The organism is Phenylobacterium sp. (assembly GCF_036563285.1).
Taxonomy (GTDB): Bacteria; Pseudomonadota; Alphaproteobacteria; order Caulobacterales; family Caulobacteraceae; genus Phenylobacterium.
In genome coordinates this window covers 108986-160908 of the sequence record NZ_DATCMR010000003.1, presented here as the reverse complement: position 1 = coordinate 160908, position 51923 = coordinate 108986, and the positions used below count along the sequence as shown (strand labels likewise).

Below are 51923 nucleotides of genomic sequence, written 5' to 3'. Positions count from 1 at the left end.
ACGACATCTTCGGCATCGAAGAGATCCGCGCCGACATCCTGCAGCGCTGCATCACCTGGCAGCTCGCCAAGCGCCGCGCCGGCACCCACAAGATCCAGGTCCGCAACGAGGTCTCTCGTACGGGCAAGAAGATGTACCGCCAGAAGGGCACCGGCGGCGCCCGCCACGGCTCGCGCCGGGCGGCCCAGTTCGTCGGCGGCGCCAAGGCCCACGGGCCGGTCGTCCGCAGCCACGCCTTCGACCTGCCGAAGAAGGTCCGCGCGCTGGCCCTGCGCCACGCGCTGTCGTCGAAGGCCAAGGACGGCGCGCTCATCGTGGTCGACAGCGTCGGCCTGAAGGACGCCAAGACCGCGGCGCTGCGCGAACAGCTCGGCAAGATCGGCGTGACCAACGCGCTGGTGATCGCCGGGGTCGAGGTGGACAACAACTTCAAGCTGGCCGCCCGCAACATCCCGAACGTGGACGTGCTGCCGAACGCCGGCCTCAACGTCTATGACGTGCTGCGCCGCCAGACGCTGGTCCTGACGAAGGACGCCGTCGAGGCGATCCAGGCGCGGTTCCAAGCCAAGGAGGCCGCGTAATGGTCGAGCCCACCGCCCGTCATTACGACACGATTCTCGCTCCGGTGATCACCGAGAAGGCGACCCTGCTCTCCGAGCAGAACAAGGTCGTGTTCCGGGTGACCGGCGACGCGTCGAAAGACGAGATCGCCGCCGCCGTCGAGGCGCTGTTCAAGGTCAACGTCACGAAGGTCAACACGATCAACGTGAAGGGCAAGACCAAGCGCTTCCGCGGCATCGTCGGCCGGCGTTCCGACGTCAAGAAAGCGATCGTGACCCTGGCCGAAGGCCAGTCGATCGACATCACCACGGGGCTCTGAGTTAGATGGCTCTGAAGCAGTACAATCCGACGTCGCCGGGCCGCCGCCAGCTGGTCCTGGTCGACAAGTCCGAGCTCCACAAGGGCCGGCCGGAAAAGTCCCTCGTCGAGGGCCTGAACAAGTCCGGCGGGCGTGGCGGCGGCGGCCGTGTGGCCGTGCGTTTCCGCGGCGGCGGCGCCAAGCGCCTCTACCGCACCGTGGACTTCAAGCGCCGCAAGTTCGACGTGCCGGCGACGGTCGAGCGCCTGGAGTACGACCCCAACCGGTCGGCCTTCATCGCCCTGATCCGCTACGCCGACGGCGAGCTCAGCTACATCCTGGCCCCGCAGCGCCTGAAGGCCGGCGACCAGGTGATCGCGGCCGAACGGGCCGACGTGAAGCCTGGCAACGCCATGCCGCTGCGCGGCATGCCGATCGGCACGATCATCCACAACGTCGAGCTGAAGCCCCTGAAGGGCGGCCAGATGGCCCGCTCGGCCGGGACCTACGCCCAGCTCGTCGGCCGTGACGCCGGCTACGCCCAGATCCGCCTGAACTCTGGCGAACTGCGGATGGTGCCGGATTCCTGCATGGCCACGGTGGGCGCTGTCAGCAATCCCGACCATATGAACGAGGTCCTCGGGAAGGCCGGACGCGTCCGGCACAAGGGCCGTCGTCCGCACGTCCGCGGCGTCGCCATGAACCCGATCGACCACCCGCACGGCGGCGGCGAAGGCCGCACCTCCGGCGGCCGGCACCCGGTCACCCCGTGGGGCCAGCCCACGAAGGGCCGCAAGACCCGCAAGAACAAGGCGACGGACAAGTTCATCATCCGCTCGCGTCACGCTCGGAAGGCTCGCTAACCGATGACCCGCTCCGTCTGGAAAGGTCCGTTCGTCGACGGATACCTGCTCAAGAAGGCCGACGCCGTCCAAAGCGCCGGCCGCAAGGACGTGATCAAGACCTGGTCGCGCCGCTCCACCATCATGCCCCAGTTCGTGGGCCTGACGTTCGGCGTGCACAACGGCCAGAAGCACGTGCCCGTCCTCGTCTCCGAGGACATGGTCGGCATGAAGCTGGGCGAGTTCGCGCCCACCCGCTTCTTCCCCGGTCACGCGGCCGACAAGAAGGCCAAGAGGAAGTAGCTATGTCCAAGCAAGCCAAACCTCGCCGACTGTCGGGCGCCGAAGCGGTGGCCAAGGTCCGCACCCTGCGCACCAGCCCGCGCAAGCTGAACCTGGTCGCCCAGTCCATCCGCGGGCTGAAGGTGCAGCGCGCCCTGAGCGAGCTGGAGTTCTCCTCCAAGCGGATCGCCAAGGACGTGCGCAAGGCGCTCTACTCGGCGATCTCCAACGCCGAAAACAACCACAACCTCGACATCGACAACCTGGTCGTCGCCGAGGCCTTCGTGGGCAAGAACCTGGTGATGAAGCGTTTCGCGGCGCGAGCCCGCGGACGTGCGTCCCGCATCGAGAAGCCGTTCAGCGAGATCACCATCGTGGTCCGCGAGCTGGGTGAGGCCGCCTGATGGGTCAGAAAATCAATCCGATCGGCCTGCGCCTCGGTATCAATCGTACGTGGGACAGCCGCTGGTTCGCCGACGGCGCCGAGTACGGCAAGCTGCTGCACGCCGACATCAAGATCCGCCGCGCGCTGAAGAAGCGCCTGTACCAGGCCGGCGTCTCGCGCATTGTCATCGAGCGTCCGCACAAGAAGTGCCGCATCACCATCTATGCCGCGCGCCCCGGCGTGATTATCGGCAAGAAGGGCGCGGACATCGACAAGCTGCGCAAGGACGTGGCGCAGATGGCCGGGGGCGCCGATGTTCACCTGAACATCATCGAGATCCGCAAGCCGGAGACTGACGCCCAGCTGGTGGCCGAGAACATCGCCCAGCAGCTCGAGCGCCGGGTGGCCTTCCGCCGCGCCATGAAGCGCTCGATGCAGTCGGCCATGCGCCTGGGCGCCAAGGGCGTCCGCATCAACGTCTCCGGCCGCCTCGGCGGCGCGGAAATCGCCCGCATGGAGTGGTACCGCGAAGGCCGCGTGCCGCTGCACACCCTGCGCGCCGACGTGGACTACGGCTTCACCGAGGCCAAGACCACCTACGGCGTGATCGGCGTGAAGGTGTGGGTGTTCAAGGGCGAGGTGCTCGAGCACGACCCGATGGCGCTCGACAAGCGCTTGGCCGGCGAGAGCGGGCCTGCGGGCGAAGGCGGCGGCCGCGAGCGCGGCGACCGTCCGGACCGTGGCCCGCGTCGCGACCGCGAGCGCCGCGGCGCGCCCGAGAACGCGTAAGGGACTGACCGATGCTGTCTCCGAAGAAGACCAAGTACCGCAAGGCGTTCAAGGGCCGGATCTCCGGCATGGCCAAGGGCGGCTTCACCCTGAACTTCGGCTCGTACGGGCTGAAGTCGGTTGAGCCCGAGCGCATCACCGCGCGTCAGATCGAGGCGGCCCGCCGCGCGATCACGCGTCAGATGAAGCGCCAGGGCCGGGTGTGGATCCGCATCTTCCCGGACGTGCCGGTGACCGGCAAGCCGGCCGAAGTCCGCATGGGCTCTGGCAAGGGCTCGGTGGAGTACTGGGCCGCGCGCGTCGAGCCCGGCCGGATCATGTTCGAAGTCGACGGCGTGCCGGACGACGTGGCCCGTGAAGCCCTGCGCCTCGGCGCGGCCAAGCTTCCGGTGAAGACCCGCATCGTCGCCCGCATCGACGCCGCCGCCGCGGAGCACGCGTAATGAAGATCGATGACGTCCGGGGCATGACGCCCGACCAACTGAGCCAGGAGCTCGTCAACCTGAAGAAGGAGCAGTTCAACCTGCGCTTCCAGAAGGCGACGGGCCAGATCGAGAAGACCCACCGCGTGGACCAGGTGCGCAAGGATATTGCGCGCATCAAGACGGTCCTGCGGACGAAGCAGGCGCAGGCCTAGGAGAGCAACGAATGCCCAAGCGAATTCTCGAAGGCGTCGTCGTCTCCGACAAGGGCGACAAGACGGTGGTCGTGAAGGTCGAGCGGACCTTCCTGCACCCGGTGCTGAAGAAGACCGTCCGCCGGTCGAAGAAGTACCACGCCCACGACGAGGCCAACGCCTACAAGGCCGGCGAGGTCGCTCGCATCATCGAGTGCGCGCCCAAGTCGAAAACGAAAACCTGGGAAGTGCTGCCTAAGGGCAGTGCGGCCCAAGCCTAAGGATCGACATCAATGATCCAGATGCAAACTAACCTGGACGTCGCCGACAACTCCGGCGCCCGCCGGGTCATGTGCATCAAGGTGCTCGGCGGCGCGAAGCGTCGTTACGCGAGCGTCGGCGACAAGATCGTCGTCTCCGTGAAGGAGGCGATCCCGCGTGGCCGCGTGAAGAAGGGCGACGTGCTGCAGGCGATCGTCGTGCGCACCAGCCAGAGCATCAAGCGCAAGGACGGCTCGGTCATCCGCTTCGACAAGAACGCGGCCGTGATCGTCAACAAGCAGAGCGAGCCGATCGGCACGCGGATCTTCGGCCCGGTTCCCCGCGAACTGCGCGCGAAGAACCACATGAAGATTATCTCGCTCGCGCCGGAGGTGCTGTAATGGCCGCCAAGATCCGCAAGGGCGACCGCGTCGTCGTTCTGACCGGCAAGGACAAGGGCCGCACCGGCACCGTCCAGAAGGTTTTCCCGAAAGAGCAGCGCGTGCTGGTCGAGGGGCTGAACATGGTTCAGCGCCACACCCGCCCGACGCAGTTCGACCCCCAAGGGGGCATCAAGCACAAGGAAGCGCCGATCCACTTGTCGAACGTGGCCGTCGCCGACTCCGCCGGCAAGCCGACCCGCGTCGGCTTCCGCGTGGACGGCGACAAGAAGGTCCGGTTCGCCAAGACGACCGGCGAGGTGATCGCCAATGGCTGAGCAAGCTTACGAACCGCGGCTGAAGGCCGAGTACCGCGAGCGCATCCGCGCGAAGCTGAAGGAACGCTTCGGCTACACGAACGAGATGCAGATCCCCAAGTTGGACAAGATCGTCATCAACATGGGCGTCGGCGAAGCGGTCGGTGACTCGAAGAAGATCCAGTCGGCCATGGCCGACCTGGCGCGCATCGCCGGCCAGAAGCCGGTGTCCACCAAGGCGCGGACCTCCATCGCCGGCTTCAAGCTGCGCGAGGGCATGACGATCGGCGCGAAGGTCACCCTTCGCAAGGATCGCATGTACGAGTTCCTGGACCGGCTGATCACCATCGCGCTCCCGCGCGTGAAGGACTTCCGGGGCCTGAAGGCCACCTCGTTCGACGGTCGCGGCAACTACGCCATGGGTCTGAAGGAGCACATCGTGTTCCCGGAGATCAACTACGACCAGATCGACCAGATGTGGGGCATGGACATCGTCGTGGCCACCACGGCGAAGACCGACGAAGAGGCGCGTGAGCTCCTTCGTGAATTCCAATTCCCGTTCACGCAGCAGCAGTAAGCGGGAAGGACAGGACACATGGCCAAGAAAAGCGCCGTCAACCGCAACGAACGCGTCAAGCAGCTCGTCAAGCAGAACGCCGCCAAGCGCGAAGCGCTGAAGGCGATCGCCAACGACGAGAGCCTGCCGCTCGAAGAACGTTTTGAAGCCCGACTGAAGCTTGCCGAAATGCCGCGCAACTCGTCGGCGACCCGGATCCGCAACCGCTGCGAGATCACCGGCCGCCCGCGCGCCTATTACCGCAAGCTCAAGATGAGCCGGATCAGCCTGCGCGACCTGGGTTCGCACGGCCAGATCCCCGGCCTCGTCAAGTCGAGCTGGTAGGAGGGTCCAGCAATGGTCAACGACCCCATCGGCGATCTGATCGCCCGCATCAAGAACGCCGCCGAGCGCGGCCGCTCGAAGGTCACGACGCCCGCATCGAAGATGCGCGCCCGTGTGCTCGACGTGCTGGCCGACGAGGGCTACATCCGCGGCTATCACCTCGTCGAGAAGCCGGGCGCGTTCCCGGAATTCGAGATCGAGCTGAAGTACTTCGACGGCGCCCCGGTGATCGTCGAGATCAGCCGCGTGTCCAAGCCGGGCCGCCGCGTCTATTCGTCGATCAAGGACCTGAAGCCGGTGAAGAACGGCCTCGGGATCTCGATCCTGTCGACGCCCAAGGGCGTCATGTCGGACACCGCGGCGCGTGACGCCAACGTGGGCGGCGAAGTGCTCTGCCGGGTCTACTAAGATGTCGCGTATCGGAAAGAAGGCGGTCACGATCCCCAACGGGGTCACGGTGACCCTGGATGGCCAGACGGTGACGGTGAAGGGCCCCAAGGGCCAGCTCGCCTGGACCGTGGCCGACGAGATCGAGCTCAGCCTCGAAGGCTCGGAGCTGACGCTCGCCACCCGCAACGACACCACCCGCGCCCGCGCGATGTGGGGCCTGTCGCGGACCCTGGTGAACAACATGGTGACCGGCGTGACCACCGGCTACGAGCGCACGCTCGAGCTGGTCGGCGTGGGCTACCGCGCGGCGATGAAGGGCCAGGCGCTCTCCATGCAGCTCGGCTTCTCGCATGACGTGGACATCAAGCCGCCGGAAGGCATCAGCTTCGCGGTCCCCAAGCAGACCGAGATCCGCATCAGCGGCATCGACAAGCAGCTGGTCGGCGAAATCGCCGCCCGGATCCGCCGCATCCGCCCCCCCGAGCCCTACAAGGGCAAGGGCGTCCGCTACGCGGGCGAGCAGGTCCGCCGCAAGGAAGGCAAGAAGAAGTAAGCCATGGCGCTCACCCCTCGTGACACCTCCAAGCGCCGGGCCCAACGGGTCCGGACCCGGTTGCGCAAGCAGGCGAACGGCCGTCCGCGTCTGTCGGTCTTCCGCTCGTCCAAGAACATCTACGCCCAGGTCATCGACGACGAGCGTGGCGTGACCCTCGCGGCCGCGTCCTCGCTGGAAGGCGAAGACAAGAAGGCCAAGGGCTCCGACAAGGACGCCGCCGCCCGCGTGGGCGCGCTGGTGGCCCAGCGAGCCCTGGACAAGGGCGTCAAGGAAGTCGTCTTCGACCGCGGCGGCTATCTCTATCACGGCCGGGTGAAGGCGCTGGCTGACGCCGCGCGCGAAGCCGGCCTGAGCTTCTAAGGAAACATCGATGGCTCGCAGAGACGAACAGCGCGGCGATCGTCGCAACCGCTCGAACGATGAAGAGCGCGACAGCGAAATCGTCGAGAAGCTGGTGCACATCAACCGCGTCGCGGCCACCGTGAAGGGCGGCCGGCGGTTCTCCTTCGCCGCCCTGATGGTCGTCGGCGACCAGAAGGGCCGCGTCGGCTTCGGTCACGGCAAGGCGCGTGAAGTGCCGGAAGCCATCCGCAAGGCGACCGAGGAAGCCAAGAAGTCGATGATCCGCGTGCCGCTGCGCGAAAGCCGCACCCTGCACCACGACGGCAATGGCCGCTGGGGCGCGGGCAAGGTGATGGTCCGCGCGGCGCCTCCGGGCACCGGCGTCATCGCCGGCGGTCCGATGCGCGCCGTCCTCGAAACCCTGGGCGTCCAAGACGTGGTCGGCAAGTCGGTCGGCTCGTCCAACCCCTACAACATGGTGCGCGCGACGTTCGAGGCCCTGAGGGCCCAGAGCTCGCCCCGCCAGGTCGCAGCCAAGCGCGGCAAGAAGGTCTCCGACGTCATCGGCCGCCGCGCCGACGGCGCCTCGGCCCAGACCCCGGCCGCCGCGGACGCGGAAGGATAAGTCAGATGGCTACTGTCACCGTTCGCCAGACCGGCAGCCCGATCCGCCGGAAGAAGGACCAGCGCCAGACGCTGCAAGGCCTCGGCCTGAACCGCGTCGGCCGCACCTCGACCCTGGAAGACACCCCGTCGGTGCGCGGGATGATCGCCAAGGTCGCCCACATGGTGGAGGTCGTGGAGGGCTGAGCCTTCCACGCCCCACGATCACATCCGCCGAGTCCGGGACCGTCCCGGGCGCCTGAACTCCGAAGGAGAGGCACATGACCAAGCTCAACGAGCTCGCCCCGCGCGAAGGCTCCACCAAGAACCGCATGCGCGTCGGCCGCGGCCCCGGCTCCGGCAAGGGCAAGACCGCCGGCCGCGGCGTGAAGGGCCAGAAGGCGCGCTCCGGCGTGGCCGTCAACGGCTTCGAAGGCGGCCAGATGCCGCTGCACATGCGCATGCCGAAGCGCGGCTTCAACAGCCTGAACCGCAAGGACTTCGCCGAGGTGAACCTGTGGCGCCTGGAGCAGGCGATCGCCGCCGGCAAGCTCGACGCCAAGGCGGCGATCGATGCCGAGGCCCTGCTGAAGGCCGGCGTCATCCGTCGCGCCAAGGACGGCGTGAAGCTGCTCGGCAAAGGCGAACTGAAGTCCAAGCTGAACCTCACGGTCTATTCGGCCACCGCCTCGGCTCGCGCGGCCGTGGAGAAGGCCGGCGGCACGCTGACCACCACCAAGCCGGAAGCGGCCGCGGCGGAAGCCTGATCCTGCGACCACGGCGGCCTCGCGCTTCGGCGCGGGCCGCCCTATGTGTCCAGCACGACGAGTCAGGGGAATTGCTGAATGGCTTCGGCCGCAGAACAGCTAGCCGCCAACATGAACTTCCAGGCCTTCGCCAAGGCCACGGAGCTCCATAAGCGTATCTGGTTCACCCTCATCGCGATGGTCGTCTATCGCCTGGGGTGCTTCATCCCGATCCCCGGCATCGACATCGCCGCCTTCTCGCAGGCCTTCCAGGGCCAGGCGGGAGGCATCCTGGGCATGTTCAACATGTTCTCGGGTGGCGCGGTGGAGCGCATGGCGGTCTTCGCGCTGAACGTGATGCCGTACATCTCGGCCTCGATCATCGTGCAGCTCCTGGGCAGCATCTATCCCCCGTGGGAGAAGCTGCGGAAGGAAGGCGGCGAGGCCGGCCGCAAGCAGCTCAACCAGTACACCCGCTACCTCACCGTCGTGCTGGCGCTCTTCCAGTCGTTCGGGATCGCGGTCTCCCTGTCGTCGAGCCCGGGCATCGTCGACAATCCGGGCCCCTTCTTCATCATCTCCACCGTGGTGATCCTGACCGGCGGGACCATGTTCCTGATGTGGCTGGGCGAGCAGATCACCAGCCGCGGCGTCGGCAACGGCGTGTCGCTGATCATCTTCGCCGGCATCGTCGCGGTGCTGCCGCGCTACGTCATCCAAGCCTTCGAGCTCACCCGCACGGGCGGCATGAACGGCGGCGTGCTGTTCATGATCGTGGTGCTTGCGGTCGCGGTGACGGTAGCGATCGTCTTCATGGAGCGCTCGCAGCGCCGGCTGCTCGTGCAGTACCCGAAGCGCCAGGTCGGCAACCGCATGTTCGGCGGCGACACCTCGTTCCTGCCGCTGAAGATCAACACCTCGGGCGTGATCCCACCGATCTTCGCCTCGTCCCTGCTGCTGCTGCCGGCAACCGTCATGGGGTTCGCCGCCAGCGGCAACCTGCCGGCCTGGGCCGAGAGCTGGCTGCCGGGCATGGTCGGCCAGCTGCAGCACGGCCAGCCGCTGTTCATGGTGCTCTACGGCGCCCTGATCGTGTTCTTCTGCTTCTTCTACACCTCCGTGGTGTTCAACCCGGAGGATACGGCGGAGAACCTGCGCAAGTACGGCGGCTTCCTCCCGGGCATCCGGCCCGGCAAGCGGACGGCCGAGTACCTGGACTACGTGCTCACCCGGCTGACGGTGATCGGCGCGGCCTACATCGCCGCCGTCTGCCTGCTGCCGGAGGCGCTGATCGGCTTCGCCGGCGTGCAGTTCTACCTGGGCGGCACCTCGATCCTGATCGTGGTCAGCGTCACCATGGACACCGTCACCCAGATCCAGTCGCACCTGCTGGCGCACCAGTACGAGGGGCTGATCAAGAAGTCGAAGCTGCGGGGCGGGCGCGGCCGCTGACCGCGGCGGCCTGAGGGCAACGCACCGGCCCGCCAGAAGGCCGGCGCGCAAGGGGCATAAGCGATGAACCTGATCCTGTTCGGGCCGCCGGCGGCGGGGAAAGGCACCCAGGCAAAGCGCCTGGTGGAGCACCGTCAGATGGTGCAGCTGTCCACCGGCGACATGTTGCGCGCGGCCATCGCCTCGGGCTCCGAGCTCGGCAAGCGGGTGGAAGGCATTCTTGCGCGCGGCGACCTGGTTTCCGATGAGATCGTGATCGAGCTGATCGAGAACCGCCTGCCGGAGGCCGAGGCGGCCGGGGGCGCCATCTTCGACGGCTTCCCGCGCACGCTCGCCCAGGCCGAGGCCCTCGACATCATGCTGAAGGGCCGCGGCAAGCAGATCGACCTGGTCATCCGCCTGAAGGTCGACGACGCCGCCCTGATCGAGCGTATCGCCGGGCGTTTCGCCGAGAGCGGCCGACCTGACGACAACCCCGAGAGCTTCAAGGTCCGGCTCGCCGCCTACAACGACCAGACCAAGCCGCTGCTGCCGTACTACGAGAACCTCGGCAAGCTGGTGGACGTCGACGGCATGGGCTCCATCGAGCAGGTCTCCGCCGCGATCGACCGCGCGCTCAAAGAGCGCTGCGGCGTCTAGGCGGGAGCCGCCTCGGCGAAGGCGTCGATCGAGGCGATCCGACGGGCGATGTCGTCCGGCTCGAGGAACGAGCCCGAGAAGCTGTTCTTCGCCAGGGTGACGAGGTCGCCTCGGGTCAGGTTCACGGACCGGGCGGCCGCGAGCCAGTTCTCCGCCAGGTAGCCTCCAAAGTAGGCCGGGTCGTCCGAGTTGATGGTGGCTCTGAGCCCGAGGTCTAGCATCCGCTTCAGAGGGTGGGCGGCCAGGTCGCCGACGACGCAGAGCTTAAGGTTTGAGAGCGGACAGACGGTCAGCGTCATCCCCTCGGCGACGAGCCGACGGACCAGCGCCGGATCCTCCAGCGCCCGGTTGCCGTGGTCGATGCGGTCGACCTGCAGCAGGTCCAGCGCCTCCCAGACGTACTCCGGCGGGCCTTCCTCTCCGGCATGGGCGACAACCTTAAGGCCGCGCTCCTTGGCGGCGGCGAAGACCCGGGCGAACTTCGCCGGCGGGTGGCCAACCTCGGAGGAATCCAGACCTACCGCCACGATGCGGCCGAGGTAGGGCTCGGCGGCCTGCAGGGTGGCGAAGGCGGCCTCCTCGTCGAGGTGGCGCAGGAAGCACAGGATCAGCTTCGAGGTGACCCCCAGAGTCGCTTCGGCTTCCGCCATGCCGGCCAGCAGACCATCGGCGGCTACCGAGAACGGCAGGCCCCGCTGGGTGTGGGTCTGCGGATCGAAGAACAGCTCCACGTGGGTCGCGCCGTCCGCCGCCACGCGGTGAAAGTAGGCCAGCGCCAGGTCTCGGAAGTCCTCCTCGGTGAGGAGCACGCCCGCGCCCTGGTAGTAGATGTCCAGGAAGTCCTGCAGGTTCGAGAACGCGTAGGCGGCGCGCACCTCGTCCACGGTCCTGAACGGCAGGCTGATGCGGTTGCGCCTGGCGAAGTCGAACATCTGCTCCGGCTCGAGGCTGCCTTCGATGTGCAGGTGAAGCTCCGCCTTGGGGAGCGCGCGGATGAAGCTTTCGAGGTCCATGGCCGATTGCGCCGCCGCTGCGGCCGCCCCGTCAAGCCTCGCGGCGGTCCTTCAGCGGCCCGGGTGCGAACATCGTGCGCCGGGCATGCATCAGCTCCTGGAAGGTGAGCGCCATCACCGAGCCCCAGATGAGGTGGACGCCACTCATCAGCGCGTTGCGGCGCACGGGGTGGTCGTGCACCGGCTTGAGGATCTTGAGCCACGGAACCCAGCCGAGATAGCTGCCAGCCCAGACGCCGACGCCGCCGAGCGCTGCGGGGAAGGGCCTCATCGGGAACCGGCACGCCGCCATCAGGGCGCCGGCCACCGCGCCGAAGCCGAAGTGCGCGGCCACCGCCCAGTCCCCGACCCCGTCGCGCCGCTCGCCCGGCGCCTCGCCAATGACCACGCCGGTGATCTCGCGCGGGGGCAGGGGATAGCGTTCCTCGGCCGGCAGCCGCTGGTGCAGGCGCGCCATAGCCGCGGTCATGGCGGCTGTCCCGGCCAGGCCGGCCAGGGCGCCCAGCAGCAGTCGGGTGGATAGCGCGCTCATATCAGCTCGAACGAAGGCCTCGCGATCATCAGCCAGAAGATGGCCATCACCGCAGAGAACGCCGGAAAACCGAAGGCGAACCACCAGCGGAACAGGCGTTGGTAAGCCGCCGGTGGCGCCTGGCCGGCGTCGGCGGCGGCCTGTGCGTACTTCTTCATCTGCGACTGCATCCACACGACCGGCAGCCAGAAGACGCCGGTCACCACGTAGAGGATCATCGAGAGCAGGATCCAACCCTCCGTCAGGCGGTAGCCGACCTCGCGGGCCAGCAGGACGCCTGTGATGGGCTGGAGGACGACTGCCGTGGTGGTGAACACGAAGTCGGCGATCACCACGATGCGGGCGGTGGCGGCGATGGTCGCCGCATTGCCCGTGCGGTGCGCCATCAGCATGAAGAAGGCGATGCCGGCGCCGGTGCCGAGCAGGACGGTAGCGCCGATCACGTGGAAGTACTTCAGGATCAGGTAGGCGCTCATCGGTCGTCCAGGATCGCCAGGCAGACCAGGTTCAGCGCCAGGATCGGCCAGACCTTCATCATCGGCCCGAGAGGGTCGGCCCACAGCCTGGGCAGCAGCAGGCTGCCGGCCACGATGTAGAAGACCGAGAGCCCGATGGCCGCCCAAAGGGCCAGCCGTGTGGTCGGGCGGTAGGCGATGCCGGCGAAGACCACCAGGTCGGCCAGGGCGCCGGCCCACACGCTGGGCCCCGCGAGGGGGCCGGCGCCGCCCTCCAGCATCAGCGCCTTTCCGCGCCCGAAGCCCGGTCCGATCGAAACCACCGCCGTCATCAGCCAGAAGGCGGCGAAGGTGGCGAGCGCCAGCGCCTTCAGCAGGTAGAGGCGCGAGAACCAGCGCTCCTGGACGGACGCCGGCTCGGCGGCGAGGGCGGCCGACAGGCTGCGCGGCCGGATGCCAGTGAGCTTCACCCAGTCGGAGTTGTCGCCCACCGCGCCGCGGACCATCTCGCGCCGGGCGTTGGAGCGGATCGGCGGCCTCCAGCCCAGCGCGCCGGCGAGGTCGCCCAAGCGGTACATCAGGCCCGTGGCCCAGCCGGCGACGATCTTTGCCGGCGGATAGCCCAGCCACCGGCGGTAGGCGGCCACCACCTCCTCGAACGACAGCCGCTCCGGCCCGGCGATCTCCAGCGCCACGTTCGCCGGGGCCTTCGAGTTCAGGAAGAAGACGACGGTCTCGACCACCTCATCGAGCTGCACGATCTGCAGTTGGCCGGCCTTCTCCGCCCGGGGCAGGAAGGGCAGGGCCGCCAGGCCCCGGAACAGGGCGCTGCCGCCATAGGCCGAACGTCCCACCACCACCGAGGGCCGCAGGATCACCCAGTCGAGGTCGAGGCGGGTGAGGGCCTCCTCGCCCTGGCGCTTCGTGTCGGAAAAGGCGGACAGGCCGGCCTTGTCGGCGCCCATAGCCGAGAAGTGGATCACCCGGCGCACGCCGGCCGCCTCACAGGCGGCGAACAGGGCGGCGGGCCCCTCGAGGTGAACGGCCTTGGTGGAGTCTGCGCCCCCATCCTGCAGGGCCCCCACGCAGTTGATCACAGCGTCCACCCCCTCGAGGTGGGGCCGCCAAGCCTCGGGCGTCGTGGCGCGGCCCACGTCCAGGGGAATCCAGCGGTCGACCAGCAGCCGCCGCGCCATGGGTCCGGTGCGGCGCGCCACCGCCCAGACCTCGTGGCCCTCTGCCTTCAGCCGCGCGCTCACGGCCGAGCCGATGAAGCCGGTCGCGCCGGCGATCAAGATGCGCAAGTGGCGCCCTTCGTCCTGGTCATCCTGCCTGCCAAACAGCCAAGCCGCGGGTTCGGTTCAGCCGCCCTGAAAGGCCGCAATTGCGCCCTGCGGCCGGATCATGCTTACTTTCGATAAGTCCCGGAGGGGGAACCCGGGCCAGTTGCGACGTAAACGACCGCGCAGGAGCCGCCTCTTGCGCTGCGGCTGGTTCGTTCACAAATGGGCGTATTCCGCATTGACGGAGCCGCCCCGATCCCTATAACGGGGCGCTTCCGCGAAAGAGCGCGAAGGACGCGCCGGCCTATGCCCTCGGGCTCGGGAGGCCGGGGCGCCATTCGCGTTCCTTGTGCGTGACTTGGAGAGCTTCCCACGTGGCCCGTATCGCTGGCGTCAACATCCCTACCAACAAGCGCGTCGTGATCGCGCTGCAGTACATCCATGGCATCGGCCCGGCGAAGGCCCGGGAGATCGTCGGCAAGGTCGGCATCGAGGACGCGCGCCGCGTCAACGAGCTGACGGACCAGGAAGTCCTGCACATCCGTGAAGCCATCGACCGTGACTACACGGTGGAAGGCGACCTGCGCCGCGAGACCGCGGTAAACATTAAGCGCCTGATGGACCTGGCCTGCTACCGCGGCCTGCGTCACCGCAAGGGCCTGCCGGTCCGCGGCCAGCGCACGCACACCAACGCCCGGACCCGCAAGGGCCCGGCCAAGCCGATCGCCGGCAAGAAGAAGTAAGAGAGCGTCTCGATGGCCAAGGAACCGGCGCGCGTCAAACGTCGCGAGCGCAAGAACATCACCTCGGGCGTGGCGCACGTGAACGCCTCGTTCAACAACACCATGATCACCATCACCGACGCCCAGGGGAACACCATCTCCTGGTCCAGCGCCGGCATGATGGGGTTCAAGGGTTCGCGTAAGTCGACGCCCTACGCCGCCCAGATGGCGGCCGAGGACGCCGGCCGTAAGGCCGCCGAACACGGCGTGCGCACGCTGGAAGTGAACGTCTCCGGCCCCGGTTCGGGCCGTGAGTCGGCGCTGCGCGCCCTGCAGGCGGTCGGCATGACGATCACCACCATCAGGGACGTGACCCCCATTCCGCACAACGGCTGCCGTCCGCCCAAGCGCCGGCGCGTCTGAGTAACTGAAGTAACTGAAATTCAAGGCGCCGGACCGCGTTGGCGGCCGGCGATCCTGCGTTCCGAGGGACACCCGTGATCGAAAGAAACTGGAACGAGCTCATCCGTCCCGAGAAGCCCCAGATCGAGACCGGCCAGGACGCCGCCCGCAAGGCGCGTCTGGTGGCCGAGCCCCTCGAGCGTGGCTTCGGCGTGACCCTGGGCAACAGCCTGCGCCGCGTCCTGCTGTCGTCGCTGCAAGGCGCGGCCGTGACCGCGGTGCAGATCGACGGCGTCGTGCACGAATTCTCGTCGCTGGAAGGCGTGCGTGAAGACGTCGTCGACATCGTGCTGAACATCAAGCAGCTGGCCGTGCGCATGCACTCCGAGGGCCCGAAGCGCATGACGCTTCGCGCCACCGGCCCCGGCCCGGTGACCGCCAGCCAGATCGAAGTGACCGGCGACATCGAGATCCTGAACGGCGACCACGTGCTCTGCACGCTGGACGACGGCGCCAACGTGCGCATGGAGTTCACGGTCAACACCGGCAAGGGCTACGTGCCGGCCGAGATGAACCGCCCCGAGGACGCCCCGATCGGCCTGATCGCCGTCGACGCCCTCTATTCCCCGGTCAAGCGCGTCGCCTACCGCGTCGAGCCCACCCGCCAGGGCCAGAGCCTCGACTACGACAAGCTGATCATGGAAGTGGAGACCAACGGCGCGGTGACGCCGGTCGACGCGGTGGCCTACGCCGCGCGCATCCTCCAGGACCAGCTGCAGATCTTCATCACCTTCGAAGAGCCGAAGAAGAAGGTCGAGGGCGAGGCCAAGCCGGAGCTGCCGTTCAACCCGGCGCTGCTGAAGAAGGTGGACGAGCTGGAGCTGTCGGTCCGCTCGGCCAACTGCCTGAAGAACGACAACATCGTCTACATCGGCGACCTGATCCAGAAGACTGAAGCGGAGATGCTGCGCACTCCGAACTTCGGCCGCAAGTCGCTGAACGAGATCAAGGAAGTTCTCGCCGGCATGGCCCTGCACCTTGGCATGGACGTGCCGAACTGGCCGCCGGAGAACATCGAAGAGCTGGCGAAGAAGTTCGAAGACCAGATGTAAGCTGCTTTCGCGCCGCCTCCGGGCCGCTTCGGCGGCCTGGGTCCGATGAAGCCGCAACAGCGGTGGAGGGCCCCGGCGCTTCGTGTTGACCCAGGCGGGAGCAAGGCTGGGACTTGGTTAGGTGGACGCTGACCCAGGAGATCGGGGGCGTCCGGGCAGGCCACAGGGCCCAGGAGATACGAAATGCGTCACGGTAAAGCCTATCGCAAACTGGGTCGGACGACCGCCCACCGCACCGCCATGTTCGCCAACATGGCCGCAAGCCTGATCAAGCACGAGCAGATCGTGACCACCCTTCCCAAGGCGAAGGAACTGCGTCCGTTCGTCGAGAAACTGGTGACGCTGGCCAAGCGCGGCGACCTGCACGCTCGCCGTCAGGCGATCAGCCACGTCCGCGACGTGGAGCAGGTCGGCAAGCTGTTCGGCACGCTGGGCCCCCGCTACGCCGAGCGCCAGGGCGGCTACATCCGCGTGCTCAAGGCCGGCTATCGTTACGGCGACAACGCCCCGCTGGCCGTGATCGAGTTCGTCGATCGCGACCCGGCCGAGAAGGGCAAGGACTCCGGCCCGACGGCGGAGCAGGACTTCTCCGCCGAGGCCTAGGGCCCGCGAATAAAGCTTCGAAAAGCCCCGGATGGCGACTTCCGGGGCTTTTTGCTGCGCCGCTTCCCCGGCTAGTCTCCGCGCCTCAACGATAGCTGGAGGGGAGAGGCCATGTTCTCGCACATGCTGGTCGGCACGAATGACCTGGAGAAGGCCAAGAGGTTCTACGACGCCACGTTCGCGGCGCTCGGCATCGGCCCGGGCTTCATGAACGAGGATCGGCGGATCTTCTACCGCGGCAAGGGCGCCTCCTTCGGCGTCACCAAGCCGATCAACGGCGAGCCGGCCTGCCTGGCCAATGGCGGCACCGTGGGCTTCGCTTGCGAGTCCCCGGAGCAGGTGGACGCCTGGCATGCGGCCGGCGTCGCCAACGGCGGCACCTCCTGCGAGGACCCGCCGGGCTACCGGGAAGGCAGCGTCGGCAAGCTCTACCTGGCCTACCTGCGAGATCCCGACGGGAACAAGCTCTGCGGCCTCTACCGACCCTAGACCCCGAGCCACTCCAGCCCGTGCGGCAGGCCCCGCCTGCAGATGCATCCATTGACCGCTAATTGCGTTTTACGTTAAATATTGCGGTAACTAGCAAGGATGTGACCATGGCTTCTTCACGACCCGCCCTGACCTCCGCCATCTGCTACCGCAACCCGCGCGCGGCGCTCGACTTCCTGGAGCGCGCGTTCGGGTTCGAGCTCGTGATGCTGATCGAGGACGCGGACGGCAATGTCGCCCACTCCGAGATGCGGTTCGAAGACTGCGTGATCATGATCGGCGGCGAGTGGTCGGACGACCACAAGAGCCCGGCCTCCGTCGGCGGCAAGAACACCCAGACGGTGCACCTGCAGATCGGCGCCGACCTCGACGCCCACTGCGAGCGGGCGAGGGCTGCCGGGGCCAAGGTGTTCATGGAGCCAGAGACCCAGTTCTATGGCGACCGCACCTACCGCTGCCGCGATCCCGAGGGACACATCTGGACGGTCGGACAGACGGTGAAGCAGGTCAGCCGCCAGGAGATGGAAGCCGCCACGGGCCTGAAGATCACGGGCGACGTGTGAGCGCGGCCGTTCAGGCAGTGGACCGCACGCTCGCAGCGCTCGCGGATCCCACGCGGCGGGGCGTGGTCGAGCTGCTGGCGCGCCGGCCACGTCCGGCCGGCGAGCTGGCCCGGGAGCTCGACGTCTCGCCGCCGTCCATGAGCCGGCACCTCCGCGCCCTGCGCGAAAGCGGGCTCGTGGAGGAATCCCATCCCGAGTTCGACGCGCGCGTGCGCATCTACGCCCTGAGGCCGGAACCCATGGTGCATCTGCTGCGGTGGCTGGAGGAGAGCGAGCGGCTCTGGAGCGAGCAGCTGGCCGCCTTCAAGGCCCATGTCGAGAAGGGCGCATGACCTCGAAGGTCTTTGTGGCGCTGCGCGTGAAGGCGACGCCGGAGCGCGCGTTTGCGGCCTTCGTCGAGGAGATCGGCGACTGGTGGCGGCCGAACGGCCTCTTCCAGACCACGCCGCGCCCGCCCGGGCGTCTGGCTTTCGAGCCGGGGGAGGGCGGCCGTCTCACCGAGACGCTAGCCAACGGGCACGTCTTCGAAATCGGCCGCATCCAGGTCTGGGATCCGCCGGCGCGGCTGGTGTTCTCCTGGCGCCAAGCGAATTTCCCGCTCGACCTGCACACGGAGGTGGAGGTGCGCTTCGAAGCGGTAGGCGAGGAGACCCGGGTGTCGGTGGAGCACCGCGGCTTCGACCAGGTGCCCGCCGACAGTGTCGCGCGACACGGTTTCCCGGACGAGGCGCTGCTCATGCGCCTCGCCGAATGGTGGCAGGCGCTGCTGGGCTCGCTGAGACAGGTCACGTAACGCTGTTGCGTCAGTTCTTGGTTTGTTTCATGGTGCGCACGAGGGGACACGACCATGCAGGACAATGAGGGTGGCGCCGCTCCGCCGGTCGCACCGGACGCGGCGGCGGATATTGCGCCCGAGCCGCCGGGCGCACGGGGCGTGAAGGCGCGGCCGCAACGGCAGGCCGGCTTCGGCTTCATCTTCGCCAGCGCCCTGATGAACGCCGTGTCCTTCGGGATCATGATCCCGATCCTGCCGAACCTGATCAAGGAGTTCACCGGCGGGGATTTCGCTGCGGCGTCGGTCTGGAACGTGGTGTTCGCCACCGTCTGGGGGGTGATGCAGTTCTTCTGCGGGCCGTTGCTCGGCATGATGTCCGACCGCTACGGACGACGGCCGGTCCTGCTCCTGTCGCTGTTCGGCCTGGGCGTCGACTTCCTGTTCATGGCCTTTGCGCCGACGCTTCTCTGGCTGTTCGTGGGCCGGGTGCTGAACGGGGCGACGGCGGCGAGCTTCTCCACCGCCAACGCCTACCTCGCAGACGTCACGCCGCCAGAGCGCCGCGCCAAGGTGTTCGGCTGGATGGGCTCGGCGTTCTCTTTCGGCTTCATCATCGGACCGATCATCGGCGGCATGCTGGGCGAGTACGACCTGCGCCTGCCGTTCATGGCGGCCGCCGCGCTGACGTTCGTCAACTGGCTCTACGGCCTATTGGTGCTGCCGGAATCCCTGCCGCCCGAGCGGCGGGCCAAGAGTTACGACTGGAAGCGGGCCAACCCGGTAGGCTCGCTGCAGCTCCTGCGCGCCCACAAGGGCCTCCTGGGCTTGGTCGGCGTGACCTTCCTCTTCCAGCTCTCCCACATGGTGCTGCCGTCGATCTTCGTGCTCTACACCACCTACCGCTACGGCTGGTCGACGGGGGTGCTGGGCCTGACCTTCCTGCTCACGGGGGTGCTTGGGGTGATCGTCCAGATGTTCCTGGTCGGGCCCGTGGTGGCGCGTATCGGCGAGCGCAAGGCGGTGCTCCTGGGGGCGGCCGCGGGCGTGGTCGGCTTCGCCTGGTACGGCGCGGCCCCCACCGGCTGGCTCTACCTGCTGGGCGCGCCCATCTTCGCCCTGATCGGCTTCATGATGCCGGGGCTGCAGGGGCTGATGACGCGCAAGGTCCAGCCGCACGAGCAAGGCCAACTGCAGGGCGCCAACCAGAGCCTGGCCGGCATCGCCGCGGTCGTCGGGCCGCCGATCTTCGGCCTGGTGTTCGCCTGGTCGGTGCGGCACGACGCGACGGTGCACGCCCCGGGGCTGGCGATCTATGTGGCCGCGGCGCTCCTGTTGCTCGCGCTGGCGCTCGCCTGGGTCACCGCACGTAACCCGAGTGACGAGCGGGTTGTAACAGCCTGAAGGAACGCCATATTCGCGCCTGAAACCTCCGCAGAGTTCGCTCGCTATCGCTTTCCGGAGATGCCATGCGCGCCCATCGCATCCTGATCTCGTTGTTCGCGGCCCTGGCGGCCGGCTCCGCCGCCGTGGCCCAGCCCGCCCTGCCTCAGCCCGGCCGCGTGGCCCCGCAGAGCGCGGCGTCCATGAAGCAGTCCTTCGCCCCTGTGGTCCGGCGCGCCGCGCCGGCGGTGGTGAACATCTCGGCGCGCAGCCTGGTGAGGCCGCGCACCGACCCCTTCTGGGAGTTCTTCGGCGGCGGCGTGCCCCGCGCGCGGGTGGCCACGTCCCTGGGCTCCGGCGTCATCGTCCGTCCCGACGGGGTCATCGTCACGAACAACCACGTGGTCCAGGGCGGCCAGGAGATCACCGTCGCGCTCGCTGACCGGCGCGAGTTCCCAGCCCGCATCCTGCTGCAGGACCCCCGCGCCGACCTTGCGGTGCTGAAGATCGAGCCGCCGGCCGGCGAGCGCCTGCCGACGCTGTCCATCGACGACACCAGCGACACCGAGGTGGGCGACCTGGTGCTGGCCATCGGCAACCCCTTCGGGGTCGGCCAGACGGTGACCAACGGCATCATCTCGGCCCTGAACCGCAGCGTCGATCCCACCGGCGGCGAGGCGGTCAGCGCCTACATCCAGACCGACGCCGCCATCAACCAGGGCAACTCCGGCGGCGCGCTCGTCGACATGGACGGCGACCTGATCGGCATCAACAGCTTCATCCTCTCGCGCTCCGGCACCTCCTCCGGCGTCGGCTTCGCCCTTCCGGCCACGGTGGTGCGCCGCGTGGTGGAGACTGCGGTCGGCGGCGGCCGCCAGGTGGTGCGCCCCTGGCTCGGCGCGCGCCTGCAGAGCATCACCCCGCAGATGGCCGAGGCGCTGGGCCTGCGCGCGCCGACGGGGGCGGTGGTCGGCGACCTGTGGCCCGGCGGCTCGGCCCAGCGGGCGGGCCTTCGCGCCGGCGACGTGATCACCAGCATCGACGGCCAGCCCGCCACCGACGCGGCCTCGGTGATCTACGCCATCGGCGCTCATCGGCCGGGCGAGCCGGTGCGGATCGAGGTCCTGCGCGGCGGCCGGACCGAGCGGCTCACCCTGCGCGCCGAGGCCCCGCCCGCGACGCCCGCGCGCGACGAGCGGGTGATCCAGGGACAGAACCCCTTCGACGGGGCGACGGTGGTCAGCCTATCGCCCGCCCTGGCCGAAGAGCAGGGGCTCGACCCCTTCGGCGGCGGCGTGCTCGTCACCCGGGTGACCCGCGGCTACGCGGCCAACTACCTGCGGCAGGGCGACATCATCCGGGCCGTCAACGGCCGGGCGGTGCGCACCACCGGCGAGCTGCAGAGCCTCGCTGGGGCGCCGGCGCAAGGCTGGGAGATCACCATCGAACGCAACGGCCAGACGGGGACCATCCGCGTCTAAGGTGCTAATCCATGGCCCATGGCTGACCTCTTCGAAGCCGCGGGCCTGACGCCCCAGGCGCCATCGCCGCTCGCCGACCGCCTGCGCCCGCAGCGGCTGGACGAGGTGGTTGGCCAGGACCACCTGCTGGGCCCGGAAGGCCCGATCCGCCGGATGGCCGAGGCCAAACGCCTCGCCTCGATGATCCTGTGGGGCCCGCCCGGCACCGGCAAGACCACCATCGCCCGGCTGCTGGCCAAGGAGGCCGGCTACGAGTTCCAGCAGCTCTCCGCCGTCTTCTCCGGCGTCGCCGACCTGAAGAAGGCCTTCGAGGCCGCACGAATGCGCAGGCTGGCCGGCCAGGCCACCCTGCTCTTCGTCGACGAGATCCACCGCTTCAACCGCGCCCAGCAGGACGGCTTCCTGCCCTTCGTGGAGGAGGGTATCGTCACCCTGGTCGGCGCCACCACCGAGAACCCGTCGTTCGAGCTCAACGGGGCGCTGCTGTCGCGCTCCCAGGTGTTCGTCCTCAAGCGCCTCGACGACCAAGCCCTGGAGGCGCTTCTGGCCAAAGCCGAGGCCTTCGAAGGCCGGCCCCTGCCGCTGGAGCCGGACGCCCGCAACGCCCTGGTGGCGCTGGCCGACGGCGACGGCCGTTACCTGCTCACCCTGGCCGAGACTCTGTTCAACATCGGCTCGGCCAAGCCGCTCACCACCCGCGAGCTCGGCCAGGTCCTGCAGAAGCGCTCCCCCGCGTACGACAAGGACCGGGAGGAGCACTACAACCTCGTCTCCGCCCTGCATAAGTCGATCCGCGGCTCCGACCCGGACGCGGCGCTCTACTGGCTGGCCCGTATGCTCACCGGCGGCGAGGACCCGCTGTTCATCGCCCGCCGGCTGATCCGCGCCGCGGCCGAGGACATCGGCGAGGCCGACCCGCTCTCCCTGCTGCTCGCCAACGCGGCCAAGGACACCTATGACTTCCTGGGCTCGCCCGAGGGGGAGATCGCGCTCGCCCAGCTCACTGTCCACCTGGCCACTGCGCCCAAGTCCAACGCGGTCTACAAGGCCTACGGCGCGGCGATGAAGGCGGCCAGGGAGACCGGCTCGCTGATGCCGCCCAAGCACATCCTGAACGCCCCCACCCGGCTGATGAAGGACCTCGGCTACGGCAAGGGCTACGCCTACGACCACGACGCGGCCCAGGGCTTCTCCGGCCAGGACTACTTCCCCGACGAGATGGAGCGGCAGACCTTCTACGATCCGAAGGGCGAGGGGGCGGAGGCCAGGATCCGCGAGCGCCTCGACCGGTGGGCGCAGCTGCGAAAGCGCAAAGGCGCCTGATCGGCGACCATTGTTACGGTGAAGCTTCGGGCGTAGGCTCCTCCCATCTTACCTCGGGGGAGGAACCCAGATGACTGAAACTATTGACGAAGCGCCGCGCTCGGCCGTGCCGAGGCACTTCTGGATCGTGGCCATTGTGTCCCTGCTGTGGAACGCGTTCGGCGGCGTCGACTACACGATGAGCCACCTGCAGGGCGAAGCCTGGTACCGCCAGATGGGCATGACCGAGACCATGATCGCGGGCATCAACGCCTATCCCACCTGGATGCATGCGGTGTGGGCGATCGGCGTCTGGGGGTCGGTCGCAGGCTCGATCCTGCTGCTCGTGCGCTCGCGTTGGGCGTTCCACGCCTTCGCGTTGTCGTCCCTTGGGGCGATCGGATCGCTGATCTACCAGGCGATGAACCCCGTCGAGGGCATGGGCCTGGTCATGCCGGCGGTCATCGTCGCCATCGTCCTGTTCTTCACCTGGTACGCGCAGTGGATGACGAAGCGGGGCGTGCTCCGCTAGACGGAGGCGCGTGAAGAAAGCCCCGCCGCAGCCGGTCGCCCTGTCGCCGGACGAGATCGCCTTCGTCAGGAGCCTCGTGCTCTACGAGGACGCCGACATCCTGGCGCTCAACAAGCCGGCGGGGCTGTCCAGCCAGGGCGGCCGGGCTCAGGTCAACACGCTGGACGAGCTGCTGTGGGCCTTCGCCAGGCCGGGGAAGGCCCGCCCGCGGCTGATCCACCGCCTCGACCGCGACACCTCCGGCGTGATCCTCACCGCCCGCACCCAGCCGGCCGCGAGCTTTCTGGGCAAGGCGATGATGGCGCGCAGGTTCGCGAAGACCTACCGGGCCATTGTCGCGCCGGGTCCGCCCGAGCCGCCGGGCGGCGTCATCGAGGTGGCCCTGCGGCGCGAAGAGATCGGCCGCGAAGCCTATATGCGCGTCTGCCGCCCCGACCATCCGGACGCCGAAGCCGCCCGCACCCGTTACCGCACCCTGGCTGAAGCCCCCGGCGCCGCGCTGGTCGAGCTCGATCCGGAGACCGGCCGGATGCACCAGCTGCGGGTCCACCTGCAGTCGGTCGGCCGCCCGATCGCGGGCGATGCCCGCTACGGCGGCGCCCTCGTGCTGAACGGCCATGCCGTGCCCCGCCTGATGCTGCACGCCGCCGCGCTCAGCTTCCCGCACCCGGCCGGCGGGACCAAGCGGCTGGAGGCTCCGGTCCCAGCCGACATGGCCGGTCTGGCCAGTGAGCTTGGCCTGGGGTAGGAACGCTACGGGCGGGTAGCGTGTTCAACCTACGGATCAAGAACGGTTTTCCCGCCATGAAACGCCTCGTCGTCTCCGCCCTCGCAGCCCTGGCGCTCAGCGCCTGCGCGTCGGCCCCCACCGTCTACCAGCCCGCCGCAGGCCCCACGGCTGTGGGCTACTCGGAGTACCGGATCGAGCCCGGCCGCTACCGCATCACCTTCCGCGGCGGTCCCGGTGCGCCGGCCGGCTACGTCAGCGACCTGGCGATCCGCCGCGCCGCCGACCTCGCCATCCAGGACGGCTACGACTGGTTCCGGGTCTCCGACCGCTTCATCGAGGGCCAGCCGGACCGCGGACCGCGGATGAGCATCGGGGTCGGCGGCGGCTCGGGCGGCTATGACGGTTACGGCGGCTACGGCTACCGCCGCCGCAGCGGCGTAAGCGTCGGCGTGGGCGTCGGCACAACCTTCAACCTCGGCGGCGGTCCCGCCGTGGCCGCCACCATGGAGGTGATGATGGGCAAGGGCCCGAAGCCCGCCGGCGCCGACGTCTACGACGCCCGCGAGATCCAGCGCGCCGCCGGCGTGCGGGCGTAACCCCACGATTGTGGTCCCGGATTTCGCGCAGCGAAAGACCGGGACCCATATACCTTGCGTCGCCGAAGTGCGTCGGCGCGGCCACGGCGCATGGCGGATCGCAGCTGATGGTTCCCGCTCTTCGGCTTCGCCGAAACCGGGATGACGGGGGTGGAGGTGGGTGCATCTGGCCTTCCCACCGCCCCCGCCGCATAAGGGGCCGATGCAGAACCTTCTCCTGGTGGCCCTCGGCGGCGGGACGGGCGCGGTCGCGCGCTACCTGCTGGGCGTCCAGGCCCAGCGGGCGCTGGGCTCGGGCTGGCCCTACGGCACCTTCGCCGCCAACGTCCTGGGCGGCCTGCTGATGGGCCTGCTGGCCGGCGTGCTCGCCGAGCGCGGCGGCGCGGACCAGGAGCGCTGGCGCCTGCTGCTGGGCGTCGGCTTCCTGGGCGGCTTCACCACCTTCTCCGCCTATTCGCTGGAGATCGCCGCCATGCTCGAGAACCGCGCCTACGGCCAGGCGGCCGCCTACGCCCTGGGTTCGGTCCTCCTCTCGTTGGTGGCTCTGTTCGTCGGCCTCATGCTGGCGCGCCGGGTGTTCTCGTGAGGGAGGTCCGCACCCTCTACGTCGACAACGGCGAGGATGGCGTACGCCTGGACCGCTGGTTCAAGCGCCGCTGGCCGCACCTGAACCACATCCAGATCCAGAAGCTCGCCCGCTCGGGCCAGATCCGCGTCGACGGCGCACGGGTGAAGCCCGACACCCGCCTCTCGGCCGGCAGTCAGGTGCGCGTGCCGCCGCTTCCCGAGGCGCAGGAGCGCCGCGAGAAGGATGGCATCGACCCGCGCGAGGCGGCCTTCGCGCGCTCCCTGGTGCTTTACGAGGACGAGGAGGTGCTGGCGCTGAACAAGCCCTCCGGCCTCGCCGTCCAGGGCGGCACCAAGACCCACAAGCACGTCGACCGGCTGCTCTCGGCGTGGGGCGAGGGGCTGGAGCGGCCGAGGCTCGTCCACCGCCTCGATCGCGACACCTCCGGCGTCCTGGTGCTCGGCAAGACACCGGGCGCGGCCGCCAAGCTCGCCGGCGCCTTCGCCAAGCGGCGGACGCAGAAGATCTACTGGGCCTTGGTCGCCGGCTTCCCGAAGCCACCCGAGGGGGTGCTGGAGCTGCCGCTCATCAAGAAGGGGATTGGCGACCGCGAGTTGGTGGTCCCGGCCGAGCTCGGGCACGAGAACGCAGAGGCTGCCGAGACCGAGTTCGTCATGCTCGCCCGCGCCGCCGACAAGGCCGCCTGGATGGCGCTGTGGCCCCACACAGGCCGCACCCACCAGCTGCGGGCGCATATGCTGGCCATGGGCCATCCGATCCTCGGCGATCCCAAGTACAACACCGAGGCGTCCGAGGCGCTCTCCGGCGGGCTCAAGCTGCAGCTGCATGCGCGCCGGCTGGTCCTGCCGCACCCCTCGCGGGGGACCCTGATGCTGGAGGCGCCGCTCAGCCCGGAGATGAGGGCCGGCTTCGAGCGCTTCGGCTTCGACGAGCACGAGGCGGACCCGGAGCCGTTCTCACGAAGGAAGCGCTGACGTCCATTGAGCCGAAGTCCCGCTTGCGAAGCGCGCGGCCGATCCCCATTCAGCAGGCATGAGAAAAGGTTTCCACGAGCCGGCGGAGAAGCCCCGCCGGTTCTACAAGTCCGTCGAGGCAGTCGAGGACGACGGCGGCTTCGGCATAGCCCTGGACAGCCGGCGCCTACGCACGCCCAAGGGCCTGCCGCTGGTGCTGCCGACGCGCGCCCTGGCCGACGAGATCGCTGGCGAATGGGCCGCCCAGGGCGAGACCATCGAGATGGCGCAGATGCACGCCACCCGCCTCGCCAACACCGCCATCGAATCCGTCCCGCAGGCGCGAGAGGCCACCGCCGACAGCGTCGCCAACTTCGCGGGCTCCGACCTGCTCTGCTATTTCGCGGAGGACCCGCAGAGCCTGCTGCAGCGCCAGCAGGCGGCGTGGGAGCCGGTTCTGCAGCGGGCAGAAGCCGAGCTCGGCCTGTCATTCGTCCGGGCGGCGGGCATCGTCCACCAGGCGCAGCCCGAGGCGAGCATCGAGAAGGTGAGGGCGCTGGCGACCTCGCTGGACGACTTCGCCCTTGCCGGATTGGCCTTCTGCGTCGCGCTTTATGGCTCCGCCGTGCTGGGGCTTGCCGTCCAACGCGGCTGGCTCACGGGCGAGGAGGCCTTCGACCTCTCGCGGCTGGACGAGACCTTCCAGGAAGAGAAGTGGGGCGTCGACGAGGAGGCGGCTGAGCGGACGGCGCGGATGCGTATCGAGGCGCAGATGCTGGACCGCTGGTTCAAGGCCCTCGTCGCCGCCTGATGCGGAAACGGCCGCCCCCCGGAAGGGGCGGCCGCCATCAGTCCTCTTGGAAGCCCGCGTATTACGGGTTGGTCGTGCCGCCGCCAGCGCCCGGCGAGCCGCCGCTCGTCGTCGTGCCGGAGCCGGTGCCCGCGCCGGTGCTGCCCGGGCCGGTGGCCCCCGTCGTGCCGGTGGCGCCCGTGGCCCCGGTCGTGCCGGCGGCGCCGGTCGCGTCCGTGCCCGTGGCGCCCATGGTCCCCGTCGCGCCCATGGTGGTGGTGTCGGTGGTGGTGGTCCCCGCCGCGCCGGTGGCGCTCGCGTCGGCCGCCGTACCCGTCGCCGCCGCATCGGCCGCGGGGGTCTCTTCCGACTTCTGCTGGCAGGCCGCGAGGCTCATTGCCCCGGCGATCGCAACCACGGCCAGAATGCTCTTTCTCATTTGTGAAGCCTTCCCTGTAAATCCCCCGACTTCTGAATTCAGAATACACAAAACCGCGTGCTCGCAAAGACGTGACCTGATCAACAATGCAGGTCGCGCTATGTTGATCACTGGCTTCCCTGAACCCTCGGTCTGCCAAGACCGGGGGCTTTTTTTCTCATTTGAGGCCTTTGGCCCGGGCACCGGGAGCCAATTTCGCCTTTGTTTATTGAACAGGAATGGCAAAGCTCCGCGCCGTTGCGTAGGGCAGCGCTTGCTAACCTAGTTGATCGCAGAGCCGCCTGGCTGGGCGCAGGGTGGTCACGGTTGCATTCGCGACGGAGACAGCCTTGCGTTACGAAGTGAAGGTGCGAGATGGGGCCGGCGGGCTGGTGTGCGGCGCCACGTTGAACTGCCCGGACGACGCCATGGCGCAGCGCCGCTTCGGCGAGCTGCCTCTGCCGACGGGAGAGGCGGAGCTCCGCCGCGGCGCCAGGCTGCTTGCCCGAAGGGCCGAGACCGTGGCTCCGCTGCCCCGCGCCAGCTGAGCGGCGGCCTGCGATCCGTCGCCGCTGGGGTGCGGCCGTGCTTGCCGCCGGGCGGCGATGCCTTATCATAGTTGAACCGCGGCGGACGATCCGGGATGCTGCGGCCGAGAGACAATGTGTGCTCCCCCCCGTGCGGTGGAGCAACGCTTGCCTCGTTATCATTTCAATCTGGAAGACGGCGAGTCCGTGCTGGACCCCGAGGGGACTGAGCTGCCCAACCTGACGGTCGCGCGCAGCGAGGCGGTGCGCATGGCCGGGCGGCTGCTGGAGGACAATCCAGCAAGCATCTGGGCGCAAGGCGACTGGCGCATGGTCGTGACGGATGACGCCGGCGTGGTGCTCTTCACGCTTTCGATCGCCGCGATGGAGGCCGCTGAAAATGCAGCGGCGAATGATCGTCGCTAAACTGGGTTAGTGCGGGAACACATCGAGCACATCACCCTGGGCCCAGCCTGGGAGGGAGGCTCGTGATGCGTACCTTTTCATTTTTCATCCATGACCGCCGCTATTCCGTGCCGACCTTGCAGTTCGTGCTGGTGGCGGACGAGGTGAGGGCACGCGAACTGGCCCGCCGCGAGCTGCTTGCCAGCCCCGAGCACCTGGCCGTGGACGTCCGCGGCGAAGAGGGTGGCACGTTCCGCGAGGAGCGCTAGGCCGCCTCAGGCCGCACGGCGTCCGAGGTTGAGGTAGGCGGAGTCGAACTCGCCCGCGGCGCAGAGCCCCTTCCAGTCCAGGACGACCAGCTCGCGCCCGCGCAGCTCCACGAGGCCTTCGGCGCGCAGCGCCTGCAGCACGCGGTTGGTGTGCACCACCGACAGCCCGAGCGAGTCGGCGAGGTGGGCCTGGGTCGCGGGGAAGCGCGCGCGCTCGCCCTGCATCAGCCCGGCGGTCTTCAGGCGCGTGACCTGCTCGCAGAGCAGGTGCGCGATGCGGGCGTAGGCTGTGCGTCGTCCCATGCCCACCATCCACTCGCGGTAGATGGCGCTCTCCATAAGGCTGAGCCGCCACAAGCCGTGGGCGATCTTCGGATGCGCCCCCATCGCCGCCAGCAGCGCGGTTCGCGGCGCCAGCCCGATCTCGCAAGGTGTGAGCGTGGTGGCGCTGTACTCCATGCCCTGGAACGCCCGCTGCAGGTCCAGCAGGTCGCCGGGGACGTGGAAGGAGAGGATCTGGCGCCGGCCGTCGCTGAGGTTCTTGTGGCGGAAGGCCTGGCCGTCCAGCAGCAGCCGGCAGTCGCTGGAGGCTTCGCCCTCGCGGAACACTTCCGCGCCCGCGGGAAGGCTCCTGCGCTGGGCGACGAGTCCTTCCACCACCTCCTGTTCGGCGGCCGAAAGCTCGACGTACTTCAGGAGGTTGGCGAGGAATCGGCCGGACATGTTCCTCCCTGAGAGCACGACGCGACCGGGGGAAAAATTAAGCAGGTTAAACTGGCGCGTTCGGCCATGGGGGCTTGCCCACGTGGTCGGCCAACCGAGCCTTGATCCACACCTGCGCTGCGTGGAGGTCGTCGAAGATCGGATGCTGCGGCCCGTCGAGCACTCCGAACCCCTTCTCGAGGAACCAGAAACCCGCCTGCTCCTCGTGCAGGGACGACAGCCTCACCAGGATCGCGACGAGATGACGGTCGCGAAACACCAGGACGCCGTCCCCTTCCTCGCCGCTGGCCACCAGCACCGGCTGTAGGGTCAGTTCCACTGCAGCGCGCCATCCTTCAGGTGCAGGTACCCGGGGTCGAAGTCCCCGGCGGCCTGCAGGCCATCCCAGTCGCCGATAACCACGAACCGTCCGCGGTACGATATCAGCCCCACGCGGCGCAGGTCCTGCAGGACCCGATTCACGTGAACGGAGGAAAGGCCGAGCGCATCGGCGAGTTCCGCCTGCGTCACCGGAAGCTGGAAGGACTCACCGTCCGCCAGGCCCACCGACTGCAGCTTCACATAGACCTCGCAGATCACGTGCGCGATCCGCTGGTGGGCGCTGCGGCGGCCCACGCCGGCCAGCCATTCTCGGAACACCGCGGCGTCGATGAGGGTGTCGCGCCAGAACGCACTGGCGACCTCGGGGTTGTTGCGGGTCACCTCATTGACCGCGGCATGCGGGATGAAGGCGATCTGCGTCGGCGTCAGCGCCGAGAGGCTGTGGTCCATGACCTTGATATGCAGCGACTGCAGGTCGGGAATGTCCCCGGGGATGTGGAAGGACATGATCTGCCGCTGGCCCTCGCCGAGCAGCTTGTAGCGGCAGACGAAGCCCTCGACGACCAGGCCGCATTCCCTGGGGCGGTCGCCCTGGCGGACGATGTCGGCGTTCTCCTCGAAGGCGCGAAGCCGGATCGGGAGGGCCGACAGCGCCGCCTTCGCCTCGGCCGAGAGGTCCGCAATCGACTCTAGCTTGGTGATAAGCCGCTCGTGAGGGCTGGGTCCGCGCGGGTTCAATGAGTCTCCGGACGCCGCGCTGGCCCAATCCCGGTGCGGACTTGGTTGAGCGGCCGTAAGCGGCACTCTACGCATGGGGCGGGCAATCTCCGCACACATGGGTTAAGAGTCTCGCGTCCTGGGAGTACGCGTTGGAAGACCCTGTCGTCCTGAAGCTGCAACACGGGGCGATGCTGTCGCCCGAGGACAAGCGCGCGTTGAGCGACTCGTATTCCAAGGTGCACACGGTCGAAGCCCGCATCGACCTGATCTCACAGGGCGACACGCCCGAGGACGTCCACGTGGTCCTGGAAGGCTTCGCGTGCCGTTACAAGCTGCTGCCGGACGGCTCGCGCCAGATCATGGCCTGGTTGGTGCCCGGCGACTTCTGCGACCTGCACGTGGCGGTCCTCGGCCGCATGGACCACTCCATTGCTACCCTGTCCACGTCCAAGGTGGCGCGCATCCCGAAGGACCGCGTGGCGGAGCTGGTGAAGACCAGCGAGCAGCTTTCACGGGCGCTCTGGTGGGCGACGCTGGTGGACGAGGCGATCCTGCGGGAGTGGCTGGCCAACATGGGCCGCCGGCCCGCCCACGAGCAGGTCGCGCACCTGTTCTGCGAACTCCTGGTCCGGCTCAAAGCCGTGGGCTTGGCCCAAGACGACGCCATGGAGCTGCCGCTGACCCAGGTGGAGTTGGCCGACACGGTTGGGCTCTCCAGCGTCCACGTGAACAGGGTCGTGCAGGAACTGCGCGACGAGGGCCTGATCAGCTGGCGCGGCAAGGTGCTGAAGGTGCTCGACGTCCAGCGCCTGAAGCGGTTCGCCGGCTTCGAAGCCGGCTACCTGCACCTCGACGGCGCTGCCTGAGCCGCGCCTAGCGCCCTCCGGAACCCGCAGCCGCCGCGGCCGGAGCCGCCGCCGGCGCGCCAGGCGTCGGCGTGGCGGCCGGACGCCTGCGCGGCATCAGCTTCTGGGCCTCGGCCAGCTCGGTCTGATCGATGGCGCTGTCCTTGTTCTTGTCCACCATGGGCAGGAACTTCTTCAGGTTCTCGCCCTGCGTGCCCTTCAGCTCCGCCGCCTGGATCTTCGAGTCCAGGTTGTCGTCGAAGGCGCCCATGAACAGGCTGGCCTGCAGCATCTTGTCGTTCTCGGGCTTCTGGTTGGCGACGGTTTCGTCGGTCCAGCGGTAGTGCAGGTAGGTGGCCAGCATCTCCTCCCACGACTGCTCGCCCCAGACCACCTGCTTGGTGTGGTCGGGGTTGCCGTGGTTGCGGGTGGAGTTGTCGAAGGTGTAGCGCGCGATGACCTTGGAGCCGGCCGGGATCTTCAGCGGCTCCTTCAGGAAGTACTCGTACTGCCAATTGAAGTCGTAGCGGGGCATGGCGAGCAGCATCTCTTCCTTGCCGTCCGGATAGCGGATGGAAAGGCTGGTGGAGCCGCCGCGCTTATGGGCGTGCGGGGTGATGCCGTAGAGCACCGCCTCCTTGGGGAAGGTCACGTAGGCCATCTCCCGGTGCCATTCCTCGCCGGGCGGGATGACGATCGAGAAGTCGGCGATCAGGAAAGTGCGGAGCACGTACTTCGGCTCCTGGCCCTTCGGGTAGAAGTAGATGCCCATCTGGGTCTTCTCGACCGACTCCTTGCCGTAGGGCGTGTAGTGGTTCTGGAAGGCCACGCCGCCGGAGGGCGGGATCCAGACGCCCAGGTCGGGCGGGTTGATGTTCGAGCCGCGACCCGGGCCGTAGCCGCCCAGCGAGGCGCCCCAGCTGCTCTCCGAGGCCGTGTCGCCGTCCTTGGTCTTGGCCTCGACCACGCCCGACAGGATGTGGTGCACCGCCTGGCGGTCGGTGACCTTGAAGGTCGAAGCCTTCATCCAGCGGCCTTCGGTCATCACGCTCGGCACCGCCGGGCGCTGGTATTCCATGACGCCCGTCGCGGGGATCTTGGCCGGCGGGATCTCGACGATCACGTCAGGCTTGCCCAGGGGCCACTCGGGCGCCTGGAACTTGATCTTCGCCAGCGGGTCCTCGCCCGCGCCGCGCGGCGAGCCGGCCTCGATCCAGTGGACCAGGGTCTTGATCTGCTGCGCCGAGAGCCGCTCGTCGTCCTTGAAGTGGCCGACGGTCGGGTCCGCCAGGAACGGCGGCATGCGCTGGGTGCGGATCACCTCGCGGATCATCGGCGAGAAGCCCTTGACCTGCTCGTAGTTGGTCAGCTGCATCGGCCCGATGCCGCCGGGCTGGTGGCAGCCGGCGCACTTCTGCTGGATGATCGGGGCGACGTCGTTGACGTAGCTGATGTTGGCGTGGGACTTCGCCTTCGCGCGCTCGGGGAAGGGGATCGCCCCGCCCTTCGCCTGGCGGAACGGCAGGGCCACCTTCTGTCCGGCCACCAGGCCGTCCAGCGCCGCCTTGGCGCCGTCCACCGGGCCGCGGTAGGCGACGGTCCAGGTCTTCGGATTGATCACGATCGCCTCGGCGGCCCGGGTCACGCCCAGCTGTTCGCCGACCAGCTGGTTGTAGTCGAACAGGATCGGCACAGCGAGGCCGGCGGCCTTGGCGTCCGGGATCACCTTGTCGCGGCTCTCGCCCAGCTTCGAGGCCAGCGCCATGAACTCGACGCCGTTGGCCGCGTAGCCCTGCTTCAGGGCCATCAGGGCCGGCGCGTCGGCCCGCACCTGCTTGTCGCCCGAGGCATAGGTGAACAGCACAACGGCCTTGGCGTCGCCCATCTTGTAGAGATGCCGGGCCAGGAACTCCTGATCGGCCAGACGGAAGTCGTCGACCGTCTGCGCCGCCGGCGCCTGCGCCGTGGCCATCGCGGGCGCCATGGTCACCACGCCCACCGCCGCAGCCGAGATCGTCGCGGCCAGCAGAGCCTTCGTCCAAACGCCCATCGTCGTTCCTCCCGGAATCCCTGAGCGGTCATAGCCGAACAGTGTTGCCGCAATATCCCGCAAGATGACGTGCGCGTCACCCATGCCGTGGCGTCAGCCGCCCGGCGGCCCAGCGCCGCAGTTAAGGATGAACTGGCGCCGCCGTTGCGCCGCGAGCCCCGAAGAGCCGGCGCCTGTGCCGGTTTCGAACGGGACCGCCCTGGCAAATGGCCTCCACGGCTTCGATCTCGGCGCTTCAGGCCGTCATGGTCCGCAAGACGGGCGCGGTGAAGGCCGTGGCCGGCATCCAATCCGTGGTCGAGAAGCAGCAGGCGAAGGCCGAGCCCAAGCCGGCCGCGCCCGCCAAGGCCCAGGCGCTGGTGCACGGCGCGACCGCCGTCGCGGCCCAGCTGGCGGCGCACGGTCACCACCATCACCATCACCACCACGGCGTGGCCGAGGCGCTGGAGCACATCGGCGACGCGCTGGAGAAGCTCGCCGAGCGCCACAAGCCGAAGGAGCCGAAGCCGCCGAAGGATCCCAAGGATCCGCCGCCGCCGCCTCCTCCTCCTCCTCCTCCTCCGCCGCCGCCGCCGCCGCCGCCTCCTCCTCCGCCGCCGCCGCGGCCGCCGGTGCAGACGCGCACGCCGGAGCAGCGCCTGGAGCAGGTGCTGGCCAGCCTGCGCGAGGGCTACACGCCGATGTCGCCCAGCGTGCCGTTCTCGCAGCGGGGCCAGGCGGCCGTGCAAACGGCGTCCGAGGCGCAGAAGCCGGGGCTCACCTCGCCCAACTACTGGACACAGCCGTCGCCCACGGCCGCGCGGATCTACCAGCAGACGGTGCAGGGCCAGGCCGCGCTCGCCATCCTGCGCGTCGTCTGACCTGACCTGAGCTTGCGCGCCCTTGCGGGCGCGACTACCCCTTGCCGCGAGTAGGGAAGGGATCTCGCGTGAAGGACATCCTCGAGGAGCTCGAGCGCAAGCGCAGCAACGCCCGCCTGGGCGGCGGCGAGAAGCGGATCGCGAGCCAGCACGCCAAGGGCAAGCTCACCGCCCGCGAGCGCATCGACCTGCTCCTCGACGAAGGCTCCTTTGAGGAGTTCGACATGTTCGTGGAGCACCGGGCCACGGATTTCGGCATGGCCGAGAACAAGGTCCCCGGCGACGGCGTGGTCACCGGCTGGGGCCGCATCAACGGCCGCACCGTCTTCGTCTTTTCCAAGGATTTCACGGTCTTCGGCGGCTCTCTTTCGAACGCGCACGCGCAGAAGATCGTCAAGGTCCAGACCCAGGCCCTGAAGATGGGCGCGCCGATCATCGGCCTGTTCGACGCCGGCGGCGCCCGCATCCAGGAGGGCGTCGACGGCCTAGCGGGCTACGCCGACATCTTCCTGCAGAACACCCTGGCCTCCGGCGTCATCCCGCAGATCAGCGTCATCATGGGCCCCTGCGCCGGCGGCGACGTCTATTCGCCGGCCATCACCGACTTCATCTTCATGGTGAAGGACACCTCGTACATGTACGTGACCGGGCCCGACGTGGTGCGCACCGTCACCCACGAGGAGGTCACCCACGAGGAACTCGGCGGCTACCGGGTCCACGCGCTGAAGTCCGGCGTCGCCGACGGCGCCTTCGAGAATGACCTGGAGGCCCTGACCCAGGTCCGGCGCCTCATCGACTTCCTGCCGTGCTCCAACCGCGAGAAGCCGCCGGTCCGCGAAAGCTTCGACGAGCCCTACCGCGACGAGCCCAGCCTCGACACCCTGGTCCCGGCCAACCCCAACAAGCCCTACGACATCAAGGAGCTGATCCTGAAGGTCGTGGACGAGGCGGACTTCTTCGAGATCAGCCCCGACTACGCCAAGAACATCGTGGTCGGCTTCGCCCGCCTCGACGGCCAGCCGGTGGGCATCGTCGCCAACCAGCCGCAGGTCCTGGCGGGCGTGCTCGACATCGATTCCTCCCGCAAGGGCGCCCGCTTCGTGCGCTTCTGCGACGCCTTCGACATCCCGCTGATCACCTTCGTCGACGTGCCGGGCTTCATGCCGGGCACCAAGCAGGAGCAGGGCGGCCTGATCCGCCACGGCGCCAAGCTGCTGTTCGCCTACGCCGAGGCCACGGTCCCGAAGATCACCCTGATCACCCGCAAGGCCTACGGCGGCGCCTACGACGTCATGGCGTCGAAGCACCTGCGCGGCGACATCAACTACGCCTGGCCCACCGCCGAGATTGCGGTCATGGGCTCCAAGGGCGCGGTGGAGATCATCTTCCGCAACCAGACGCCCGAGCAGCTCGCCGAGGCCGAGGCCGAGTACAAGGCCCGGTTCGCCAACCCGTTCGTCGCCGCCTCCCGCGGCTACATCGACGACGTGATCATGCCCCACGGCACGCGCCGCCGCATCGTCAAGGCGCTGAAGAACCTCGCCGGCAAGAAGCTGACGAACCCCTGGAAGAAGCACGACAACATCCCGCTCTAGGGCGCTTGCCCTCTTTGTCTGGGAGGGCGCGTCGGCCAAGCCGAGCGGGGTAGGATGAGCCAGGAGCTCAGTACCGGCCACCTTCCCACCCGTCTCGCGCGCGCCGCGCGATCCACCCTCCCGCGGCAGGGAAAGGAAAGGCGCCGCGGGGCCGCCGGCGCCCCTCACGAACCCGCGATACGCGGAACGACCGCGCCGGACCGGTGTTCCTCCGTCAGGGCCGATTGCGCCTTGAATCCCAAGCAACACGGAGGACCTCCCCATGGCCGACAGATGGATGGATGACCGCGACCGCCGTTGGCGTGACCGCGACTGGCGGCGTTCGGAGGACGTCGACCGCGACGGCGGCTTTGCGGGCGAGGGCTACTATCCGCGTGGCGGGGCTGAGGAGCGCAGCTTCGGCGGCGCCGAGCAGGAGTTCGGCGCGCGCCGCTCCGGCCCCGAGCGCGACCGGGTGTTCGGCGAGCAGGAGACCGGCGCCAGCTACAACCGCCCGCAGCCGGGCGGCGGCGGCTACGGCGCGGGGTCCTACGGCGGCGGCGAGAGCTACGGCCGCGGGGCCGGCGGCGGGCCCGACCGCAACTACTCGGGCGGCCGCCACCACGGCCACGGCCAGGACTGGCAGGGCCGCAACTACGGCGGCGTGAGCCCGGCCATGGCGCACCACGAATACGACCTCGACCGCGAGCACGGCCAAGGGGGCGCCGTTGGCGGCGGCCGCGGCGCCATGCGCTTCCAGAACCAGGACTACACCCAGGGCGGCCGCTTCTACGGCGACGACGACCGCCAGCGCATCTATCGCGAGGAGTACGGCCAGGGCGGGCGCGAGTACGGCCGCGTGCCCGGCGGCTATGACGCCGGCGGCGGACGCGGGCAGGGCCGCGGCCAAGGCCCCACCGGCGGCTCCTACGGCGGCAGCTACGGCGGCGCGGGCGGCGACTACGGCTACCAGCCGCGCCCGGCCTACGGCGGCCAGGCCTCCGGCGGCACCGGCGGCTATGACTTCGAGCGCGGCTACGGCGACGCCGGTCGGCGGGACCTGCGCTCGGGCGGCGGCGCCGAATGGTCCCGCGGCCCGCACGAGGGCCATGAGGGCGGCGGCGCCCAGGACTTCCTCCAGAAGGCCGGCCAGAAGGTCCGGAACTGGATCAAGGGCGACCACCTGATGGAAGGCTCCGGCGGCGAGGAGCGCGGCTACCGCAGCGACTTCGGACGCGAGCGCCGCTACTTCGAAGCCGACCGCGGCCACCGCGGCGCGGGCCCGAAGGGCTACAAGCGCTCCGATGAGCGGATCAGCGAGGAGGTCCACGAGCGGCTGACCGACGACAGCTGGCTCGACGCCTCGGGCATCAACGTCAAGGTGTCGAACGGCGAGGTGAACCTCACCGGCACGGTGGAAAACCGCGAGGCCAAGCACCGCGCCGAGCGCATTGTGGAGGACATCTCCGGCGTCACCCACGTGGATAACGACCTGCGCGTCATGCCGGCCAACCCGCTCACCGGCTCCGGCCGCGGCTTCGGCGACAGCGCCATGGAAGCCCAGATGCGCAAGGACGACCCCGCCGCCAACGGCTCCGGCGGCGCGGCCGGCTCGACGCCCGGGAATGGGTCGGAAGACTCCGCGTCCACGAGGACCACGACGCGCCGGACGTAGCGCCGATGTCCCTCCCCTGATGGGGAGGGACAGACCGCGAAGCGGTCACGGTGAGGGAGCCTCGTGACGAGACTCCCTCGTCCGCACCGCGTCAGTACGCAAACGCCCGGTAGCTCTCCACCTGCTGCGCGGCTTCCGCCTTCGTCTCGAACACGGGGTTGAACCGCAGCCAGCGCCGCGCCCGCTCCGGCAGCGCCACCAGCACCTCGGCGGGGACGCGGATGTTCACCTCGGGCCGGAAGAGCCAGCGGCGCGAGTAGCCGATCACCACCATTGGGCGCGGCGTCTCCTGCGGGTTCGGCGTGCCGCGGTGGATGTGGCGCACGTCGCGGATCATCACGTCGCCGCGGTTCATGTAGGCCTTCTTGAGCGGGATCTCGCCGGTCTCGATCTTCCGCATGCCGTCCTCCTTCGACAGCATGTGGGTGCCCGGGGCGTACTCCATCGGCCCGTTCTCGTCCGTCACGTCCACCAGCGGGAAGTTCACCGCCAGCTGGTAGGGCGGGGTCTCCACCCCGCTCTCCGGGAACAGCAGCTGGGTGTCGCGGTGAAGGTCCTGGTACTCCGAACCGGCCCATGGCGTGTCGGTGGCCAGCTGGCACATGACGCCGTCGGCGCCCACCAGCTCCTCGACCACGGCCATGATCGCGTCGTTGTCGATGATCTGCGGGTCGGCCCACAGGTCCTGGAAGGGCAGGGTGGCGTAGACCCGGTTCTTACCGCGGTTGGGGTCGTCGCCCTCGCGGCGGATGGCTTCCTTCAGGATCGGCTGGAAGGCGGCGTTCCACCGGTCGATGACCTCGACGGGGACCAGGCCCTTCAGGATCGTCAGGCTGGTTTCCCGGACTTCGTCGGCATGGGCCTTGGCTTGGGCGGGGGTGAGCTTGGTCATGGTGGCGCTTCTGGCTGGAGGCTGACCCCGAAGGTAATGCCTCGCGGTCGGCCACGCTTTGTGGGCGGAATGTCGCAGGCCGCGCCCATCCACAGGGATCTCGACCGGGTTGCCCCCTGGGGTCGTCCGCCGGTCCTGGCTAAAGTCTTGGCGTGAACAGTCTTGCGATCGAACTTCTTATCGCCGGCGCCATGGTGGTGCTCACCGTGGTGATCCACCTCGTCGGTCTCAGCGCGGTGGTGCTCTCCACCGGGCTGCACCTGCGACGGTTCAAGACCGTCCTGCACCTCGACCGCATCCTGGTGCCCTGCGGCATGGTGCTGGGCGTCTTCGCCATCCACGCCGTGGAGATCTGGGCCTATGCGCTGCTCTACCGGTTCGGCGGCCTGAGCGGCACACTGGAGGAGGCCCTGTTCATCTCGGCCGGCGCCTATTCCACGGCTGGCTGGGGCGCCTTGCCGCTCGGCTGGCGGGTGGTGATCGCCCTGGAGTCGGTCAACGGCCTGATCCTGCTGGGCTGGTCGACGGCCTTCCTGTTCCAGAACCTCCACCGCCTGATGGTGGCCGAGGAGGACCATCCGCTGCCGGCCGGCGCCATCGCGCGCCGACGCAACGCGGGCCGTTAGAGCGGCGGCGAGGCCGGCGGCAGGTCGGGCCGCGGGACCACCGGCTCCCCGGTTCCGAACTGGTCGCAGCGCTGGCTGTTGCCGGACGCAACACCGAACACCTCCACGCAAGCCGGAACCTCGCCCGCCGTGATCCGGCCCTTCAGCTGCAGCCAGGTGCACTGAGCCACCGAGCCCACCAGGTAGCTGGCCACCGGGTTGGACCGGTCGCGCCGGCCGGGGATCTGGGTCTGCGAGCCGCTCGTGTCGGTGAAGGCGGGACGGTAGAGGAACGGCGTCCGCGACAGGGTGTGGGAGTATTCGTGCGCCGCCACGTTCACGGCGCAGGAGCGCACGACCACGTCCGGCGCGCGGTAGGCGTCCAGCAGGAAGCGCCCCAGCACGATGTCGGAGTAGCGGCCCTCGCCCGCGGAGTTCTCGCTGGTCGCCGCCGCATAGCCGCCGCCGAGCGCCTCGTCGTCGAGCAGGAAGACGTCCACCGGCACGTAGCGGGCGCCCAGGCGCTTCATGGCCAGCAGGTCGGCCACCTCGGCGACGCTCGCCTCCTGCCGTCGGGGGTCGAGGTAGACGGCCCTGTAGCGGCCCGACAACGCGCGCAGATTCGCGTCGAACTGCGGCGAGGCGAGCACCGCGCGGGCCTCCGTGAGCAGGTCCGCCAGCGCGCCCTCCTCGGCCTTCGACGCCGCGCCATGCAGCTCGCGATAGCCGCCGTTCAGCGCCGCCCGGTCTTCGCGGATGTTTCCGAAGGCGACCCAGCCCAGCATGGCCAGCGGGATCAGCAGGACCCAGGCCCAGCGCCACCGCTCACTCACGCCGTCGCCCTCGCGCGTCCGGGCCGCAGCGGGCGCCTCAAGCCGGCGCGAGGTGGGCGTTGTCGCCCCGGCCCAGCGGGTCGCGCAGCGGCGCGCCGGTGGGCGTGAACTCCAGAGATATGGAGTTGATGCAGTAGCGCAGCCGGGTCGGCGGCGGACCGTCGGGGAAGACGTGACCCTGGTGGCTGTCGCACCGCGCGCAGCGAGTCTCGATCCGGACCATGCCGTAGGACGAATCGCGCACACCCTTCACGTGGCTCTCCTCGAAAGGCGCCCAGAAGGACGGCCAGCCGGTGCCGCTCTCGAACTTGGTCTGGTGCCGGAACAGCGGCAGGCCGCACAGGCGGCAGCAGTAGACGCCGTCGTCCTTCTGGTCGAGCAGGCCGCCGCAGAACGGCGCCTCGGTGCCGTGGCGCAGCAGGACGTCGGCCTCTTCACGGGTGAGGCTGGCTTCCAGCCGCTGGCGCTCTTCGGCGGATGGGGGGGTCAGGTCGAAGCCCGATGGGGAGACGGCTGGCGTGCTCATGGCTGGCAATCTAAGGTTCCGGCCTCCGATCCGGAAGTGACCGAGGTTTCAGCCGCTTTGTTCTCGAAGATTCTGATCGCCAACCGGGGCGAGATCGCCGTCCGGATCATTAAGACGGCCCGGCGCATGGGCATCCAGACAGTCGTCGTCTATTCCGAGGCCGACGCCGATTCCATGGCCGTGGAGATGGCCGACGAGGCCGTGTTCATCGGCCCGCCGCCCGCCGCCGAGAGCTATCTCGTGGCCGACAAGATCGTCGACGCGGTGCGCAAGACTGGCGCCGAGGCGATCCATCCCGGCTTCGGCTTCCTTTCCGAGAACGCCGGCTTCGCCCGCCGGCTGGCCAAGGAAGGCATCGTCTTCATCGGCCCCAACCCCGGGGCCATCGAGGCCATGGGCGACAAGATCGAGTCGAAGAAGTTCGCCAAGAAGGCCGGCGTCTCGACCGTGCCGGGCCACGTGGGCGAGATCGACGACACCGCCCACGCCATCAAGATCGCCGAGGAGATCGGCTATCCAGTGATGATCAAGGCCTCCGCCGGCGGGGGCGGGAAGGGCATCCGCGTCGCCTGGAACCGGAAGGACGTGGAGGAGGGCTTCCCGGCCGTGAAGGCCGAGGCCAAGGCCAGCTTCGGCGACGATCGCATCTTCATCGAGAAGTTCATCGAGAGCCCGCGGCACATCGAGATCCAGGTGCTGGGCGACAAGCACGGCAACGTGGTCCACCTGTTCGAGCGCGAGTGCTCAATCCAGCGCCGCAACCAGAAGGTCATCGAGGAGGCGCCCAGCCCGCTGCTCGACCCCAAGACCCGCAAGGCCATGGGCGACCAGGCGATCGCGCTGGCCAAGGCCGTGGGCTACGACAGCGCCGGCACCGTCGAGTTCGTGGCCGGCCAGGACAGGAGCTTCTTCTTCCTGGAGATGAACACCCGCCTGCAGGTCGAGCACCCGGTGACCGAGCTGATCACCGGCATCGACCTGGTCGAGCAGATGATCCGGGTGGCCGCGGGACAGAAGCTGGCCTTCCAGCAGAAGGACCTGAAGATCAACGGCTGGGCCGTCGAGAGCCGAATCTACGCCGAGGACCCCTACCGTGGCTTCCTCCCCTCCATCGGGCGCCTGGTGCGCTACTCCCCGCCGCCGGAAGGCAAGACGGCGGATGCGGTGGTTCGCAACGACGCCGGGGTCCGCGAAGGCGACGAGATCTCGATGTTCTACGACCCGATGATCTCCAAGCTGTCGACCTGGGCGCCCAAGCGCGAGGCTGCGATCGACGCCATGGGCCGGGCGCTGGAGGACTTCCACATCGAGGGGCTGGGCCACAACGTGCCCTTCCTGGCCGCGGTGATGGACCAGCAGCGGTTCCGGTCCGGCAAGCTCTCCACCAACTACATCAAGGACGAGTTCCCGGACGGCTTCAATGGGACGGAGCCCACCGACTTCCAGCGCGATCTGATGGCGGCGGTCGGCTGCGCGATGCACCGGATCCAGGTCGGCCGCGCCGCCCGCGAGCTGCTGCGCCCGGATTGGATCGTCATCGAGAACGGCGAGAAGCGGCACGTGCGCATCGCCGAGGGCGTGGTGGAGTTCCTGGGCGAGGGCCGCACCCTTCGGCTCGCCCATGACTGGCGGCCGGGCAAGCCGTCGTTCGCCGGCGTGCTCGACGGCGTGGCCTTCACCTGCCGAGTGCAGCCGGCCGCCGAGGGCTTCATCATCCGCCACCGCGCCGCCCAGGCCCACGTCATCGTGCTCTCGCCGCGCTCTGCCGAGCTGCACGAGAAGCTGCCGCCGAAGAAGGCCGCCGACACCTCCAAGATGGTCCTCTCGCCCATGCCTGGGCTGGTCGTCTCGGTCGATGTCTCCCAGGGACAGGACGTGAAGACCGGCGAGGTGGTGGCCGTCCTCGAGGCCATGAAGATGCAGAACATCATCCGCGCCGAGCGGGACGGGACCGTCAAGGCCGTCAACGCCAAGGCCGGCGACAGCGTCGCCGCCGACGAGGTGCTGGTGGAATTCGCCTGAATCCAGGCATGCTCCCCTAAGGATTGAGGGGGTCATGAACGCGAACGGCCAGATCGACTGGAGCGAGCTGTTCTTCTCCGCGGAAGGCCGCAGCCCCCGCGCACCCGCCTGGCTGGCCGCGGCGATCCTGCTGGGCTTCGCCGCCCTCTACGAGGCCCTTGTCGGCGACACCCTGCACTGGCTGACCGGCTGGTTCGTCTATCCGCCGCTGTTCTACTGCGGGGCCTGCGTGCTCTCGAAGCGCCTGCACGACCGCGGCCGGTCCGGCTGGTGGGCGGCGCTGATCCTGTTCTCCATCGTCGCTGTCTGGCCCCACCCGGCGAGCTTCCTGGACTTCCTGTTCATGGTGGTCCTGGTCTGGGCGGTGGTGGAGCTGGGCGCCATGCCCGGCGAGCAGGGCGCCAACCGCTACGGCCCGAATCCCCTGACCGCGCCGATCGCGGCGTAATTTTCCCTCCCCTCCAGGGGAGGGACAGGCCGCACAGCGGCCCGGGTGAGGAAGTGCGGGGACGAGCCGGGAGTCAGCGCTTGACCCGGCTTCCTCACCTGTCTCGCTTCGCTCGCCACCCGTCCCTAGAGGGGAGGGAAGGCGTCCTCCACCTCCCCGAAGACCTCCCGGAAGCTCCCCTTTAGCGCCGCGTCGGCCTCGTCCATGGTCACCGGCAGCCCGAGGTCCACCAGGCTTGTCACACCGTGCTGCGTGACCCCGCACGGCACGATGCCTCCGAAGTGGGACAGCTCCGGCTCGACGTTGAGGGAGACGCCATGGAACGACACCCACCGCCGGATCTTCACCCCGACAGCGGCGATCTTGTCCTCCGAGACAAAGCGCGGCGCCTTGCGCTCGACCCACACCCCGACCCGGCCCTCGCGCACCTCGCCCTTCACGTTGAACCGCGCCAGCGCCCCGATCAGCCACGCCTCCAGCGCGGCCACGAACGCCCGCACGTCCTTCTTCCGCGCCGACAGGTCCAGCATGACATAGGCCACCCTCTGGCCGGGCCCATGGTAGGTGAACTGCCCGCCGCGGCCGCTCTCGAATACCGGGAACCGCTGCGGGTCCAGCAGGTCGCCGGGCTTCGCCGACACGCCCGCCGTGTAGAGCGGCGGATGCTCCAGCAGCCAGACGAGCTCGCCCGCGCGCCCCTCAGCGATGGCCTGCGCCCGCGCCTCCATGGCCGCCACGGCCTCCGGATAGCCGACCAGCCCGCTCGACACGGCCCACCCCGACGGTACGGCGTCCTGCCGTCCGAAAAGGGCGGCCGCGCCCCCGGTATTTAACGTGCGGTCAAGCATGTTCACCCAATGTGGGCCTTCGCCTGCGTCGCGCAAAGCGCCGGGCCAGTCGTTTGGGAGCGTTCGTTCGTGAGCCAGGTCGACGCGGTCAATGTCGAGATCCAGGTCGTGCTGGGGCGCTCCAGCATCCCCATGCAGCAGCTGCTGCGGATGGGCCGCGGCGCGGTGATCCCGCTGGACACCACGGTCAACGAGGAAGTCTGGATCCTGGCCAACAATCACCCGGTGGCCCGGGGCGAGATCCAGATCAGCGAGGATCGCATCGCCATCGCGGTGACTCGCGAAGCGAACGTCTACGACTACATGGCTGGCGGAGGCGGTTGAACGGCCGCAGCGGGGCGCCCTTCACAAAGGCGTTCGCGTTTGCTACCCCCCGCGCCTCACCACGAGCGGTCGTGGCGGAATTGGTAGACGCGCAGCGTTGAGGTCGCTGTGGGGCAACCCGTGGAAGTTCGAGTCTTCTCGACCGCACCAGTGAATCAGGGCCATCGAATCCGGTAGGAAATTCATCAGCAAGGGGGGAGGTCCGCATGAGCCGCGACGCCGACGACCTCGCCGAGCTGAAGTCCCGCCCCGAAGCCGACGAAGACCTCGAGGACCTCGCCCTCGAGGAGGACTACGCCCTCAATCCAGACTATGTGCGCGAGGTCGACGACGCGCTCGACCGCGGCGACGCCGAGCGCCTGCGCGAACTCCTCAACGCGCTGCGCAGCGAGGACATCGCCGACCTGATGGGCTTCCTCTCGGCGGACGACCGCGAGGAGCTGCTGCACCACCTGGACCCCGAGGTACTGGCCGAGGTCCTGCCCGAGCTGGACACCGAAATCCGCGAGGACCTGGTCGACCTCGTCGAGCCCGCCGCCCTGGCCCGCGCCCTGGGCGAAATGGACTCCGATGACGCCGCCGACGTCGTCGACGACCTGGAGGCCGGTCGCCGGGCCCAGGTGCTGGCGGCCATGCCCGACATCGAGCGGGCGGCGATCGAGACTGCGCTCGCCTACGAGGAGGAGACCGCCGGCCGCCTGATGCAGCGCGAGGTCGTGGCCGCCCCGCAGTTCTGGACGGTCGGCCAGACCATCGACCACCTGCGTCGCGAGAGCGACGAGCTGCCGGAGCTGTTCTTCGACGTCTACGTCGTGGACCCGAGCTACCACCCGGTGGGCGCCTGCCCGGTGAGCCACCTGCTGCGATCCAAGCGGGACATCCCGCTGGCCCAGATCATGGAGCCGATCACCGACATCCCGGTCGACATGGACCAGGAGGAGGTCGCCTACATCTTCGACAAGTACAACCTGATCTCCGCTCCGGTGGTGGAGCCGGGCGGCCGCCTCGTGGGCCAGATCACCGTCGACGACATCGTGGGCGTCATCGCCGAGGAGAGCGAGGAGGACATCCTGGCCCTGGCCGGCGTGTCCGACGCGGGCCGCGACGCCGGCGTGTTCGGCATCGTCAAGTCGCGGCTGCCGTGGCTGCTCATCAACACGCTCACCGCCGCCATGGCCGCCAGCGTGATCCGCGCCTTCGAGGGTGAGATCGTCAAGCTGGCGGTGCTGGCCGTTCTGATGCCCATCGTCGCCTCCCTGGGCGGCAACGCCGGCACCCAGACTCTGGCCGTGGCCGTGCGCGCGCTGGCCAGCCGCGAGCTCTCGGCGGTGAACGCCGTGCGCACCGTCAGCCGCGAGATGACCGTGGGCGTGCTGAACGGGACCGCGCTCGCCGCCATCACCGGGACGATCCTGTACTTCCTGTTCCGCGACCTGCGGCTCTCCATCGCCTTCGGGGCGGCGCTGGTGATCAACCTGTTCGTGGCCTCGCTGGCCGGCGCGCTCGTCCCGCTGGCGCTGGACCGCATGGGCCGCGACCCCGCCGTCTCGTCCTCGGTCTTCGTCACCTTCGTGACCGACTTCACCGGCTTCTTCGCCTTCCTGGGGCTGGCGGCTCTCATCCTGTTGTAAACCTTGGGCCTGTTAAGGATGGCGGCCTGGGACTTGCGCTGTGCCGCAGGACGCCCGCGCGTCTGTGCCAAAACGGGTCGAAGAAGGGCTGATGAAGCCGCGCCACCAGGTCTCCCCGGCCGCGATCGAGCTGATCAAGCGGTTCGAGGGCTATCGCCGCAAGGCCGCCCAGCTGCCCGACGGGCGCTGGACCATCGGCTACGGCCATACGCTCTCGGCGCGCGAAGGCGCCGAGGTGTCGGAATCCGACGCCGAGGCCCTGCTGCTCTACGACCTGATCGCGGTCGCCAAAGCGGTCAACGAGCTGACCTTCGCCCCGCTCAGCCAGAACCAGTTCGACGCGCTCTGCGCCTTCGTCTCGAACATCGGCGTCCAGGCCTTCACCGGCTCCCAGGTGCTCAAGCGCCTGAACGAGGGCCAGGTCCTAAAGGCAGCCTGCGCCTTGGAGCTGTGGCGCAAGGCCGAGTTCCAGGGCGAGGCCATCGTCATCGACGCCCTGGTCCGCCGCCGCTCGGCCGAGAAGACTCTTTTCCTGACCCCGCCAGGAGACTCCTGGCCGGTGGCGCCCACCCCGCTCCTGAAGCCCGAGCTGGACGCCGATGCCGCCCCGCTGGTGCCCCGCGACGAGCCCACCGCCCTGGTCGCCTCGCTCGACGGCGACCGCGCCACCGTGCAGCGGGAGGTGGAGCCGGAGCCGATCCCCGGCGCGCCGATCGAGGACGAGAACCCCGTCTCCACCGCCGCCGAGGCTGTGACGGCGAGATTGGAAACCCTCTTCCAGGACGAGCCGCCGGCTGAGCCGGAGCCCGAGCCCGAGCCCGAGATCGAGCTCGCGCCGGCGGAGGTCACCGAGGCGGAAGCCGACGTCCTCGACGCGCCCGAAGTGGAGCCGCTGGAGGAGGAGGAGCCGCCGTTCGAGCTCCTGCCGCCGGAGCCCGAGCTGGAGCCGACGGAAGACCGCCGCGCGGAGCCCGAGCTGGTTCAGACGGAGCCGACCGGCGACCTGTTCGAACAGCCGGCCAACGACGGTCAGGTCTCGGCCGAGCGCTTTGAGCCCGCCGAGCCCCTGCCGCCGCCGGCCGACGACGAGGGCCCGCGCGAGCGGATCGTCATCGACGACACCGCGCCCTTCGAGTTCGTACCGGTCGAGGTCCAGCCGATCGAGCGCCGCACCGGCGACGGCCTGCTGTCCCTGGTGGTGCTCGCCATCGCGGGCCTGGCCTTCTTCGCCGGCGGCCTGTTCTGGGCGGTGAACGCCCAACCCGGCCCTGAGACCGGGCTGCTGACGCCGCGGATCGTGGGCGCGCTCGCCTGCATCGCCGGCGTCGGCCTGTTCTCGATCACCGTCTACCTGCTCCTCCAGCGCCTCGGCCGCGAGCGCTGAAGCTGACGGCCCCGTCCGGCGCGTGCTAAGCCGCGCCGTATGATCCCAAACCAAGGACCCACGCTGGAATTCGGGCTCGGCGAGACCGCCGACGCGATCCGCGAGACCACCGCCCGCTTCGCCGCCCACCGCATCGCGCCGCTGGCGGCCGAGATCGATCGCACCAACGAGTTTCCCCGTCAGCTCTGGCCGCAGATGGGCGAGCTCGGCCTCCACGGAGTGACGGTGGAGGAGGCCTACGGCGGGCTGGGCCTGGGCTACCTCGAGCACGTGGTGGCCATGGAGGAGGTCTCCCGCGCTTCGGCCTCCGTCGGGCTCTCCTACGGCGCCCACTCGAACCTCTGCGTGAACCAGATCCGCCGCTGGGGATCGGAAGAGCAGAAGCGCCGCTACCTGCCCAAACTGATCAGCGGCGAACACGTGGGCTCGCTGGCCATGAGCGAAGCCGGCTCCGGCTCAGACGTGGTCTCGATGAAGCTGCGCGCCGAGAAGCGGGGCGACCGCTACGTCCTCAACGGCACGAAATTCTGGATCACCAACGCCCCGCATGCCGACACCCTGGTGGTCTACGCCAAGACCACGCCCGAGGCGGAGAGCCGCGGCATCACCACCTTCATCGTGGAGAAGGGCTTCAAGGGGTTCTCGGTCAGCCAGAAGCTCGACAAGATGGGGATGCGCGGCTCCGACACCGGCGAACTGGTGTTCGAGGACTGCGAGGTGCCCGAGGAGAACGTCATCGGGCCGGAGAATGGCGGGGCGGGCGTGCTGATGAGCGGCCTCGACTATGAGCGGACCGTGCTGGCGGCGGGGCCGCTGGGGATCATGCAGGCCTGCCTCGACGTGGTCCTGCCCTACGTCCGCGAGCGCAAGCAGTTCGGTAAGCCGATCGGCACCTTCCAGCTGATGCAGGGCAAGATCGCCGACATGTACGTGGCGCTGAATTCGGCGAGGGCGTACGTCTATGCCGTGGCCAGGGCCTGCGACGCGGGCATGACCACGCGGTTCGACGCGGCCGGTGCGATCCTGATGGCGAGCGAGAATGCGGTGAAGGTGAGCCTCGAGGCGATCCAGGCGCTGGGCGGGGCGGGGTACACAAAAGAGTATCCAGTGGAGCGTCTCCTGCGGGACGCCAAGCTCTACGACATTGGGGCAGGCACCAATGAAATCAGGCGCTTCCTGATTGGCCGGGAGCTGGTGGGGTCATGAGGCGGCTCGGCGCGCTCGCTCTACTGGTGGCGCTCGGCGGCTGCTCGACCGTGGTGGCGGAGAAGGAGCCGGAGTCGGTGTGCCCGCCGGGCCAGGAGCGCCTGCGGACGGCGCAGCTGTTCTTCGGACGCAACGTGGGCGGCAAGCCAGGCGTCAGCCAGACCGACTTCCAGCGCTTCGTGGACCAGGAGCTGACGCCGCGCTTCCCTGACGGGCTGACGGTCATGGACGGCGGCGGGCAGTGGCGGGGCAGCGAGAACCAGCTGATCCGGGAGGCCTCGAAGGTGGTGCTGATCGTGCTGCCGAAGCGCGGCGACACCACCCAGCGGATCGACGCGGTCCGGACCGCCTACAAGACCCGCTTCAACCAGGAATCCGTCCTGCTGGTCACCCAGGCGGCCTGCGTCTCGTTCTAGGCCGGAAAAGCGAAAGGCCGCCCCATCGCTGGAGCGGCCTTTCCATAGTCGGTCCGCAGTGCGGCCCCGAACCTTCACCAAACCTGGGTTAGGCGCGGACCTCAGCGGAGGTCCAGGTCACGGTCACCGAACTACGGGTGGAACTATGAGACACTGGATCACCTCCTTTCAGCTGTTGAACAGGAGAGGCCAATATGGGTGCGATGGGGGAGTCGCGCAAACGCTGCCTTGCAGCGATTTTCGTCAGCCCCCCGAGGCCGCCCGCATCCTGACCAGCGGGTCGTCGATGCTGGCGCGCCGGCGCAGCGCCTGGACCGGCGTGGAGAGCTTGTCGAGGGCGGCCACGGCGGCCCGGTAGCCTTCCTTCACCGCCGGGGCGTAGGCCGTCCAGTCGCGGATTTCGACGCCGGCCATGTCGGGCTGGATGAGGACGTCGGTGGCCTCGCGCGCGGCGGCCAGGTCGCGCCCGGTGGAGACGGTCGCCGCCCGCATCAGCAGCGAGATGATCGGCGGGCCCTTCTTCCACTGTCCGGAGAGGATCCAGCGCAGCGCCGACTCCGGCCGCGCGACGTCGTCGGCGGTGATGTTGCGCCCGCCGGTCACGTCGACGCCGACGATGGGCCCCAGCTGGGTCGAGCGCATCACATCGGCGGGGAAGTTCATCAGCACCGCGCCGTCGACCAGCACGTTGTTGCCCTCGGTGGCCGGCGGCAGCACGCCCGGCAGCGAGATGGTGGCCCGCAGCGCCTGCCGCAGCAGGCCGCGCTTGTGGATGTGGTAGGCGCCGGTGGTCAGGTTCGACGACAGGCAGAAGAACGGCAGCCAGAGATCGGCGATCTGCGCCTCGCCGAAGTGCTCCGCCAGCAGCTCGTCGACCTTCACCCCGCGGGTCATGGCCAGGATTGGCAGGGCTATGTCGTTCAGCGGGCTCGATTCCACGAAGGCCGTGCGGATCCGGAGGTCGAGCTCGGGGTCCTCCCAGCCCAGGGCGACCCCGGCAGCGATGATCGCGCCCATGGACACGCCGCCCACAAAGTCGATGGGGATGCCGCGCTGGCGTAGCGCCCGGATCGCGCCGATGTGGGCGTAGGCCCGCGCGCCGCCGCCGGAGAGCACAAGGCCAACCGACTGGCCGGTCAGCACGCGCGCGATGCGCTGGGCGTCCCCGGTGTGGTCGTTGCGCACGTGGAAGACCCGGGCCGGCTGGGCGGCGTCCACCCAGGCCTCAGAGCCCTCCGGCGCCTTCGCGTTGGCGGGCTGCAGCAGGATCAGGTCGACCAGCTGCTGGGCCTGCAGCGGCGCGGACGGGGAAGCGTGGGGGGTGATCTTCGGCGGCTCGAGGTCGCCGCGTCCGACGCGGAACAGCCGGTCCACCTGGCGCGAGACGGCCTGGCGCCAGCCCACGTCCGCCGCCTCGGCCACGTAGAGGACGAAGTCGTGGGTCCGCTCCACCTCGGAAAACCACTCGGTGGGCGCGTTGGCCGCCTCCACGCCAACGCAGGTGACGGAGTAGTCGAGGCGGGCGATCTCGAGGGCTATGCGCTCCACGAGCGGGCGCAGCGGGCCGGGCTGGCCCAGCGGCGTGAAGCCGAACACCGAGGGCTCGCCCATGCGGCCGCGGTTGGCAGCCTGCCGGGTGCGCAGGATCATCAGCCGGGCGAGCTCGGTCATCACCGAGGCGTCGCGCTCGCACTCCTCGAAGAAGGCCTCGGCGGGGAGGGCGAAGATCTCGGAGTCGCGCAGCGCGACCACGTCGGCGGAGTGCGGCGCGCCGGCGATCAGCGACATCTCGCCGGCCGGCTCGCCCGGCCGGATCACCCCGAGGAACAGCGGCTCCTGGCCCTCCTCGCGGCGGAAGGCGCCGAGGCGGCCCGTACGCAGGAAGTAGAGCTGGTCGGGCGGATCGCCGGCCGAATAGAGGGTCTGGCCGCCGGGCAGCGAGAACCACACCGCCTCCTCCTGCACCCGCGCACGGGAGAACAGGCGCGCCAGGGCGGAATCGTCGGGGATCTCAGGGAGTCTGGCCACCGCCAGAGACGATACGCTGAGTCCCGCGGCGTAGCGTGGCCGTAGGGGCCGCCGCGACCTTCCGCCCCGCCCGGGCCACTGGCGGAGTGGGCGCGGCGGATTTATCCCGAAGGACCATGGCCCTTCACATGATCAAGCTCGTCGTCGGGTGCGACACCATCGAGGACCTGCTCGACTGGCGCCGCGGGAACACCGCGCCCGGCCAGCCCTGGATCCTGCGCACCCGCCAGACGCCCAAGCGGGCGGCGGAGATGGTGGACGGCGGCTCGATCTACCGGGTGTTCAAGGGCGCCATCCTGTGCCGCCAGCGCATCCTTTCCGTGGAGACGGTCGGCGCCGGCCCCAATGCGCGCTGCGAGGTCACGCTCCACGAGGAGCTGGTCCGCGTTGCGCCGACGCCGCGGCGGGCCTTCCAGGGCTGGCGCTACCTCGAAGCCAGGGACGCGCCGGAGGACCTGGCGCTGGAGGCCTTCGGCGAGGCCCCGCCGGAACTCGCCCGGCAGCTGCGCGAGATCGGCGCCTGGTAGCGTCGCGATAAGGTTGCGGGCCCCCTTGTCGGGTTTGAAGGGGGCCCGCGCCCGACCTAGTGGACGATCCAGTCCGTGCTGGTGAGGCCGGACGGCGCCACCTGGTCGAGTGTCGTGACGAAGGTTCCCCACTGGTCGGTGGTCCCCTTGCCGTCGGTGTCGAAGTAGACCCAGGCGCCGCCGGTGGAGTTGGCGATCAGCCTCACGTAGCCGTCCGCCACGGGGTCGGTCCCGAGGTAGCCGTACTTCTGGCTAAGCGCGGAGATGTCGATCTTGTCGACGCCCGGCTTGAAGTCGGCGATGCGGCCGGCGGTCCAGGGCAGGTCCTTGAACACGAAGTGGTCCTCGGCCCCGCCGCCGGTCAGCACATCCGCGCCCTGGCCGGCCATCAGCGTGTCAGCGCCTGCGCCGCCGGTGAGCGTGTCGGCGCTCTTCGCGGACGTCAGCGTCTTGCCGGCAGGCGGCGAGAGCTGGGCCCAGGTGGTTCCCTTGGCCGGGACCTTGTCGAGCTCGACCAGGAAGGTCCCCCACTTGTCGCCATTCCCTTTGCCGTCGGTGTCGAAGTAGACCCACGACCCGCCCTTGCCGTTGTCGACCAGCTTCACAAAGCCGTCGGCCAGCGGGTTCACGCCCTTGTAGCCGTACTTGGAGAGCAGGGCGGAGACGTCGAGCTTGTCGACGCCCACCTGGAAGTCGGTGATCCGTCCCGCCGTCCACGGCAGCGCCTTGAACACGAAGGTGTCGCCGCCGGCGCCGCCGGTTAGCTTGTCCGGGCCCAGGCCCGCCGTGATGGTGTCGGCGTAGCCGCTGCCGGTCAGGGTGTCACCGTGGACGCTGGAGGTCAGCACGACGCCGACCGACGGCGGCGGGGGAGGGGGCGGAGGCGGGGGAGGCGGCGGCGGAGCCGCGGTGGTCCCAGCGAGCTGCGCCCAGGTGACGCCGGCCGGGTTCACGCCGTTGAGGGTGACCATGAAGGTCCCCCACTGGTCGCCCGTCCCCTTGCCGTCGGTGTCGAAGTAGACCCAGCTCCCGCCGGCAGCGTTGGCGATGAGCTTCACGTAGCCGTCGGCGATCGCGTCGGCTCCGCTGTAGCCGTACCTGGTCAGGAGGGCGGAGACATCGAGCTTGTCGGTCCCGACCTTGAAGTCGGTGATCTGGCCCGCGGTCCAGGCGAGGTTCTTGAA

At 69.1% G+C, this 51923-nt stretch carries 69 protein-coding genes and 1 tRNA gene (2 of these 70 running past the window's edge); 55 read left to right on the top strand and 15 right to left on the bottom strand.

Features of this window, described 5'->3' with window-relative positions:
• From rplD to VIL76_RS02890, 21 genes are all read left to right on the top strand, one after another.
• Positions 1–581 carry the 3' portion of a 50S ribosomal protein L4 gene (gene rplD / locus VIL76_RS02990; protein WP_332043504.1) on the top strand. 58 nt of this gene lie to the left of the window's left edge, so the window shows 581 of its 639 coding nt (coding positions 59–639); its start codon lies beyond the left edge, outside the window; the stop codon is at positions 579–581.
• The gene (locus tag VIL76_RS02985; RefSeq protein WP_332043503.1) at positions 581–880 is read left to right on the top strand and encodes a 50S ribosomal protein L23; all 300 of its coding nucleotides are present in this window, start codon (positions 581–583) and stop codon (positions 878–880) included. The genes rplD and VIL76_RS02985 overlap by 1 nt, the downstream gene beginning before the upstream one ends.
• A gap of 5 nt (positions 881–885) precedes the next feature.
• A complete protein-coding gene (rplB, locus tag VIL76_RS02980; protein ID WP_332043502.1) occupies positions 886–1722 on the top strand; it encodes a 50S ribosomal protein L2 in 837 nt (278 codons plus the stop codon).
• A 3-nt stretch (positions 1723–1725) separates the two neighbouring features.
• A complete protein-coding gene (gene rpsS, locus VIL76_RS02975; protein ID WP_332043501.1) occupies positions 1726–2004 on the top strand; it encodes a 30S ribosomal protein S19 in 279 nt (92 codons plus the stop codon).
• 2 nt (positions 2005–2006) lie between these two features.
• Complete coding sequence (rplV, locus tag VIL76_RS02970) at positions 2007–2387, top strand: 50S ribosomal protein L22 (RefSeq protein ID WP_332043500.1); 381 nt, start codon at positions 2007–2009, stop codon at positions 2385–2387.
• The gene (gene rpsC, locus VIL76_RS02965) at positions 2387–3157 is read left to right on the top strand and encodes a 30S ribosomal protein S3 (RefSeq protein WP_332043499.1); all 771 of its coding nucleotides are present in this window, start codon (positions 2387–2389) and stop codon (positions 3155–3157) included. The genes rplV and rpsC overlap by 1 nt, the downstream gene beginning before the upstream one ends.
• 11 nt (positions 3158–3168) lie before the next feature.
• Positions 3169–3600: a 50S ribosomal protein L16 gene (gene rplP / locus VIL76_RS02960; RefSeq protein WP_332043498.1), complete on the top strand. Its 432-nt coding sequence runs from the start codon at positions 3169–3171 to the stop codon at positions 3598–3600.
• Positions 3600–3794: a 50S ribosomal protein L29 gene (gene rpmC / locus VIL76_RS02955; RefSeq protein WP_332043497.1), complete on the top strand. Its 195-nt coding sequence runs from the start codon at positions 3600–3602 to the stop codon at positions 3792–3794. The genes rplP and rpmC overlap by 1 nt, the downstream gene beginning before the upstream one ends.
• Positions 3795–3805: 11 nt before the next feature.
• Entirely contained in the window at positions 3806–4054 is a 249-nt protein-coding gene (gene rpsQ / locus VIL76_RS02950; RefSeq protein WP_293384199.1) for a 30S ribosomal protein S17, read from the top strand.
• Positions 4055–4066: 12 nt separating this feature from the next.
• The gene (rplN, locus tag VIL76_RS02945; RefSeq protein WP_332043496.1) at positions 4067–4435 is read left to right on the top strand and encodes a 50S ribosomal protein L14; all 369 of its coding nucleotides are present in this window, start codon (positions 4067–4069) and stop codon (positions 4433–4435) included.
• Positions 4435–4752 (top strand): 50S ribosomal protein L24, encoded by a 318-nt coding sequence (gene rplX / locus VIL76_RS02940; RefSeq protein WP_332043495.1) that lies wholly within the window; start codon positions 4435–4437, stop codon positions 4750–4752. Before rplN ends, rplX begins: the two co-directional genes overlap by 1 nt.
• Positions 4745–5308 (top strand): 50S ribosomal protein L5, encoded by a 564-nt coding sequence (gene rplE / locus VIL76_RS02935; RefSeq protein ID WP_332043494.1) that lies wholly within the window; start codon positions 4745–4747, stop codon positions 5306–5308. Before rplX ends, rplE begins: the two co-directional genes overlap by 8 nt.
• Before the next feature lie 18 nt (positions 5309–5326).
• Entirely contained in the window at positions 5327–5632 is a 306-nt protein-coding gene (gene rpsN / locus VIL76_RS02930; protein ID WP_332043493.1) for a 30S ribosomal protein S14, read from the top strand.
• A gap of 12 nt (positions 5633–5644) precedes the next feature.
• Positions 5645–6040 carry a 30S ribosomal protein S8 gene (gene rpsH / locus VIL76_RS02925; protein ID WP_332043492.1) on the top strand — a complete coding sequence of 132 codons (396 nt, stop codon included), beginning with the start codon at positions 5645–5647 and terminating at the stop codon, positions 6038–6040.
• Between the two features lies 1 nt (position 6041).
• The gene (gene rplF, locus VIL76_RS02920; RefSeq protein ID WP_332043491.1) at positions 6042–6575 is read left to right on the top strand and encodes a 50S ribosomal protein L6; all 534 of its coding nucleotides are present in this window, start codon (positions 6042–6044) and stop codon (positions 6573–6575) included.
• Positions 6576–6578: 3 nt separating this feature from the next.
• Positions 6579–6938, top strand: coding sequence for a 50S ribosomal protein L18 (gene rplR, locus VIL76_RS02915; RefSeq protein ID WP_332043490.1), 360 nt, complete (start codon positions 6579–6581; stop codon positions 6936–6938).
• 10 nt (positions 6939–6948) lie between these two features.
• Positions 6949–7545 (top strand): 30S ribosomal protein S5, encoded by a 597-nt coding sequence (gene rpsE / locus VIL76_RS02910; RefSeq protein ID WP_332043489.1) that lies wholly within the window; start codon positions 6949–6951, stop codon positions 7543–7545.
• 5 nt (positions 7546–7550) lie between these two features.
• Positions 7551–7730, top strand: coding sequence for a 50S ribosomal protein L30 (rpmD, locus tag VIL76_RS02905; protein ID WP_332043488.1), 180 nt, complete (start codon positions 7551–7553; stop codon positions 7728–7730).
• A 74-nt stretch (positions 7731–7804) separates the two neighbouring features.
• On the top strand, positions 7805–8290 hold the full coding sequence (rplO, locus tag VIL76_RS02900) for a 50S ribosomal protein L15 (protein ID WP_332043487.1): 486 nt from the start codon (positions 7805–7807) through the stop codon (positions 8288–8290).
• 78 nt (positions 8291–8368) lie between these two features.
• Positions 8369–9721, top strand: a complete 1353-nt coding sequence (secY, locus tag VIL76_RS02895; RefSeq protein WP_332043486.1) for a preprotein translocase subunit SecY — start codon at positions 8369–8371, stop codon at positions 9719–9721.
• Between the two features lie 63 nt (positions 9722–9784).
• Positions 9785–10360, top strand: coding sequence for an adenylate kinase (locus tag VIL76_RS02890; RefSeq protein ID WP_332043485.1), 576 nt, complete (start codon positions 9785–9787; stop codon positions 10358–10360).
• Here the strand turns inward: VIL76_RS02890 and VIL76_RS02885 are convergent.
• Genes VIL76_RS02885 through VIL76_RS02870 form a run of 4 tightly spaced genes read right to left on the bottom strand, consistent with a single transcriptional unit; the run spans position 10357 to position 13664 of the window.
• A complete protein-coding gene (locus VIL76_RS02885) occupies positions 10357–11373 on the bottom strand; it encodes an adenosine deaminase (protein ID WP_332043484.1) in 1017 nt (338 codons plus the stop codon). The two genes, VIL76_RS02890 and VIL76_RS02885, sit on opposite strands and share 4 nt — an antisense overlap.
• A gap of 31 nt (positions 11374–11404) precedes the next feature.
• Complete coding sequence (locus tag VIL76_RS02880; RefSeq protein WP_332043483.1) at positions 11405–11905, bottom strand: hypothetical protein; 501 nt, start codon at positions 11903–11905, stop codon at positions 11405–11407.
• The gene (locus VIL76_RS02875; RefSeq protein WP_332043482.1) at positions 11902–12381 is read right to left on the bottom strand and encodes a DUF2269 domain-containing protein; all 480 of its coding nucleotides are present in this window, start codon (positions 12379–12381) and stop codon (positions 11902–11904) included. Before VIL76_RS02875 ends, VIL76_RS02880 begins: the two co-directional genes overlap by 4 nt.
• Positions 12378–13664 carry an SDR family oxidoreductase gene (locus VIL76_RS02870; protein WP_332043481.1) on the bottom strand — a complete coding sequence of 429 codons (1287 nt, stop codon included), beginning with the start codon at positions 13662–13664 and terminating at the stop codon, positions 12378–12380. The genes VIL76_RS02875 and VIL76_RS02870 overlap by 4 nt, the downstream gene beginning before the upstream one ends.
• 353 nt (positions 13665–14017) lie before the next feature.
• Between VIL76_RS02870 and rpsM the strand changes: the two genes are divergently transcribed.
• The 17 genes from rpsM to VIL76_RS02785 all read left to right on the top strand — a co-directional run bounded on the left by rpsM (position 14018) and on the right by VIL76_RS02785 (position 26683).
• Complete coding sequence (gene rpsM, locus VIL76_RS02865) at positions 14018–14386, top strand: 30S ribosomal protein S13 (RefSeq protein ID WP_332043480.1); 369 nt, start codon at positions 14018–14020, stop codon at positions 14384–14386.
• Between the two features lie 12 nt (positions 14387–14398).
• Entirely contained in the window at positions 14399–14788 is a 390-nt protein-coding gene (rpsK, locus tag VIL76_RS02860) for a 30S ribosomal protein S11 (protein WP_332043479.1), read from the top strand.
• A 74-nt stretch (positions 14789–14862) separates the two neighbouring features.
• The gene (locus VIL76_RS02855) at positions 14863–15879 is read left to right on the top strand and encodes a DNA-directed RNA polymerase subunit alpha (protein WP_332043478.1); all 1017 of its coding nucleotides are present in this window, start codon (positions 14863–14865) and stop codon (positions 15877–15879) included.
• Positions 15880–16062: 183 nt separating this feature from the next.
• Positions 16063–16482, top strand: a complete 420-nt coding sequence (gene rplQ / locus VIL76_RS02850) for a 50S ribosomal protein L17 (RefSeq protein ID WP_332043477.1) — start codon at positions 16063–16065, stop codon at positions 16480–16482.
• 111 nt (positions 16483–16593) lie between these two features.
• Complete coding sequence (locus VIL76_RS02845) at positions 16594–16971, top strand: VOC family protein (RefSeq protein WP_332043476.1); 378 nt, start codon at positions 16594–16596, stop codon at positions 16969–16971.
• A 107-nt stretch (positions 16972–17078) separates the two neighbouring features.
• The gene (locus tag VIL76_RS02840; RefSeq protein WP_332043475.1) at positions 17079–17534 is read left to right on the top strand and encodes a VOC family protein; all 456 of its coding nucleotides are present in this window, start codon (positions 17079–17081) and stop codon (positions 17532–17534) included.
• A complete protein-coding gene (locus tag VIL76_RS02835; protein ID WP_332043474.1) occupies positions 17531–17866 on the top strand; it encodes a metalloregulator ArsR/SmtB family transcription factor in 336 nt (111 codons plus the stop codon). The genes VIL76_RS02840 and VIL76_RS02835 overlap by 4 nt, the downstream gene beginning before the upstream one ends.
• Positions 17863–18327: an SRPBCC family protein gene (locus VIL76_RS02830; protein WP_332043473.1), complete on the top strand. Its 465-nt coding sequence runs from the start codon at positions 17863–17865 to the stop codon at positions 18325–18327. Before VIL76_RS02835 ends, VIL76_RS02830 begins: the two co-directional genes overlap by 4 nt.
• 54 nt (positions 18328–18381) lie before the next feature.
• The gene (locus VIL76_RS02825) at positions 18382–19710 is read left to right on the top strand and encodes a TCR/Tet family MFS transporter (protein ID WP_332043472.1); all 1329 of its coding nucleotides are present in this window, start codon (positions 18382–18384) and stop codon (positions 19708–19710) included.
• A gap of 65 nt (positions 19711–19775) precedes the next feature.
• The gene (locus VIL76_RS02820; protein WP_332043471.1) at positions 19776–21170 is read left to right on the top strand and encodes a Do family serine endopeptidase; all 1395 of its coding nucleotides are present in this window, start codon (positions 19776–19778) and stop codon (positions 21168–21170) included.
• A gap of 18 nt (positions 21171–21188) precedes the next feature.
• Positions 21189–22493 carry a replication-associated recombination protein A gene (locus tag VIL76_RS02815; protein ID WP_332043470.1) on the top strand — a complete coding sequence of 435 codons (1305 nt, stop codon included), beginning with the start codon at positions 21189–21191 and terminating at the stop codon, positions 22491–22493.
• A gap of 70 nt (positions 22494–22563) precedes the next feature.
• Positions 22564–23004, top strand: coding sequence for a hypothetical protein (locus tag VIL76_RS02810; RefSeq protein ID WP_332043469.1), 441 nt, complete (start codon positions 22564–22566; stop codon positions 23002–23004).
• Between the two features lie 10 nt (positions 23005–23014).
• The gene (locus VIL76_RS02805) at positions 23015–23752 is read left to right on the top strand and encodes an RluA family pseudouridine synthase (protein ID WP_332043468.1); all 738 of its coding nucleotides are present in this window, start codon (positions 23015–23017) and stop codon (positions 23750–23752) included.
• Between the two features lie 56 nt (positions 23753–23808).
• Positions 23809–24330, top strand: a complete 522-nt coding sequence (locus tag VIL76_RS02800; RefSeq protein ID WP_332043467.1) for a CC0125/CC1285 family lipoprotein — start codon at positions 23809–23811, stop codon at positions 24328–24330.
• A gap of 202 nt (positions 24331–24532) precedes the next feature.
• On the top strand, positions 24533–24916 hold the full coding sequence (gene crcB / locus VIL76_RS02795; protein WP_332043466.1) for a fluoride efflux transporter CrcB: 384 nt from the start codon (positions 24533–24535) through the stop codon (positions 24914–24916).
• A complete protein-coding gene (locus VIL76_RS02790) occupies positions 24913–25893 on the top strand; it encodes an RluA family pseudouridine synthase (RefSeq protein WP_332043465.1) in 981 nt (326 codons plus the stop codon). The genes crcB and VIL76_RS02790 overlap by 4 nt, the downstream gene beginning before the upstream one ends.
• Positions 25894–25951: 58 nt before the next feature.
• Entirely contained in the window at positions 25952–26683 is a 732-nt protein-coding gene (locus tag VIL76_RS02785) for an ATP12 family chaperone protein (protein WP_332043464.1), read from the top strand.
• A 61-nt stretch (positions 26684–26744) separates the two neighbouring features.
• Here the strand turns inward: VIL76_RS02785 and VIL76_RS02780 are convergent, their stop codons facing one another.
• Positions 26745–27101, bottom strand: coding sequence for a hypothetical protein (locus tag VIL76_RS02780; RefSeq protein ID WP_332043463.1), 357 nt, complete (start codon positions 27099–27101; stop codon positions 26745–26747).
• 329 nt (positions 27102–27430) lie between these two features.
• Between VIL76_RS02780 and VIL76_RS02775 the strand changes: the two genes are divergently transcribed.
• From VIL76_RS02775 to VIL76_RS02765, 3 genes are all read left to right on the top strand, one after another.
• The gene (locus VIL76_RS02775) at positions 27431–27628 is read left to right on the top strand and encodes a hypothetical protein (protein WP_332043462.1); all 198 of its coding nucleotides are present in this window, start codon (positions 27431–27433) and stop codon (positions 27626–27628) included.
• 147 nt (positions 27629–27775) lie between these two features.
• Positions 27776–28033, top strand: coding sequence for a DUF6894 family protein (locus tag VIL76_RS02770; RefSeq protein WP_332043461.1), 258 nt, complete (start codon positions 27776–27778; stop codon positions 28031–28033).
• A 65-nt stretch (positions 28034–28098) separates the two neighbouring features.
• Positions 28099–28281, top strand: coding sequence for a hypothetical protein (locus VIL76_RS02765; protein ID WP_332043460.1), 183 nt, complete (start codon positions 28099–28101; stop codon positions 28279–28281).
• A 6-nt stretch (positions 28282–28287) separates the two neighbouring features.
• On the opposite strand, the gene VIL76_RS02760 is transcribed toward VIL76_RS02765, so the two are convergent.
• Genes VIL76_RS02760 through VIL76_RS02750 form a run of 3 tightly spaced genes read right to left on the bottom strand, consistent with a single transcriptional unit; the run spans position 28288 to position 30063 of the window.
• Positions 28288–29004 carry a Crp/Fnr family transcriptional regulator gene (locus tag VIL76_RS02760; protein ID WP_332043459.1) on the bottom strand — a complete coding sequence of 239 codons (717 nt, stop codon included), beginning with the start codon at positions 29002–29004 and terminating at the stop codon, positions 28288–28290.
• Between the two features lie 46 nt (positions 29005–29050).
• Complete coding sequence (locus tag VIL76_RS02755; RefSeq protein ID WP_332043458.1) at positions 29051–29323, bottom strand: hypothetical protein; 273 nt, start codon at positions 29321–29323, stop codon at positions 29051–29053.
• Positions 29314–30063, bottom strand: coding sequence for a Crp/Fnr family transcriptional regulator (locus VIL76_RS02750; protein ID WP_332043457.1), 750 nt, complete (start codon positions 30061–30063; stop codon positions 29314–29316). The genes VIL76_RS02755 and VIL76_RS02750 overlap by 10 nt, the downstream gene beginning before the upstream one ends.
• Before the next feature lie 131 nt (positions 30064–30194).
• Here VIL76_RS02750 and VIL76_RS02745 point away from each other — a divergent pair, with 131 nt between their 5' ends.
• Positions 30195–30911, top strand: a complete 717-nt coding sequence (locus VIL76_RS02745) for a Crp/Fnr family transcriptional regulator (RefSeq protein WP_332043456.1) — start codon at positions 30195–30197, stop codon at positions 30909–30911.
• Positions 30912–30918: 7 nt separating this feature from the next.
• Here VIL76_RS02745 and VIL76_RS02740 read toward each other — a convergent pair whose 3' ends face one another.
• The gene (locus VIL76_RS02740; protein ID WP_332043455.1) at positions 30919–32940 is read right to left on the bottom strand and encodes a redoxin domain-containing protein; all 2022 of its coding nucleotides are present in this window, start codon (positions 32938–32940) and stop codon (positions 30919–30921) included.
• Positions 32941–33146: 206 nt separating this feature from the next.
• Between VIL76_RS02740 and VIL76_RS02735 the strand changes: the two genes are divergently transcribed.
• From VIL76_RS02735 to VIL76_RS02725, 3 genes are all read left to right on the top strand, one after another.
• On the top strand, positions 33147–33800 hold the full coding sequence (locus VIL76_RS02735; protein WP_332043454.1) for a hypothetical protein: 654 nt from the start codon (positions 33147–33149) through the stop codon (positions 33798–33800).
• Between the two features lie 68 nt (positions 33801–33868).
• A complete protein-coding gene (locus VIL76_RS02730; protein ID WP_332043453.1) occupies positions 33869–35395 on the top strand; it encodes an acyl-CoA carboxylase subunit beta in 1527 nt (508 codons plus the stop codon).
• 262 nt (positions 35396–35657) lie between these two features.
• Complete coding sequence (locus VIL76_RS02725; RefSeq protein ID WP_332043452.1) at positions 35658–37049, top strand: BON domain-containing protein; 1392 nt, start codon at positions 35658–35660, stop codon at positions 37047–37049.
• Positions 37050–37140: 91 nt separating this feature from the next.
• Here VIL76_RS02725 and VIL76_RS02720 read toward each other — a convergent pair whose 3' ends face one another.
• On the bottom strand, positions 37141–37941 hold the full coding sequence (locus VIL76_RS02720) for a phytanoyl-CoA dioxygenase family protein (protein ID WP_332043451.1): 801 nt from the start codon (positions 37939–37941) through the stop codon (positions 37141–37143).
• A 152-nt stretch (positions 37942–38093) separates the two neighbouring features.
• Here VIL76_RS02720 and VIL76_RS02715 point away from each other — a divergent pair, with 152 nt between their 5' ends.
• On the top strand, positions 38094–38567 hold the full coding sequence (locus VIL76_RS02715) for a hypothetical protein (protein WP_332043450.1): 474 nt from the start codon (positions 38094–38096) through the stop codon (positions 38565–38567).
• On the opposite strand, the gene VIL76_RS02710 is transcribed toward VIL76_RS02715, so the two are convergent.
• Both VIL76_RS02710 and msrB read right to left on the bottom strand, forming a co-directional pair.
• On the bottom strand, positions 38564–39379 hold the full coding sequence (locus tag VIL76_RS02710) for a hypothetical protein (protein ID WP_332043449.1): 816 nt from the start codon (positions 39377–39379) through the stop codon (positions 38564–38566). The genes VIL76_RS02715 and VIL76_RS02710 overlap by 4 nt on opposite strands.
• Before the next feature lie 37 nt (positions 39380–39416).
• Positions 39417–39905, bottom strand: a complete 489-nt coding sequence (gene msrB, locus VIL76_RS02705; RefSeq protein WP_332043448.1) for a peptide-methionine (R)-S-oxide reductase MsrB — start codon at positions 39903–39905, stop codon at positions 39417–39419.
• A 57-nt stretch (positions 39906–39962) separates the two neighbouring features.
• On the opposite strand from msrB, the gene VIL76_RS02700 reads away from it, so the two are divergent.
• Complete coding sequence (locus VIL76_RS02700; protein ID WP_332043447.1) at positions 39963–41927, top strand: acetyl/propionyl/methylcrotonyl-CoA carboxylase subunit alpha; 1965 nt, start codon at positions 39963–39965, stop codon at positions 41925–41927.
• Positions 41928–41961: 34 nt separating this feature from the next.
• Entirely contained in the window at positions 41962–42375 is a 414-nt protein-coding gene (locus VIL76_RS02695) for a DUF805 domain-containing protein (RefSeq protein WP_332043446.1), read from the top strand.
• Positions 42376–42500: 125 nt separating this feature from the next.
• Here the strand turns inward: VIL76_RS02695 and lipB are convergent, their stop codons facing one another.
• Complete coding sequence (gene lipB / locus VIL76_RS02690) at positions 42501–43223, bottom strand: lipoyl(octanoyl) transferase LipB (protein WP_332043508.1); 723 nt, start codon at positions 43221–43223, stop codon at positions 42501–42503.
• Positions 43224–43232: 9 nt separating this feature from the next.
• Here lipB and VIL76_RS02685 point away from each other — a divergent pair, with 9 nt between their 5' ends.
• The 6 genes from VIL76_RS02685 to VIL76_RS02660 all read left to right on the top strand — a co-directional run bounded on the left by VIL76_RS02685 (position 43233) and on the right by VIL76_RS02660 (position 48184).
• Positions 43233–43547: a FliM/FliN family flagellar motor switch protein gene (locus tag VIL76_RS02685; RefSeq protein WP_332043445.1), complete on the top strand. Its 315-nt coding sequence runs from the start codon at positions 43233–43235 to the stop codon at positions 43545–43547.
• A 65-nt stretch (positions 43548–43612) separates the two neighbouring features.
• Positions 43613–43697 (top strand) — tRNA-Leu (locus VIL76_RS02680).
• 56 nt (positions 43698–43753) lie between these two features.
• Complete coding sequence (gene mgtE, locus VIL76_RS02675) at positions 43754–45178, top strand: magnesium transporter (RefSeq protein ID WP_332043444.1); 1425 nt, start codon at positions 43754–43756, stop codon at positions 45176–45178.
• Between the two features lie 91 nt (positions 45179–45269).
• Positions 45270–46562 carry a lysozyme gene (locus VIL76_RS02670; protein ID WP_332043443.1) on the top strand — a complete coding sequence of 431 codons (1293 nt, stop codon included), beginning with the start codon at positions 45270–45272 and terminating at the stop codon, positions 46560–46562.
• Positions 46563–46601: 39 nt separating this feature from the next.
• Positions 46602–47768 carry an isovaleryl-CoA dehydrogenase gene (locus VIL76_RS02665; RefSeq protein WP_332043442.1) on the top strand — a complete coding sequence of 389 codons (1167 nt, stop codon included), beginning with the start codon at positions 46602–46604 and terminating at the stop codon, positions 47766–47768.
• Entirely contained in the window at positions 47765–48184 is a 420-nt protein-coding gene (locus VIL76_RS02660) for a DUF3574 domain-containing protein (protein WP_332043441.1), read from the top strand. Before VIL76_RS02665 ends, VIL76_RS02660 begins: the two co-directional genes overlap by 4 nt.
• Before the next feature lie 243 nt (positions 48185–48427).
• On the opposite strand, the gene VIL76_RS02655 is transcribed toward VIL76_RS02660, so the two are convergent.
• Positions 48428–50212: a patatin-like phospholipase family protein gene (locus VIL76_RS02655; protein WP_332043440.1), complete on the bottom strand. Its 1785-nt coding sequence runs from the start codon at positions 50210–50212 to the stop codon at positions 48428–48430.
• A gap of 116 nt (positions 50213–50328) precedes the next feature.
• Between VIL76_RS02655 and VIL76_RS02650 the strand changes: the two genes are divergently transcribed.
• Positions 50329–50739, top strand: coding sequence for a DUF1489 domain-containing protein (locus tag VIL76_RS02650; RefSeq protein WP_332043439.1), 411 nt, complete (start codon positions 50329–50331; stop codon positions 50737–50739).
• A 56-nt stretch (positions 50740–50795) separates the two neighbouring features.
• On the opposite strand, the gene VIL76_RS02645 is transcribed toward VIL76_RS02650, so the two are convergent.
• Positions 50796–51923, bottom strand: partial view of a family 16 glycosylhydrolase gene (locus VIL76_RS02645; protein ID WP_332043438.1) — the final stretch only. The gene runs 1695 nt beyond the window's last position; only the last 1128 of its 2823 coding nucleotides appear in the window; its start codon lies off the right edge, out of view — the gene reads right to left on this strand; its stop codon occupies positions 50796–50798.

Excerpts from the sequence above, each read along its gene's own strand:
- VIL76_RS02840 (WP_332043475.1), top strand. The coding sequence starts at position 17,079 with ATGGCTTCTTCACGACCCGCCCTGACCTCCGCCATCTGCTACCGCAAC.
- VIL76_RS02785 (WP_332043464.1), top strand. The coding sequence starts at position 25,952 with ATGAGAAAAGGTTTCCACGAGCCGGCGGAGAAGCCCCGCCGGTTCTAC.
- secY (WP_332043486.1), top strand. The coding sequence starts at position 8,369 with ATGGCTTCGGCCGCAGAACAGCTAGCCGCCAACATGAACTTCCAGGCC.
- rplX (WP_332043495.1), top strand. The coding sequence starts at position 4,435 with ATGGCCGCCAAGATCCGCAAGGGCGACCGCGTCGTCGTTCTGACCGGC.
- crcB (WP_332043466.1), top strand. The coding sequence starts at position 24,533 with ATGCAGAACCTTCTCCTGGTGGCCCTCGGCGGCGGGACGGGCGCGGTC.
- VIL76_RS02800 (WP_332043467.1), top strand. The coding sequence starts at position 23,809 with ATGAAACGCCTCGTCGTCTCCGCCCTCGCAGCCCTGGCGCTCAGCGCC.
- VIL76_RS02810 (WP_332043469.1), top strand. The coding sequence starts at position 22,564 with ATGACTGAAACTATTGACGAAGCGCCGCGCTCGGCCGTGCCGAGGCAC.
- VIL76_RS02760 (WP_332043459.1), bottom strand. The coding sequence starts at position 29,004 with ATGTCCGGCCGATTCCTCGCCAACCTCCTGAAGTACGTCGAGCTTTCG.
- VIL76_RS02820 (WP_332043471.1), top strand. The coding sequence starts at position 19,776 with ATGCGCGCCCATCGCATCCTGATCTCGTTGTTCGCGGCCCTGGCGGCC.
- rplQ (WP_332043477.1), top strand. The coding sequence starts at position 16,063 with ATGCGTCACGGTAAAGCCTATCGCAAACTGGGTCGGACGACCGCCCAC.
- rpmC (WP_332043497.1), top strand. The coding sequence starts at position 3,600 with ATGAAGATCGATGACGTCCGGGGCATGACGCCCGACCAACTGAGCCAG.
- VIL76_RS02880 (WP_332043483.1), bottom strand. The coding sequence starts at position 11,905 with ATGAGCGCGCTATCCACCCGACTGCTGCTGGGCGCCCTGGCCGGCCTG.
- rplP (WP_332043498.1), top strand. The coding sequence starts at position 3,169 with ATGCTGTCTCCGAAGAAGACCAAGTACCGCAAGGCGTTCAAGGGCCGG.
- rplF (WP_332043491.1), top strand. The coding sequence starts at position 6,042 with ATGTCGCGTATCGGAAAGAAGGCGGTCACGATCCCCAACGGGGTCACG.
- rplV (WP_332043500.1), top strand. The coding sequence starts at position 2,007 with ATGTCCAAGCAAGCCAAACCTCGCCGACTGTCGGGCGCCGAAGCGGTG.
- rpsN (WP_332043493.1), top strand. The coding sequence starts at position 5,327 with ATGGCCAAGAAAAGCGCCGTCAACCGCAACGAACGCGTCAAGCAGCTC.
- VIL76_RS02665 (WP_332043442.1), top strand. The coding sequence starts at position 46,602 with ATGATCCCAAACCAAGGACCCACGCTGGAATTCGGGCTCGGCGAGACC.
- VIL76_RS02670 (WP_332043443.1), top strand. The coding sequence starts at position 45,270 with ATGAAGCCGCGCCACCAGGTCTCCCCGGCCGCGATCGAGCTGATCAAG.
- lipB (WP_332043508.1), bottom strand. The coding sequence starts at position 43,223 with ATGCTTGACCGCACGTTAAATACCGGGGGCGCGGCCGCCCTTTTCGGA.
- rpsC (WP_332043499.1), top strand. The coding sequence starts at position 2,387 with ATGGGTCAGAAAATCAATCCGATCGGCCTGCGCCTCGGTATCAATCGT.
- VIL76_RS02725 (WP_332043452.1), top strand. The coding sequence starts at position 35,658 with ATGGCCGACAGATGGATGGATGACCGCGACCGCCGTTGGCGTGACCGC.
- VIL76_RS02765 (WP_332043460.1), top strand. The coding sequence starts at position 28,099 with ATGCGTACCTTTTCATTTTTCATCCATGACCGCCGCTATTCCGTGCCG.
- VIL76_RS02695 (WP_332043446.1), top strand. The coding sequence starts at position 41,962 with ATGAACGCGAACGGCCAGATCGACTGGAGCGAGCTGTTCTTCTCCGCG.
- VIL76_RS02780 (WP_332043463.1), bottom strand. The coding sequence starts at position 27,101 with ATGAGAAAGAGCATTCTGGCCGTGGTTGCGATCGCCGGGGCAATGAGC.
- rplR (WP_332043490.1), top strand. The coding sequence starts at position 6,579 with ATGGCGCTCACCCCTCGTGACACCTCCAAGCGCCGGGCCCAACGGGTC.
- VIL76_RS02830 (WP_332043473.1), top strand. The coding sequence starts at position 17,863 with ATGACCTCGAAGGTCTTTGTGGCGCTGCGCGTGAAGGCGACGCCGGAG.
- VIL76_RS02650 (WP_332043439.1), top strand. The coding sequence starts at position 50,329 with ATGGCCCTTCACATGATCAAGCTCGTCGTCGGGTGCGACACCATCGAG.
- rpmD (WP_332043488.1), top strand. The coding sequence starts at position 7,551 with ATGGCTACTGTCACCGTTCGCCAGACCGGCAGCCCGATCCGCCGGAAG.
- msrB (WP_332043448.1), bottom strand. The coding sequence starts at position 39,905 with ATGAGCACGCCAGCCGTCTCCCCATCGGGCTTCGACCTGACCCCCCCA.
- VIL76_RS02985 (WP_332043503.1), top strand. The coding sequence starts at position 581 with ATGGTCGAGCCCACCGCCCGTCATTACGACACGATTCTCGCTCCGGTG.
- VIL76_RS02890 (WP_332043485.1), top strand. The coding sequence starts at position 9,785 with ATGAACCTGATCCTGTTCGGGCCGCCGGCGGCGGGGAAAGGCACCCAG.
- VIL76_RS02720 (WP_332043451.1), bottom strand. The coding sequence starts at position 37,941 with ATGACCAAGCTCACCCCCGCCCAAGCCAAGGCCCATGCCGACGAAGTC.
- VIL76_RS02660 (WP_332043441.1), top strand. The coding sequence starts at position 47,765 with ATGAGGCGGCTCGGCGCGCTCGCTCTACTGGTGGCGCTCGGCGGCTGC.
- rpsS (WP_332043501.1), top strand. The coding sequence starts at position 1,726 with ATGACCCGCTCCGTCTGGAAAGGTCCGTTCGTCGACGGATACCTGCTC.
- VIL76_RS02875 (WP_332043482.1), bottom strand. The coding sequence starts at position 12,381 with ATGAGCGCCTACCTGATCCTGAAGTACTTCCACGTGATCGGCGCTACC.
- rpsQ (WP_293384199.1), top strand. The coding sequence starts at position 3,806 with ATGCCCAAGCGAATTCTCGAAGGCGTCGTCGTCTCCGACAAGGGCGAC.
- rpsH (WP_332043492.1), top strand. The coding sequence starts at position 5,645 with ATGGTCAACGACCCCATCGGCGATCTGATCGCCCGCATCAAGAACGCC.
- VIL76_RS02735 (WP_332043454.1), top strand. The coding sequence starts at position 33,147 with ATGGCCTCCACGGCTTCGATCTCGGCGCTTCAGGCCGTCATGGTCCGC.
- rplN (WP_332043496.1), top strand. The coding sequence starts at position 4,067 with ATGATCCAGATGCAAACTAACCTGGACGTCGCCGACAACTCCGGCGCC.
- VIL76_RS02815 (WP_332043470.1), top strand. The coding sequence starts at position 21,189 with ATGGCTGACCTCTTCGAAGCCGCGGGCCTGACGCCCCAGGCGCCATCG.
- VIL76_RS02825 (WP_332043472.1), top strand. The coding sequence starts at position 18,382 with ATGCAGGACAATGAGGGTGGCGCCGCTCCGCCGGTCGCACCGGACGCG.
- rpsE (WP_332043489.1), top strand. The coding sequence starts at position 6,949 with ATGGCTCGCAGAGACGAACAGCGCGGCGATCGTCGCAACCGCTCGAAC.
- VIL76_RS02685 (WP_332043445.1), top strand. The coding sequence starts at position 43,233 with ATGTGGGCCTTCGCCTGCGTCGCGCAAAGCGCCGGGCCAGTCGTTTGG.
- rplO (WP_332043487.1), top strand. The coding sequence starts at position 7,805 with ATGACCAAGCTCAACGAGCTCGCCCCGCGCGAAGGCTCCACCAAGAAC.
- VIL76_RS02845 (WP_332043476.1), top strand. The coding sequence starts at position 16,594 with ATGTTCTCGCACATGCTGGTCGGCACGAATGACCTGGAGAAGGCCAAG.
- VIL76_RS02740 (WP_332043455.1), bottom strand. The coding sequence starts at position 32,940 with ATGGGCGTTTGGACGAAGGCTCTGCTGGCCGCGACGATCTCGGCTGCG.
- mgtE (WP_332043444.1), top strand. The coding sequence starts at position 43,754 with ATGAGCCGCGACGCCGACGACCTCGCCGAGCTGAAGTCCCGCCCCGAA.
- rplE (WP_332043494.1), top strand. The coding sequence starts at position 4,745 with ATGGCTGAGCAAGCTTACGAACCGCGGCTGAAGGCCGAGTACCGCGAG.
- rpsK (WP_332043479.1), top strand. The coding sequence starts at position 14,399 with ATGGCCAAGGAACCGGCGCGCGTCAAACGTCGCGAGCGCAAGAACATC.
- rplB (WP_332043502.1), top strand. The coding sequence starts at position 886 with ATGGCTCTGAAGCAGTACAATCCGACGTCGCCGGGCCGCCGCCAGCTG.
- VIL76_RS02885 (WP_332043484.1), bottom strand. The coding sequence starts at position 11,373 with ATGGACCTCGAAAGCTTCATCCGCGCGCTCCCCAAGGCGGAGCTTCAC.